Consider the following 57,671-nt stretch of genomic DNA (forward strand, 5'->3'; position numbering starts at 1 on the left):
TACGGCGGCTTTAGCAGGGTTGGATGCCCCTTTCATAAAACGCATGCGTTCGGAATATTTCCACCGCGTGGACGAAGACCGTTCAATTTGCCGGCCGGTGAATTTGTCCTATGGCATAAAAAGCCGAGGGAAGGCAGATAACCGCCAGGAATACGAAGTGTGGCTGCCGGACGACGATCCTGATCTCGATCCGTTACCGCTGTTGATTGACAAATACGGAGAGGATTTACCGGACGATGTTCGTGCGTTCGTGCATCAGCCCAGTGCGGTGCATGGCTGGATGGGTGTAAAGCGGGCGGCGTTTGAGGCCCTCTATCAGAACCCTGCAGTGATGGGGGATTTGGTGATGTGTGTAGCGTTTTCGGTTGATGCATACAACATAGGCGCCCGGCCGGATTTGTCGTATTCTCCCGAGGTGGAAAGTTCCATAGCTGTGAGTAATGCCGAGCTGGAATGGGAGGTTATGGGCTTCTATGCTCCCAAAGGCGCGCATCCGGACCATGATTTTACCTGGAACGCCATTAATCACACACTGGCTGCTGTGGGGGCCCCCATTAGCGATGTTTACGCCAGCGTGATCATTCCCATTGCGGAAAGCAAAACCGAACGTATTTTGAGTACCATCCGCAATCAGGGCATTACCACAGAGCATATTGCCTACCTGAATCTGCAGCCATGGGAGTTTTTGCAGACCACCAGTGAACACCGCGTAAAATCCCACGACCCGTCCCGGACGGTTAATCTGCTCGGCAGGTTAAACCGGCTGTTTTATCAGCCGGAGCGTAAACTGCCGTCCATTCAGTATATCCACGACCTTATCTCCCAGGATGCGTATTGAATAAACCTGCTGACGTTTAACGCAACCGTGTTGCGCTGAACGTCAGTTACAGCATCACGCTGAGGCAGGCAGCGAGCACAAACGCTATGCAGCCAAGCAGGGTCTCCATCACTGTCCAGGTTTGCAGCGTGGTCTTTTCGTCCATGTCGAGCAGCCGGGATACCAGCCAGAAGCCGGAATCGTTGAAGTGAGAAAGCACGGTTGCGCCGCCGGCTATGGCGATAACAATAAAGCAGATATCCAAAGATGACAGCCCGGTAGCGGCATCTACTATAGGCGCAATCAGCGCGGCCGTTGTTGTGAGCGCAACGGTGGCTGACCCTTGGGCGACCCGAAGGCAGGCGGCAATCACAAAAGCGGCCAGAATGGCAGGCATACCGGTATCGTTCAGAGCACCCGCTAAAGCGTCACCAATCCCGCCGGCCCGCAATACCCCGCCAAACATCCCGCCGGCTCCGGTGACCAGCACCACCACGCAGATGGGGGCCAGAGATTCGCTGCACAGTTTGTTGAGCTGCCTTTGCCCAAAGCGTCGGCCAAACAGCAGCAGACACAGCAACAACGTGATCAGTAAGGCTACGGGGGTTTTACCAACTAACCGCAGAGCGTCAACCCAAAAGGCCGGTTGTATTGCACCTGCGACGAGCAGTGTCGAGAGTCCGGTATCCAGGAAAATCAGCAGCACTGGCGTAAGCAGTATTGCCAATACCAGGCTGAAGGCCGGCGGTTGTGCATCTGTTACAGGCAGTTCGCCGGGGTCAGAAAACAGGCGGGAAATGGGAAGGTAAAAGCGTTTTCCGGCGTACAGGCCATAGCAATAAGCCCCCAGATACCAGGTTGGAATGGCAATGCAGATTCCACACACCAACAGAAGGCCAAGGTCGGCACCCAGCAATTCCCCTGCGGCCACTGGCCCCGGATGAGGGGGAACCAGAGCATGCATTACGGCAAAGGCTCCCGCTGCGGGAAGAGCGTAGGTAAGTGAGGAGCCGCCAACCCGGCTGGCCACAGACATCAGAATGGGCATCATAACCATCAGGCCTGCGTCAAAGAAAATTGGAAAACCAAACAACAGTGAGGCAATGCCCAGAGCCAGTGGCGCCCTGTCTTCGCCAAAACGCCGGATGAGTGTTTCGGCCAGCACAGTTGCCCCGCCGCTGACTTGCAGTATTTTTCCAATCATACTGCCAAGCCCAACCAGTAACGCTACCGATGCGAGGGTAGAGCCGAGACCGGACAAGAGGGTAGGCACCAGATTTTCAGCCGGGATACCGCAGGCCAGTGCCGTACCTATGCTGACCAGCAGCAGGGCGATAAACGCGTGTAACTGGCACCGTATAATTAAAAATACCAGCGTGAACAGGGCAACCAGGCCCACCAACAGCAAATAGAATGGGCTGGAGTAAAATACGGCGTCTTGCATTGTCAGGCGAACGTCAGTGTGTTGTTCTACCATTTAATGCAATGAAAACGGATGGGGCAACCGGATGGCCGGAGATAATCTGCATAAACGAATAATCGTAATGGGCGTGAGCGGATCTGGGAAAAGTAAGGTGGCTGAGGAGCTTGCGCGGCAGTTGAACCTGGAGTTTATTGACGGCGATGACCTGCATCCTGAAGCCAACATCAATAAAATGGCCCGTGGTATTCCTTTGAACGATGAAGACCGGGCGCCCTGGCTGGAACGCATTCGCTGTGAGATATCCGGGTTTGGGCACAATGACAAAGGTTGTGTTGTGGTGTGCTCGGCATTAAAAAGGCGTTACCGGGAGCAGCTTCGTACAGGCAACCCGGGCATTGTATTTGTGTATCTGCACGGTGAAAGGGCGGTTATTTTGCAGCGCATGCAAAAACGGCAGGGCCATTTCATGCAGGCGAGTATGCTCGACAGCCAGCTTGCCGTACTGGAAGTGCCAGGCCCAGAGGAGAACGATGTGATTGAAATTGACGTTAGGCCAACACTTGAGGAAGTGGTCAGGCAGGCTCTGGCGGCATTGTCAGCACAGCCGGAGCCTGGAACAGCAAAAGTTATTTCTGGCTGAATTGTTCAAAGGCCAGCATGGCGTCAGCGGCGTACATCAGCGAGGGGCCACCACCCATGTAAATGGCCATGCCAAGGGTTTCTTCCACTTCTTCCTTCGTCGCCCCAAGATCAACCAGTGCCTTGGCATGAAAACCGATGCAGCCGTCGCAGCGGGTGGAAACCCCAATGGCAAGGGCAATCAGTTCCTTGGTCTTTTTATCCAGCACACCATCCTGAGTGGCTGCCTTGGCCATGGCGGAAAAACCCTGCATGGTATCCTGAATGTCACTGCGCAGTGCTTTCAGATTGGTGGAAATTCGCTGGGTAATTTCGGGGTAGGATTTGGACATGACTTGTTTCCTGTATTTATATTAGTTTCGCCTAATATTATTAGGGCAAGCCGGTCAAAATTCAAATCGCAGCGCTACAGTGCTTTTTTGGTTGGCATCACCACGTTGGCGAATATCAGCCCGGCAACCAGCGACATGAAAATCAGAAATACGTCCTGGCCGATGTGATCGGCCTGCACCAAATCCTGCCCTGAGATAAAGGAGTTTAGCCCGATGTAGGTTTTGGACCCGGGTACGAGCACAATCAGACCGTGCATACCAACAATGGTGGATGGCTGGTTGGTCAGCCGGGTAAACGAATTGGCGAACACGCCAAGAGCAAACGCCCCCACAAAGGTACCCAGATTCTGCTGCATGAACTCTGATGCCCATACGGTGGTGCCATAGGCCACAAACGCTGATGCGATGGCCCAGGGAATGTGCTTCAGACGGGTGCGGAATACCGCCACCAAGGCCAGACACAGCAAAAACACCGACAGCCAGGTTGCCCAGTAGGGCAGTGATTCGGCGGGCAGGTACTGGTTCTCTCCAAACAGGCTGAAGCCGGTGGCCACGCCCAGAAAGGCGCCAAAATAGAGTTTGAACAGCTGCATGATGGCATCCATGATGCGGGCAGTGCCTGACACCAGATTGCGTGACGATAACTCAGACAACCCCATGGTAAGAGCAAGCCCGGGTACCAGTATGATTACTGAGGAAAGCACTATCAGGGGAATGTTGATCCCCGGATCAAGATAGCGGCTGATGGCACAGGCCATGATTCCGACCACAAACGAGGTTACGGGTTCGAGCATCAGGTTTACGCGCTTGGAGTGCTGTGCCCATAGGCTCCAGAAATAAGTGATTAACCCAAGCATGCCGGACCAGAAAATTTCAGACCAGCTCGCCCCCATCAGCATTGCAAAAGCTCCGGTTGCAAGGCTAAAAGCACAACCGGTAATGAACTTACCGTAGGGGCTAGGCATTACGTCAATTTCATCCAGTCTTGCATCGGCCTGTTTGAGGGTCAGAGAGCCTGCGAGCAACTGGCTGGCCAGGTCGTCGGTCAGAGAAAGGGCATTCATGTCCAGTTCGCCGGGTTGAAGGCGCGCTACGTGAGTATATTCGTCTTCATGACGGTCACTCCAAATCACTACGGTCAGTGACGTGGGCGTGGACACAAAAGACGCATGAACCCCCAAATAGTGAGCGACTTCGGTGAGAAATGCTTCCAGCCTGAATGCCGGGGTACCGTATTTGTGCAGCATCTTACCCAGCTTCACGATGAATTTACGGATTTGAATGAATTCCTGGGTGTCCACAGGTCGGTTCCAACTGAATTGACGAATATGTCGGGTGGTGAAAAGATGACCGAATTCTAGGGTCTAAACGCGCGTTGCGCAAACCACTTTTTTGTCGGTTTCGCATTAGCAAAAGTAATTTAAAGCGCAGATGGGTTCTGCGCTTTAATGCTTCGGGTTCAGTGGGGCAAAGCTCCAGTTTTTTTGCGGTTAATAAAGTATAAGATGCCAGTAAGTGGCAGCAGAATGAGTGCTAATCCGGCTAAAAGAACCATTACCAGCATTGGGGCACCGCCGATGGCTGCCACGTGCATTGGGTAAATGGTGTGTGAAAGGCGGTTGCCCAGCACAGTGGTGCGTACATCTCTGAGTTCCAGCAATTCGCCATTTTGCGCATCGAAGGCCAGGTAGTTGCGGCCATTGGGATGCCATTCATCAGGGTGCTTCAGGCGCATGCGGGATTTGTCCAGATACACCAGTCGAATGTCTGCTCCGGGCATCAGTTCCTGGGCTCGAGCAAATCGGCTTTGCCAGTCCAGAGCGGGGGCGGGCGTGTTATCTGGCGTTGGCGTAGCGCTGCCGGCAAAAGGCAGCAAGCGGTTTAAAGTCTGATTAACAGGCTTGGCATACATAATGGCGCTGCCTGTGGTTAACGACAGGGTAATGGGCAACCAGATTAGGACTCCGGTACTTCGGTGCAGCTGCCACAGAGTTTGCAGGCCGCGTTTGCTCCACGGGCGGTGCCACCGAACCGCAAGATGACGGCGGCTGATTTGGTGCCGGGGCCACCAGCGTATCAGCCCGGTGACAATCAAAGCCAGGCTGGCCAGACCCAGCAGGCCGAGCAGTTTTTTGCCGGTATCACCAAGCGCCAGATGATGGTGAAGCTCAACCAGCCAGCTAATCAGATCACCATGCGGTTCACGTGTTAAAACCGGGCCGTCGGCGTTGAAGTACCAGTGAGTTTTGTCTGACGTAACCACCTCCAGCCAGGGGCGGTCTGCGGTTGGGAGATAAGCAAAGCCTTCTGATAAAGGGGAGGGGAGTGCATCCAGCAAGCTGGCACTTTGCGGGGGCGTGACTGGCTGCGGCAGTTGTAACTGGGCATACTGCCATTTCAGCAATGGCACTTTAAACAACAGAACTGAGCCGGTTACTGCCATAAGCAGTAACCAGCCCGCCAAAATCAGGCCCAGCCACTTGTGCAGCGCACCGGACCAGTTGCGCAGTTTCATTTACTTACCAGTTGTAAAGCCAGTTAATGTTAACGGTGCGGCCGCGACCGGCAAAGTTGCGATTGTCGCCGCCAACGGTCTGGGCGTAGTAGGTAAAGTAGAACTCATCGAGCAGGTTCTCAATTCCCAGCGAAAAGCTGCCAGCCGATTGAGTGTCCAGATTGATGCTGGTGCTCAGTAAGCCATAGCCGTCAAAGTTGTTGATGGGGTTCTGGTTAGTGTCTACGCGCTCATCAAACAGCTGGCTCCATTGCAGACGGCTGGTGAGCATTGGAGTCCACTGCTGGTCCCAGAACAGGTTCAGCCGACGGGGTGCTATGTTGCGGCCGCCCAGCGACTGATCCACCACACCGTCGTTGTTGCTGTCGTATTCACCATTGGTATCGGCGTAGCTGAAACCTACACTGGCCTGGTGGTTAATTGCATAGGTCGCACTGGCTTCCAGGCCATCAATTTCGGTCTTTTCACGCATGACAGAGTAGATGCCTTCTGCATCGGCCGACAGGCGCGCACCTAAATCCGAGTCGGAACGGAAATAGCTCAGATTCAGATTGAGTGATTTGCCGGCGTATTCTATTCCCACTTCCTGGTTGTCGGCGATGACCGGCTGCAGGTCGAGGAAACTGCTGACACTCAGTCCGGGCTGGTTGATACCGCGTAACACCCGCCCTACATCCGGCATACTGAATCCTTCAGAATAGCTGGCAAATACCCGCCACTGATCATTGATGGCGTAGACCGCCCCCAGGTTGGGTAACAGATCGTTGAAAGAAGGCTCGCCGCCAGCCACAAAAGTGCTGTCGTAGGCAGCCAGGGTGACAAAATCATCCACCTTGAGTTTGCCGTACTCATAGCGCACGCCTGCGCTGAGGGTCAGGCCCTGGTGCTGGTATCGTGCCTGGGCATAGGGGGCCCAGTTGACAAACTCGGTGTCCGGTACCCATTTGCGGCCAGTTTGTGCCAGCTCCTGAAAGGTGGTGTCATTGAGGAAATCCACCCCGGCGCTAACGTCTATCGGGCTGCTGGCTACATTGCGCCAGTTCAGGGTAAGGCGCGACCCGTACTTACGCGAATCGTTACGGGACTGGTCGAAGATATTGTCGCCAAATGCCGGGTCCTGGAAGGTGGCGTAACGGCCACCGCCATACAGCGCGGAAAAGTCCTGCAGAAACAGCTGCCAGGTCAGGATGGCGCCGATAATATCATCGTTTTGATAGGTCAGGCTGCTGGTGGTTACTTCGTTTTCCGGCGCTTCACCTTCGAGACCGCCTTTTACTGAAACTGCCGGAATGCCTTCTGCCCGGTCGCCATCAACGGAACCAAAATCGCCGTGCCCGGCCATATTGAAATGGTTGATCATCAGTTCGACGGACTGTGTGTTGTTGAACTGGTAGCCAAGTTTGCCGAACAGGTCATAACTGGTTGAGTCCATGGTGTCACCCTGTACGCCGTCCACCCCAATCAAATCGCCGTTACCGTCAACGTACACGCCAGTGTCCCTGGCCTGGGCTCCCAGCACCAGACGCCATTTGTCCTGGCTGTGGGTTAGCAGGTAGCCGGTTTGATAGGACATGCCGTCAGAGCTGTTGCTGGTGGGGGCCATCACACCAGCGGTAACCTGCTGGGAAGTGCCCTGCTCAGCAGACTTGGTTACGATATTGATGATACCACCACTGGCACCCATGCCCTGGATGGCGCTGGCGCCGTGGATAACCTCGACTCGCTCAATCATGAAAGGGTCAATGGTATAAGCTGCGCGGGAACCGTTGCGCAGAGGGTTTGACTGGGGAACGCCGTCTATCAGGTACAGAGGCTCCCGTCCTCGCAGGGTTTCACCCGCGCTGGTGAGTTTTTGCCGAGAGGGTGAGAATGCCGGGATCATGTTACCCAGTATATCCGACAGTGACTGACTGACGTTCAGTTGCTGGCGAATGTCATCGCCGCTGATAACCGTAATGGTCGATGGAATGGCGCTTTGCGCAATCGGCGCGCGCGTTGCAGTAATTTCAATAACCTCAATGGCTTGTTGAGCGTATGCCGGTGCAGTGAGTGTGGCGGCAATCAGAGCAGTGCGAGTTGAATTCAGCATGACTTTCCAAGTTCTTGTTTGAATATGCAAATGATAATGATTATCAATTGCGCATTCAAGTGGAAAATTGTTCTTTTGATTGTGCCTAATTTGAAAAGGCGTACAGATGAATGCTCTATACTGAAGTTTCTTAAGGTTGTGACTCGCCAAATTTAAGGAATGAATATGCGCAGTGCCGTGCTTGCTCAAGTGCAGGATCAGCTCAACAACAGTGAGATCACCCCGACCCAGTGGGTCGTTTTTCTGATTGCATTTCTGCTCAATGTACTGGACGGTTTTGATGTGGTTGCCATGTCTGTGGCTCTGCCATCTCTTACGGCAGAGTGGCAGATTTCCCCTACCCAGAAAGGCTACATTCTGAGTGCGGCACTGGTTGGTATGACGTTAGGTGCCATGCTGCTGGCACCACTGGCAGACGCCTATGGGCGCCGCAGGCTGATATTGTTTGCCACTGTAAATACCGCATTGTCTTTGTTGCTCACTGGCCTGATCCCGGAATCTGTAACTTTGCTTATTGTGGTGCGATTTTTATCCGGGATAGGTATCGGTGTGATTTTTGCGAACACGGCAGCGATCGGCAGCGAGTTTGCGCCCCAGCGGCTGCGCAGTGCGGCGGTTACTTTCATTATCATGGGTTACCCTTTCGGTGCCATGCTGGCGGGCCCGCTGGCGAATGCGATTATTCCCGTCCAGGGTTGGCAGATGCTGTTTATCTATGGCGGCCTCGTTACGATGCTGATGGCTGTATTTATTTACTGGGGTTTGCCTGAGTCGGTCGAATATCTGGCTTCAAGCCGTCTTAATGAACAAAAGCGTCTGTTACTTATAAACCGGGTTCTTCAGCGAATGCGGTGCGCACCATTGCATTCGCTGCCTCCCGCTGAGATTGGCGAATCCAAAGCGGGGCATGTGCGGAATCTGTTTGAGCAGGGCTTAACCGCAACTACACTGCGTATCTGGGCAATCTACTTTATGGGTTTTTTGTCGGTTTATTTTCTGCTTTCCTGGATCCCCACTCTGTTCGTAAATAGCGGTTTTTCCCGCAGAGAAGGCATTGAGGCCCTGACCATGCACAACCTGGGCGCGGTTGCAGGAATTCTGGTGATTGGCCTGCTCAGTACCAAAATGGCACTGGTACGCCCTGTGTGTGGGTATTTTGCCGGAGCGGCCATGCTGATGGGCTTGTTGTATCTGCAGCAGCCCCGTGATTTGTATCTGCTCAACGGGATGATCTTTGGAGTCGGTTTTTTGCTGCAGGGTGCCTTTGCAGCCATGTATGCGGTGGCAGCCCGTGCCTATCCGGCTGGAGTGCGGGCGACAGGGCTTGGCTGGGGTGCGGGACTTGGCCGGACAGGCGCAATTCTTTCACCGGTTGTGGCGGGCTATCTGGTCAATACTCAATGGACCATGTATCAACTGTTCCTGCTATTTGCCGTACCTTTGTTACTGGCGGGGCTGCTGGTTCTCAAGGTGCGCCCCTTTGACACATAGCAAGGGGCGCACTTTCGTAGCGTTCAGATTTATCCTGCTGGTTTACAGTTAATACGATGTCGCTACCTCAGGAATACTGCTCGCATCAAAGCGCTACCAGGCAATCATTCAGGTTGTCACCAGTGATTTCTGAAAGGCGTCGAAGCTGTTGAATTACAGACTCGCGAAATGCGCCATTCTCGCTCAATTCAGCAAAAACCTGCTCCAAATCAAGGATGCGGTTGGCCAGCTCTTCTGTCTCGCCCTGATGCTTTACGGCCAATCCGGTCAGTGTTTCAGACATGGGGTCGGTGAGTGTTGCTCCCTGCTTAATCTGCCGGGCGATAAACAGGATCCAGGCAGCAATGGGTACACACAGCTTCTGAATGCTTCTCCCTGCTGTAAGGTTGTCGCGAATGGTGTTGAGAATGCGTACGGGCAGTTTTTGCGAGCCGTCCCAAGCAATTTGTGCCAGCAGGTGCCTTATGTGTGGGTTGTGGTAACGCTGGATAATGGCTTGAGCATACGCGTCCAGATCAATCTGGCCCACAGCCTGGATGGACGGCAGAATTTCTTCTTTGAGCAGCGAACTAATGAAGCCTTCGATGGCAGGCTGGCTAATGGCACTGTAAACGGTGTCCAGCCCTGCAAGGCTTCCCACGTAAGCGAGGGTGGAATGAGTGCCATTCAGAATGCGCAGTTTGGCTTTTTCAAACAGGCTGACGTCACTGGTAAAGGTGACGCCCACTTTGTCCCACGCTGGCCGCGGGCCGCTGAATTTATCTTCGATGACCCATTGGGCAAAGGCTTCCCGTTGAATTGGCCATGCATCGCTGAGGCCTGTCTGAGCTTCGGCCAGTTGCAGCAAGGCTTCGTCGCTTGCCGGAGTGATGCTGTCAACCATGGTGTTGGGAAAGCAGATGTTCTGCCCAATCCACTCAGCCAGGCTCGCATTGGAACAGGCGACAAAGCTGATTACCGCGTCACGCAGTTTGCTGCCATTGTCCGAAAGGTTATCGCAGCTGATGATGGTGATAGGTGGTAAACCGCTCTGTTGCCGCAGTCTCAGTGCTTCGGCCAGCAAACCAATGGCGGAGACCGGAATGCTTGGGTTCTTGAGGTCGGCAACGATATCTGGGTTGGAAAAATCCAGTGTGCCATTGCTGTTCAGGCAATAGCCTTTTTCTGTAATGGTCAGCGAAACGATAAAGGTCTCTGGACTGCACAGGCAAGCCATCACTTCTTCACGGTCCTCATCCAGCACCAGCACGTCATCTATCGCGCCTACGATCCGGGTGTAGGGCTCCTCATCCAGAATCACTAGAGAATACAGGTTGTCCTGCGAAGCCAGTTTTTCCTTCAATGAACGGCTGCGCATGGATACCGCTTTAATACGCCAGTTGCCACCATAAGCCATTGCAAGCTCTGTATACACCGCCTGGTGACCACGGTGAAACGCTCCCGGCCCAATGTGCACAATGCCACAGCCGGTGGTTGCGAGGTTGTAGGGCGGTAGCTTTACCGCTTTATTCACCTGGGCTAACGAATTCAGGTTTAATTTCGTCATACAGAATTACCCCAGCTTGTAGGCTTGCTTGGCCAGTTTGTAGGTGAGCTGAACGGCCAGCTCGGCAGCTTCCTGTTCACTGAGGCGGTGTTCCACCACCAGTTGGGCCAGAAAGCGGCAATCAATGCGGCGGGCGACGTCGTGGCGGGCGGGTATCGACAAAAACGCACGGGTATCATCGTTAAACCCTACCGTATTGTAGAAACCGGCGGTTTCGGTTACCTGGTGACGAAACCTGAGCATCCCTTCCGGGCTGTCGTGGAACCACCATGCCGGGCCGAGTTTCAGGCTCGGGTAATGGCCCGCCAGAGGCGCCAGTTCCCGGGCATAAACGGTTTCGTCCAAGGTGAACAGTATTATGCTGAGGCCGGGCTCGTTCCCGTATTTGTTGAGCAATGGCCTGAGCCCGTTGACGTAATCGGTCTGCATAGGGATGTCATGCCCTTTATCGCGGCCAAACTGGGCAAACAGGGGCTGGTTGTGATTGCGAAATGACCCTGGATGGATCTGCATCACCATGCCGTCTTCCACGCTCATGCCGGCAAGTTCGGTGAGCATCTGGGCACGAAACAATTCCTGTTCTTCGGCACCGGACTCGCCGCTGATGACCCTGGCATAAAGCGCCTCGCACTGGCTTGCAGAGAGGTCGGCGGTAGCGGCGGTCGGGTGGCCATGATCCGTGGCGGTAGCACCGTGCTGGCGAAACACTTCACGGCGCTTTCTGAGGGCATTCAGGTAGCCTTGCCAGGTTTGGGTGTCTTCGCCGGTCAGTTCGCCAAGTGCTGCGATGTTGGCAACGAAATCTTCTCGTGAGGCATCAACCACATCGTCGGGGCGGAATGTGGTTATTACCCGCTTATCCCACCCTGTGCCCTTGAGGGTGCCGTGATGGGTCAGCGGGTCCAGCGCACCTTCAGTGGTGGCAATAACCTCGATATTAAAGCGATCCATCAGTGCGCGGGGTTTGAACCCGGGTTTTGCCAGTTCGGCGGTTATGTGATCGTAATAAGCCATGGCATTGCCAGAGCAGAGCATGTCTGTAAGCCCGAAAACCTGTTTGAATACCGTATCGAGCCACAACCTCGAAGGGGTTGCGGCAAACAGGTAGTAGTGATCGGCGAACAGCTGCCAGATTTTTTTCGGGTCGCGCTCGGTGTTTCCGCCGTCCCAGCGCGGAATGCCGAGGCTTTCCAGTGCTATACCCTGGCTGTAGAGCATGCGAAACACGTAATGGTCGGGGGTAATGAGCAGTTCGGTAGCGTTGCCAAAATTGTTGTCATAGGCAAACCAGCGGGGGTCTGTATGGCCGTGGGGGCTTATTATCGGCAGGTTGCATACCGACTGATACAGTGCCCTGGCGATAGCCCGGGTTTTTTCCTCAACCGGAAACAGACGGTCATCATGAAGTAATATTGGGTGCATAGTACTCTCTGGCTTTGCGAAGGATCTGCGCTTTCAGTGCGACTAAAGTTAACCCTATTTTTACATCATTGCCACCGGTGGCACAAGTCGGGGGATCGTAAATATTTTTGACTCCACTGGCTTTATTTCGCTGTTTTGCGGGTGGATTCTCGGATGATCAACTGCGATCTTACCTGGTAACTGTCGGTTTCCACATCTGCGGAATTTTCAATTTTGCGAATAATTTTTTGCGCTGCAAGCGATGCCATAGCTGCGACCGGTCGCCTGACTGTGGTCAGTGAGGGAATCATCCTCGATGCCAGCAAGTTGTCATCGAAGCCCGCGACCGACAACTCATCAGGTACGGCAATGCCCATTTCGTGTGCGACCCGCAATACACCGGCCGCCATTTCATCATTGTTGGCGAAAATCATTCGTGGGCGGGGTGTCATCTGTAACAGACTTCGGGCACCTTCAACCCCACTTTTATACGTATTATTGCCTTCAAAAATGTGGCTTTGAGGTACTTCTCCTCCCAGCGCAGCCAACGTTTCGGTCAGTCCCTCCAGGCGCTCTGCCGACGAGTGGTAGTGCATTGGGCCGGTGATGACGGCGATACTGGTGTGCCCCTGCGAGACCAGATAGCGCGCAAGTTCACTGACTGCTGCGCGATCATCCGACACCACAATGTTGGTGTGATCATCCAGGTCCAAAGAGGCCAGGCGCACATAGTGTATCTTTCGCTGTCGAAGCACGGCGGCCAGCGCAACGGATTCTGACAACGGAGGAAGAATAATCACGCCATCGATGTTGGAGCGCTGGACAAAAGAAACGCATTTTTCTGCGTGGTCGGCTGCGCCTGAGTCACACGGATGCACCACCAGTTCGTAACCGCTGCGGGCACAGACATCGAGTGCGCCACGTTGGATCTGGTCGATGAACAGGGCATCTGAATTGTCGTAAATCAAACCCAGCAGGTAGGAACGGCTGGCAGCCAGCCCTCTGGCTTGTTTGTCCGGTGAAAAACCCAGCTCATCAATGACCCTTTGAATGTTCCGGCGAGTGGATTCGCCCACATTGCTGGCGCCATTAATGACCCGCGACACCGTGCGCTTGGATACACCGGCAAGACGGGCTACATCGTTGATGGTAGGGCGTTTTTCCATGACCAGCTCATTGAATTGGGGAAAACCATTTTAAAGGTGCCAACGTAAAAGTACACGATTTGAATGCATTAGCCAGCCTGAGTAACGAAATCTCTGCGACTGCCAGGGAAAACCGCTTTCGATAGCTGGTGGTAAGCGCTGAATTTTGGTAGCCTGAATGGAAATGATTGCTATTTCATTTTCGAGGGTGGCGTATAACGCCGGTGAGTTATGGAAAGTACGGTATAAACTCGCCCTTCGTCGTTTAATCAACGTTGAGAAAATACAATGACTTTGTGGGAATTGTCGAGCAAACAACAGGCCAGGGTTACCTCTATTCACCAGAACCTGTGTGACAATGTCATGTTGCGCCTGTCTGAAATGGGCATTGACGTCGGCAGTGCCATTCAGTGCGTCCGAAAGGGGCCGTTGGGCGGTCCGATTGTCATGCAGTTGGGTGGTTCTGTATTTGCTATCGAGCAGGACCTGGCATCCAAGATCCAGATCGAAGTTCAGCCCTGAGCCCGCAGTAGTTCCAATTCCAGAAGGTAAGTATTCCGCATGCAGCGCATTTTAATGGTGGGTAAACCCAATTCGGGTAAAAGTTTGTTGTTCAACCAGCTCACCGGATTACGGCAGAAAGTGGCGAATTACCCCGGCGTAACCGTTGAGGTGAAACGGGGCCGGTGTGAAGAGTTTGAGGTAGTTGATTTACCCGGAACCTATTCATTGAGTGGGCTGACCCGTGATGAAGAGATCGCGGTGGCTGAAATCAAGCGGGCGGTAGAAAGTGAGGATACCGCGCTGGTTTTGTGTCTGCTGGATGCAACCCGCCTTGAGCGTAGCCTGGTAGTGGGATTGCAGGTACAGAAGTTGGCCCGCGAACACAATAAATCTGTGCTGTTTGCCCTTAATTTTATTGATGAAGTCCGGCGCTTTGGTGAAGACATCGATACCTGGGCGCTGAGTGAAGAACTGGGTAGCCCGGTGGTGGCGCTGTCTGCCCGTACCCTCGACGGCTTGCACGAATTCAAACAGACCATGCTGGAAATGGCCAGGGCACCGCAGCTGCACCGGGTCTCCCACAGCGACTCCAGCGCAGAATCCACGGTCAGGCGCAGCCGCGAACTGGCCTCGAAATTTGGCATTCAACTGGACGTGGTGCTGAAAAACCAGAACAGCGTAGACCGCTTCCTCCTCAACAGCTGGTCGGGAAGCCTGGTATTTCTGGCGGTGATGTTTGTGTTGTTTCAGAGTATTTTTACTCTAGCAGCGCCACTGATGGATGGTGTCGAAGCCTTGATAGGTGACACGGCTGTGGGCTTTGCCGCGCTTTTGCCAGAAGGTGTTGTGGCAGATTTCTTCAATGACGCCATATTCGGCGGTGTGGGTTCATTTCTGGTTTTTGTGCCGCAGATTATGGTGCTGACGCTGATAATCGGGCTGCTTGAAGACAGTGGATACCTTGCCCGGGCTGCGCTGATGTGCCACCGGCCCCTGAGCTTTGTAGGGTTATCCGGGCGAAGTTTTATTCCCTATCTGTCTGGCCATGCGTGTGCGATCCCGGCCATCATGGCTGCGAGAACCATAGAGTCTCCCCACAAGCGCTTGATTACCATGATGACGATTCCGTTAATGTCATGTTCTGCACGACTGCCGGTATATGCCTTGCTGATAGCCGTTCTGGTGCCGGCCAATGCCACATTTCTGGGAATGTTTAACCTTCAGGGGGCGGCATTTTTTGGCCTGTATCTGTTTGGTATCGTCATGGCGCTCATTGTTAGCCAGGTTTTGAACCGTTTACTGCCCAGAGATCTGGAACAGTCGGACATGCCGTTTATTCTTGAGTTGCCCACCTATCGCATGCCTCACTGGAAGCCTCTGATGCACAGGGTTGCCAACAGTGGCTGGATGTTCATCAAGCGGGCAGCTCCCATTATCTTTGTGGTTTCGGTTGGTATTTGGGTGCTGGGCTATTTTCCACTCAACTCAAGCCTGGAAAACTCCTGGCTGGGTGCAGTAGGCCATTATATTGAACCTGTTTTCGCTCCGCTGGGCCTCGACTGGCGATACGGTGTGGCCATTCTGATGTCGTTTCTGGCCAGGGAAGTGTTTGTCGGCGCTCTGGGTACACTGTTCGGTATGGACGACGCCGAGGACAACGTTGCCGGTCTGGCTGAAAAAGTGCAGGCAGATGGTCTCACCCTGGGTGCTGGTCTCGGACTGGTATTGTTTTACGTTGTGGCACTGCAATGTGTGGCAACGGTCGCCATGATTCGCGGTGAAACCGGCAGCAGCAAGTTGGCCTGGGGATTGTACGTGGCTTACGGCGTGATGGCTTACGCCATTGCGGTTCTTGTGAACGTACTGATTTAATCGAACCGGGCCTGCAAGCAGGCCCACAGAGTGTTGATAAAGTCTGGCTATTCACATTAAACACTCTGCAGACTGGAGACAAACGTAGCGAGCGAAGAAAGTGCAAGGAAAAAGTCGCCGAAAAACCGCAGTTTACAAATGGTAAATGAGGATTTTGAGAAGACTTTTGACGCCGTAATTTCAAGCGCAGTAGTTTGTCATCAGTCTGCGGGCCTGCAAGCAGGCCCAACTCCTGTTAGCGACTCTGGGCCAGTTCGATGCCCTGCTTGTACAGCGAAAGCGCCTGTACGGAGTCGTGTTGGCTTTCCCTCAAGTGTGAAAGCGCCATTAAATCTTCACTGTTTTCTGACAGCCTTACTGCACGCATCAGGGCTTTTTCCGCCAGTGCGGTGTCGCCTGAGTGAAGGGCTACATGGCCGAGGGTTGAAAACAGCTCTGCGTTTTGGTCGTCCTGCTTTATCCATTTTTCCAGCTGCCGGATAGTGGGAGACGGGTCACGCAACCTTAATGCCTTAAACAGCGGGAAAAGCAGTGGTTCAGGGCCTTTTTTCTGCCATTCGAGCAGGCAGTCCTGGGCATCATTGTGCATGCCCTGTTCGAGTAACTGCGTTACGTATGCAGCCTGATAGGCCGGATCATGGCGCATTTTACGCGGTAGGTCTTGCCAGTATTGCTTAAGGCCGTTAGCGCCCTCTTTACTGGCTATTTCAGCAAATTTCCCTTCGGCAACCTGTCTGGCCCATTTGACATAATCGTCCTTGAGCGGCTTTTTCCACTCGTGCAAGCGTTCGTGCAGCTGTTGCCACTGCCCGGCTGCTGCCAGAGATTCTGCCTTCAGACGTACCACCTGGGGGTGCGTTTGCTGAGAATCACCCAGCCCGTTAAGCAGGCCAAGCGCGTTTTCGGGTTGCCCGGCGTCCAGTTCCATGCGCGCCAGTGACAGGGTCGCAGCAACCTTCGAGTTTGAATACTCGGCGGCCTGCTGTAACAAATAGCGTACCCGCTCGGGTTTGCGCTGGATGCGCGCAACCTGTGCGGCGGCAAGGTAGTTGATGCCGTCAAAATCGCCGTCGGTGGTAGCCATCAGAGCATTGCGTGCATCCTCCAACTGGCCTTCTGCCAGCGCCTGCAGGCCACGGTAAAAGGCGCGCTGGCGCTTTCGTTCACTGCGGCTGCCAAACCATTGGTGGGAGCCACGGAATAAGCCAAAAAAGCGTCTCAGCAGGCGGCGAATGACCCACCATGCTATGGCAGCAACGAACACAGTAATGGCAAGGCTGACAACGCTCATTTCAATAACCAGGTTGCCCATGGAGATCAATACGTAGCCTTTGTCGCCAATCAGTTGGGGGGCAATCAACATGGCCAGCAATACCGCAGCGAGCACCAGCAGGGCAATGATAAGCCGCTTCATAACGACAATGCCCCCTCACCATAGGCCTGCTTTACCCGGGCATCGACCAGATCCTGCAAAGGTTTCTGGGCCGCGAGTTCTGTCGGTAACGACTCGCTGATATCGGTAGTGAGCAAATTTTGCAGGCTGCTGACGAACCCGCTGACTTGACTGTTCTGCAGGTCATACTGTTCAATCACAATCTTCATTGCGCTTTGCAATGACTGCTCATACAGTGCGGCTTGGGCGCCGATAGCAGCGGACTGGGCCTGCATCAGGTTGAGTTTGAGCTGTTCCTGCAGCAGGAATTCCTGGCGTGCATCCAAAACGGGTTCAATGGGCGTATCAACCCGCCTTACACTGATAAAATCCTCGACTAAAGAATCCCATACACTGAGCAGGTTTTGCTGCCAGTCACTGACAGAATCCGAAACCTCGCTGGTTGCCTGCGAGCCGGTATCGACCTGATGTTCGTAAGCCGCCACAGGCAGGTTTTCTACCTGTGAAATCATGCCGGAAAGGGCCAGGGCGACAGAGGTACGGGAAACCGGATTGATCTGGCTGATTGTCTGGATGTCCTGGGCTATCAGTGCGCGTATGGGCAGCACCGAGGGGTCGTCGAGTTCCTTAAGGCGCTGGTCGGCATTTTGCAGCAGCATGCGAGCGGTGCGCAGGTCTTTTTCCAGCCATACCTTGCGACCCGCCATACGAACCAGATAATCGGCTTCCGCCAGCAGCCAGTCGGACGGGCGGTGGCCGTCGAGATTATTGATCTGGCCCAAGGCCAGTTCGGTCTGGCGGCGCAGCGATTCAGTGGTCGCCATGAGTTCATTTACTGCTTGCCCTAACTCAGCTTTACTGCTTTCCAGGCTGGCGAGTTGTTGTTGCAGACGGCGGTTTTCCTCATCCAGTGCTGCCATTCGCAACTGTTGGTTTTGTTGCGTTTCGAGCAGTGCCTGGTTGTTGTCCTGCTTGTGGGTGTAGTACCAGTAGCCTGCTGCTCCGAGCGCCAGTGTCAGCAGGAGGGTAAGCAATAACACCGCCCACAGGCCAAATGTCTGTGGTGACGGGCTTTGCTCTACAGGCTCAGAAATTGGTGTGTCTGGCGAGGTTGGCTCGGTGCCCTGTGCCGGTACAGGGGCTTCATTGTCGGTGGCCTTGTTGTCGTTATCGACCATGCATTACTCCCAATTCTCCTTAACCCAGTGTATCAGTGCAGTGTCGCTGGCGCCTTGGCATACCCCGACCCGCGCCACCCCGTTTGCTTTTACAGTATCAGCCACCCGATTGCTGACCGCCAACCAGGGAATATTGAGCAACGGAGCAGCAGGATAACTATCAAACATTGATTGGGCCATTTCTGCACTCGTGGTAATAATGCCTTTTACATCAGGCCATTGCCAATCATTTGTGGTAACAGGAGAGGGTAACATTTTGCGAAAATACACCGGCATTTCGACAACGGTGTTACCGCCTGCCCGAAGTGAGTCCGCAATCAACGTTCGCCCCTCTCGCCCCTTAATGATAACCAGTGTCTGGCCTTTTGCCTGTTTAAGTTGCGCTGTTTCAAGCACGCCTTCGGAATCCTGGCTGGCAGGAACAGTAACCATATGGCCTGCCGTTCTCAGTAAAGCGGCGGTACTGGAACCCACGGCGATGAGAGTAGGTGAGGTTTCAACCCTAAGTGAGAGAGTAAGAAGTGCCTCGGCGGCGAAGGTGCTGGTAACAATCAGCGTATCGACGTTGCTGGCAGCCAGAGTTTGCCGTAACTGCTCAATCACTTCTGAATCAAAGCGGATGTCCAGAGGGGCAACACCCGTCACGGCCAGCCCGGCGGCACGAAAGGCCGCTGTACTGGTTTGCAGTTTGGGAGCCGGGCGGGTGAGCAGATACATGGCTTAGTTGTGCAGTGCGGCGAGAATACTGCCAGCTCCCTGGGCAAGCAGGCTCTCTGCCACAGATACGCCAACCTGTTCAGCGTCGGCAACAGCGCCACTGGCTTTGGCAAACAGCAGTTCAGAACCGTCGGTCTGGCCTACCATGCCGGTGAGTGTCAGCGTATTGCCTTCAAGGGTTGCAAAGCTGCCGATTGGCACCTGGCATCCCCCTTCCAGACGTGCATTCATGGCTCTCTCAGCCGTGACCCGCCAGCCGGTTTCAGGGTGGTGCAGGGCGCTGAGCAGTTCAATCAGCTGTGTATCGTCATTTCGGCATTCAATCCCCACTGCACCCTGACCAACCGCAGGTAACGAGATGTTGGCAGGCAATTGCTGACGGATCCGGTCCTGCATGCCCAGACGAATCAAACCCGCTGATGCGAGAATGATGGCGTCGTACTCGCCGTTGTCGAGTTTCGCCAGCCGGGTGTTGACGTTACCGCGCAAATCCCTGATTTGCAGATCCGGGCGATATTTGCGCAACTGACACTGGCGACGCAGGCTGGATGTACCCACCACGGCACCCTGTGGTAAAGCGTCGAGCTGGTCGAACTGGTTGGAAACGAACGCATCAAAAGGGTTTTCCCGTTCGCATATGGCGTGCAGGCCAAATTCCTGCGGGAAGGTTACTGGCACGTCTTTCATGGAATGCACCGCAATGTCAGCACGCCCTTCCAGCATGGCAATTTCCAGTTCTTTGATGAACAGCCCTTTGCCGCCAATTTTGGCCAGTGGTGTATCGAGAATTTTGTCGCCCTGGGTGCTCATAGGCACCAGTTCAACCGAAAGCTGTGGATGGTGGGCGAGTAACTGGTCGCGAACGTATTCGGCTTGCCATAGTGCGAGTGCACTTTTGCGGGTGGCAATTCGAATGGTTCGGTGGCCGCAAAGGGAATCCTGAGGTTGGGTCATAACTTACCTGACAGTAATGCAATTCGGAAATAAAAACGTATTTTAGCGCTATTCGTGGTGATAGCTCCAGTGCCGGCCTTTGCCGGCACCGTTTAGGCCAGCACGGTTTGCAAAAACGCGCTGATGTCTCTGAGTTCCTGCAGGCAAACATTGTGCTGCATGTGGTAGGTACGCCACTCGGCGTTAAATCCGTTATCGGCGAAGATTTTGTAGGCCGCCTGGCCGAGGAATACCGGAACCACCTCGTCCTGCTCACCGTGGGCCATGAGTATGGGGGTGGACTTGTTGGTTGCGATGGCTTCTTCGCTGAGTTTGTCTGGTTCGCTGAGGTAGGTCGATAATGCCATAACCCCGGCGAGTTTCCTGTCCAGTCGCGCTGCCAGGTGCAGCGCAATCACTCCGCCCTGGGAGAATCCCGCCAGTACAATGCGCTCGCTGCTTATCCCTTTCGCTATCTGGGCGTCGATAAGGCGTTCGACCTGGGCGGCGGACTGGCGCACGCCTTCGGCATCCGCGCGGCTGTTGAAGTCCAGTGATTTGATGTCGTACCAGGCCCGCATGCGCATCCCGCCGTTGATGGTGACCGGCCGTTCCGGCGCATGGGGAAAAACAAAATGCACATTCATGCTTTGTGGGAGTTTAAGTTCCGGTACAATGGGAGCAAAACCGTGGCCGGAGTCACCCAGGCCGTGCATCCAGATTACGCAGGCGTCTGCTTCGCCAGCGGGTGAGACTTCGACAAAAGGCAATAAAGATTCAGCCATGCAATGAGCTTTCCTTTGAGTTTTCTGTTTGGTGGACCCGGGCGACCGCTGCTGAACGGGGGAAGCCGGTTACCGAAACCCAATCTAACTGGCCGGTTGACGACGAATTACAGGCTTCCCTGTACCCTGGTGAGTGCATACTATGCTACCATTGCCGTCTGAAATGACCACCACCTGAACGATAACAACAACCTATCTTATGGCTTCACTACTTGGCAACCTGTTTATTCTTGCTGCTCCCTCCGGAGCAGGTAAATCCAGCCTGATAAAAGCGTTACTGGAAAAGCATCCTCAGCCTGAGCGTTTCCCAATGCAGGTTTCGGTGTCTCATACCACACGGGCCCCCAGGCCGGGGGAAACAGACGGCGTTCACTATCATTTTGTCAGCCATGAAACCTTTGAAGCGTTGATCGAACAAGGGGTGTTTTTTGAATACGCCGAAGTGTTTGGCAATTATTACGGCACTTCAAGGGTGACCATCGAGCAAACCCTGCACAAAGGAATTGACGTATTTCTGGATATTGACTGGCAGGGCGCCCGCCAGGTTAAGGCGCTGATGCCGGATACCTGTACGGTATTTATTCTGCCCCCATCGCTGGAAGTGTTGCAGCAAAGGTTGACCGGCCGGGGCCAGGACAGCGATGAGGTGATTGCCGGGCGTATGCGTGAGGCGGTGTCGGAAATGTCTCATTATGACGAGTTTGACTATGTGATCATCAATGATGATTTCACCGATGCACTGGCGGAACTGGAATCCATTGTGATGGCCCAGCGCCTGCGGTTGAACAAACAGCAGTTGCGCCATGCTGCCCTGGTTCAGGGGTTGCTGGGCAACAATGAACGCTGAACGCCCCGGATTTGCTAGAAAAATACACAAATTACTAGGACACAAATGGCTTGTGCTATATACTACGCGGCCGTTTTTGTATAAATACCCATGGGTTTGAAAGCCGCTGGCTTGCCCGGCCCGGTGAATCGGGCATACTATTGTGGGTAACTGTCGCTCATTTTCACTTCGGAGAATTACATGGCTCGCGTAACTGTAGAAGACGCCGTTGATAAAATTGGAAACCGTTTTGACCTGGTTCTGGTTGCTGCACGTCGTGCTCGTCAAATTGCTACTGAAGGCAAAGAGCCAATGGTGGATGTTGCAAACGACAAACCCACTGTTACCGCTTTGCGTGAAATCGAAGAAGGCCTGGTGGATGCCAGCACTCTGGAGCGGGATGAAATCCGCGAACAGGAAAAGCAGGAGCGCGTTGAATTCGCATCTGTGGCGAATATTCTGTCAGAACAGTAAACCACGCTGCTTGTAAAAAAGTATAAACAAACGCCAGTGAGCACTTTTGTCGCCACTGGCGTTTTTGCATTGGCAACGAAACTGTTTCTTCGTATTCTGTCTGTTCTTTTTTAATTAGTGGATCCCAGCTGTCGCCGTGTATCTGTTTGAAGGTCTGAAACAAAAAATTTCTGAATACTTGCCACCAGACCGTGTGCAACTGGTTCAGGACGCTTTCGTTCTGGCCCATGAAGCTCACGATGGTCAGATGCGCTCAAGCGGTGACCCTTATATCACCCACCCTGTTGCTGTGGCAGGGATTCTGGCTGATATGCATCTGGATCATGAAACCCTGATGGCCGCCCTGCTGCATGATGTTATCGAAGACACTCATTACAGTAAGGACGATTTGGCCGATGCCTTCGGCGATACGGTAGCCGAACTGGTGGAAGGGGTCAGTAAGCTCGACAAAATTGCGTTCAGCACCAAACAGGAAGCGCAGGCGGAAAATTTTCGCAAAATGATGATGGCCATGGTGCAGGACATCCGTGTGATCCTCATCAAGCTGGCCGATCGAACTCACAATATGCGTACTCTCGGGGCTCTGAGGCCGGACAAACGCCGCCGTATTGCACTTGAAACCCTCGAAATTTACGCTCCCATTGCCCATCGTCTGGGTATTCACGACATCAAGAACGAACTCGAAGATCTGGGCTTTCTCGCCATGTACCCTATGCGGCACCGGGCGCTGAGAACCGCCGTTAAACAGGCGCGGGGTAACCGTAGGGAAATTATTGACAACATTCGTGAAGAACTGTCCACCCGCCTTGATGAATATAAGATTTCTGCCCGGGTCGTGGGGCGCGAGAAGCATCTGTATTCCATTTACCGCAAAATGAAAAACAAGGAACTGATGTTCAATGAGGTAATGGATATCTACGCTTTCCGTATTGTGGTGGACTCGCTCGACAACTGCTACCGCTCGCTCGGTGCCATGCACAGTCTGTATAAGCCCATCGAAACCCGTTTCAAGGATTACATCGCCATTCCACGCACCAACGGCTATCAGTCGCTGCACACGTCGTTGATTGGCCCGCACGGTATACCGGTGGAAGTGCAAATTCGTACTGAGGCGATGGATCACATGGCAGATAAAGGGGTGGCAGCGCACTGGCTTTACAAGGAACCGGGCGACAGTGATACCACCGCTCAGTTGAGAGCCAGAAAATGGATGCAGTCGCTGCTGGAATTGCAGCAAAGCGCCAGTTCGTCTTTCGAATTTATTGAGTCAGTGAAAACCGACCTGTTCCCGGAGGAGATTTACGTCTTTACCCCGGACGGGCGAATCATAGAATTGCCAATGGGCGCCACTCCAGTGGACTTTGCCTATGCAGTGCATTCCGATGTAGGTAATACCTGCGTTGGAGTCAGGGTTGAGCGCCGAAACTACAGCCTCAGCAAACCGCTGGAAAATGGCCAGACGGTGGAAATAATCACCTCGCCCAAGGCTAAGCCGAATGCCAACTGGCTGAATTTTGTGGTCAGTGCCCGGGCCCGTACTCGCATTCGCCAGTATCTGCGTCGCCAGCACTCTGAAGAAGCGGTGAATATGGGTAACCGGTTGTTACGCCATGCGCTGGGCAGCGTAAAACTGGATGACATTCCCCAGCACGATATTGATCGGGTTGTACTGGAAACCAAGCACAATAACTTTGACGAGTTACTGGTGGATATTGGCCTGGGCAACGAGTTGAGTGCGATTGTAGCCCGTCGTCTGCTGGGTGAGTCCGAAGACCTGCCGGACAAAAAGGGAACCGTTGCCATACGTGGTACTGAAGGCCTGTTGGTGCATTATGCGCGTTGCTGTCACCCTATCCCAGATGATGAAATAGTGGCGGTACTCAGCCCCGGCCGGGGGATGGCCATTCATCAGACCGGTTGCAAGAACATTCGCCGTTTGTCCCGTGAAGAGCCTCAGCGGGTACTGCCAATGAACTGGGAACACGAAGCGCAGGGCGATTTTAAGGCCTCTTTGCGCATTGAGTTGTTTAATCATCAGGGCACGCTGGCCACACTGACAAATATGATTTCCGGTTGCGATTCCAACATTGTGGGTCTGCAAACCGAAGAGAAAGAGAGTAATATCTATTTTATCGATATTGAACTGACCACCCACAATCGTGTGCATCTGGCCCGCATCATGCGAAAAATCAGAAGCATGCCACAAGTACAAAAAGTATCGCGGCACAGTCAGTCCAAACATTAAAATCAACAACAGGATACATTATGTCCAAAGCCATTATTCAAACGGATCGTGCGCCACAGGCGATTGGAACTTACAGCCAGGCAGTAAAAGCCGGAACTACCGTGTATTTGTCCGGGCAAATCCCGTTGGTTCCAGAAACCATGGAGATGGTTTCCGAAAATTTTGCCGAGCAGGCTACCCAGGTGTTTGAAAACATTAAGGCCGTTTGTGAAGCGGCTGGTGGAACCACCAACGATATGGTGAAGGTGAATATATTCCTGCTCGACCTTGCTCACTTCGCCACGGTTAACGAAATTATGAGCAAGTATTTCAACAAGCCTTATCCTGCCCGCGCTGCCATCGGTGTTAAAGAGTTACCGAAGGGTGCACAAATCGAAATCGACGGGATCATGGAACTGCCGGAGTAAAATCATGTCGCCAGAACGTTATCAGCGCATCAGGGATGTGCTGGCCAAACGGCAGACGGATCTGACGGTATGTTTGGAAAATGTGCACAAACCCCACAATGTGTCTGCGGTGGTGCGAACGTGCGACGCTATTGGCGTTCACCGGGTGCATACCGTGTGGGAGCAGCAATACAAGCTACGCGGTGGCACTGCGATGGGCAGTCAGCAATGGGTTCGGGTCAACAACCATGAATCTATTGGGGACGCAGTCAGCCACCTCAAGCGCCAGAATATGCAGGTGCTGGTTACGCATCTGTCTGACAGGGCTGTGGATTTTCGTGAAGTGGATTACACCAGGCCTACCGCCATCCTGTTCGGGCAGGAAAAGTACGGTGCCACCGATGAGGCTATTGCATTGGCGGATCAGGACATTGTGATCCCTATGGTAGGTATGGTGCAGTCGCTGAACGTGTCTGTAGCGGCAGCGCTCGTATTGTATGAAGCCCAGCGCCAGCGCGAAGAAGCGGGCATGTATAACAGGCAGCATTTACCTGAAAAGGAATGCCAGCGCATTTTGTTTGAAGGGGGCTACCCAAGATTACAAAAAATGTGCAAGCAGAAAGGCATTCCTTACCCACCCATAGATGAGCAAGGCCTGATTGCCGCCGATGAGAGCTGGTGGCAGCAAATGCAGCTTACTCCAAAAGCACTGGCAGCGATTGCCGCTGACGAAGCTTTCCGATAATGGAATGATGTAAGGGGCCGCAACTGCGGCCCTGATTTTTGGTGCTTTTTGACCAGAGCAGTTGGTTCACTGAATGGTAACCACCGAAGTCTGAATTTTGCCCTGCCCCGCATACCCCGGCTGACCGTCGCCGATACTGATTTTCAGTGCGCCGGTATAAGGTTGTTTTTTCCCTTTTTCATCTATGTAAACCAGTTCATTTGCCGGAATGTTAATGCTGACCTCCTGCGACTCGCCGCCATTAAGTGCGCTGCGGGTAAAGCCCTTCAGTTCTGTATTCGGAACCCGAACCGGTGCGTCAGGCATTTGCACATATACTTGAGTGACCTGCTCGCCGGCGATGTCACTGAGATTACTTAGCGTTACGGTTAGTGTCAGATCCTGCCCCCTCTCAAGCGTTGAGGGGGCCTTAAGCGCTTCATAACGGAAATCGCTGTAGCTCAGCCCGTGGCCGAAGGGATATAGCACCTCACCGTCGAAATACTTGTAGGTGCGGTTTTCCATGTTGTAGTCGTCAAACGGGGCGAAGCCCTCCAGATTCCTGTAAAACGTCACCGGCAAACGCCCGGACGGATTGGCTTCTCCCCATAGGATTCTTGCCAGCGCAGTACCCGTAGCCTCACCTGGGTAGAAGGCCTGGACAATCGCGTCTACATTTTCGTTCTCCCAGTTCAGTGCCATGGCACTGCCGCTGAAATTGACCAGCACCATGGGTTTGCCGGTTTTATGCAGTGCCTGAATCAGTTGCTGCTGCACATCGGGTAAATCGATGTCTGCCCTGTCGCCATAATTGAACCCTTCCAGCTTTACCGGCATTTCTTCGCCCTCGATACGCGGTGAAATGCCTGCGGCTACCACAATAACGTCAGCGTATTGGGCGGCCGTCAAGGCTTCTGCAAGCAGGTCGCGGGACTCATTCACCCACTCCAGGGCCCAGAACTGGTCAGTCATTGCCGCCGTGTTTTCCATTAAATCGTTGATAAACAACTGCTGTACACGAATCTCGTATTGCACGCCTGCCTGCAGTGGTACCGCAGCGGTTACCCTTTCACCGTCCAGGTAAAGCTCGCCCTGGGTATTGAAGCGATAACTGCCAGATGTTTTGGGTATCAGCAGGCCAGACCATACAGCCCCAAAATTGCCCAGCACCTCATCGTTTACCGGGGAGCGTTCAAAGTAAAAACTCATGCTGGTTTCGACGCGGGAAGCCGAAGGAGTCTGTGCCCAGTTGGCAGAGCCGCGCAAGTTGGTGAAATCGGAAACTGGCAGGCGCTCAACCGCATAGTAGTCGGCGTTCAGGCCGGGTTGCAGATTTCCGCTGGTGTCTTCATGAAAGAGTACGGACCTGTCCAATACCTGCCAGTGGCCATAAACATCAGCGATGATGGGGCTGCCTGGCGCGTAAGTGACATTGTCGGCACCAACCTGTTTGATGATGCCCTGAAGGGGCGTTACCGGCTGGGTGGGCAGACCGTTGTAATTGCCCAGCAATACATCCTGGTTGGTGGCGTTGGGGCCGATGACCGCAACTTTTACCCCGGTTTTAAGAGGTAAAATGCCGTCGTTTTTCAACAATACTAAGGACTGCTCTGTAGCTGTTTGCGCCAGTTTAAGGTGAGCGTCTGAGCTGACAGAATCCAACGGAATTTTACTGTAGGGAACGCGATCCGGTGCATCAAACAGCCCTAATTTGAATCGGGTCATAAACAGTCGCTCTACCGCTTGATCGATGAGTTCTTCGCTGAGCAGCCCTTTTTGTACTGCCCAAACCAGGTTGGCAAATACACTGCGTCTGCCGGTGCCGCAGTTAAGATCTGTTCCTGCGGTGACCGCCCAGGCTGCGGCAACGGCAGGGGAGCGCACTACGTTATGAGCTTCGGTATCGAAAAAGTCTGCGATGGCACCGCAGTCCGACATCACATGTCCGTCGAACTGATATTCTCCACGCAATATCTCTTTCAGCAACATTTCACTGCCGCAGGCGGGAGAGCCGTTAACGCGGTTGTAGGCGCACATAACGGCTTCAACATCGCCTTCCACAATGGCTTTTTCAAACGCAGGCAAGTAGGTTTCGTAGAGGTCTTTGGGGCTGACCACATAATTGTCAGAATGGCGCGAAATTTCCGGGCCATTGTGCACCGCAAAATGTTTCGCGGTGGCGGCCGATTTTAAATAGTGTTCGTCGTCACCTTGCAGCCCGTGAATAAACTGCACCGCCAGTTCGCCGGTGAGGTAAGGGTCTTCTCCGTAGGTTTCCTGGCCTCGCCCCCAGCGTGGGTCTCGGAAAATATTGATGTTAGGGGACCAGTATGTCAGGCCGGTGTAGCGATAGCGTGCGTCGTGGCTGGCAAAGTAATGGTGTTTGGCGCGGCCCTCATCAGATATGGTGCTGGCCACATCAAACAGCAATTCGCGGTTCCACATGGCCGCCATACCGATGGCCTGCGGGAATACGGTGGCGTGCCCGGCACGGGCAACGCCGTGCAACGCTTCGTTCCAGTAATCGTAGGAAGGAATGCCAAGTCGCTCGATGGCCGGGGCATCGTTGTACATCTGGCCCACTTTTTCATTCAGCGTCATGCGTGAGACCAAATCCCGAACCCGCGTTGGCATATCAAGGTCATTGTTCTGGTATGCAGGAGCTGAATCAGAGCCGGTTTCACCGGAAGGCTGGGAAGTGCTGCAGGCACAAACGGACAGAGCAATAACCAGGCTGATTAACGATTTTTTCATGGGCAACGTTCTGTATATTTTGGTTATATTCAACATACGTGACAGCCCGGCGGACTCAATGAGGTTACTTTAAAACGTAACGATGAAGGTAAAAATTGTGAATCCGAATGTCAGGCTGAGCAGTTTGAAAGAAATCCTACCCTGATTCGGTCTAAGTAACGCAATTCAACAACCGAGAACCACTATGAAAAAAACGTTTATGTCTGTTCTGGTCGCTATGGCCGTGCTTGTATCCTCGCCGCTTGCCCGTGCAGCCACAGATCTGGCTGACAACGCAATGGAAGTAAAGCCGCTGCTGAACGGCATGAGTATCCCGCCGATAACTGTGAAAATGGCTGATGGTACTCCGGTCAGTCTCCAGGCGCTGGTGATGCAAAAGCCAACTATTGTGCTGTTTTACCGGGGTGGCTGGTGCCCCTATTGCTCACGTCAGTTGGCGGGTTTGAAAGATATTGAGGCCGATTTGGTTGAGCTGGGCTATCAGGTACTGGCCATCTCACCGCAATCTGTAGCAATGTTGCAGGAGCAAAAACTGGAGACCGAATTTGCAGTGAACCTGTTGTCGGATGAGAATCTGGACGCCATTGCAGGATTTGGAATTGGTTTTTACCTTGATGAAGACACAGTGGCTAAATATAAAGGCTACGGCATTTCATTGACTCAGGACAGCAATGGGCGAGCGGTGCTTCCGGCACCGGCAATCTTCTTTGTAGACCAGAAAGGAGTAGTGCAGATGAGTTACGTAAATCCGGATTACAAAGTCCGGCCATCTGCGGATCTGGTTTTGGCCGTTGCCAAAGCGTTGCGGGCGGAAAACTAGTCCGGACACATTGTCAGTGTACCTACCCGCCGGCATCGGCCTATAATGACGTTTTTGAGTACAAAGAGGGCGAGATTTGGGGATGCCGTTGGGGAGTCAGACGCTGGCCACCACACCGATTACCGCATTGAAAGGAGTGGGGGCCAAAGTCGCGGAAAAACTCGCTAAAATAGGCCTGTTTACGGTGCAGGATGTATTGTTTCACCTGCCACTACGCTACGAAGATCGTACCCGGATTTACGCTGTGGCGGATTGCCGGCCCTTTTCCCACGTCAGTGTGCAGGGAGAAGTGAAATCCGCCGATATCCAGTATGGCCGAAAGCGCATGCTGGTGGTGAAGCTGTCCGACGGCAGCGGTACCATTACCCTGCGCTTTTTTCATTTTGGCGCCCTGCAGCGCACTTTGCTGAGCCCGGGTAATCAGGTTCGCTGTTTCGGTGAAGTTCGCACCGGTAAATGGGGGCTGGAAATGATGCACCCTGAGTTTTCGCTGGTGGACGATGAATCGGCAATGGTTGAGGAGTCGCTAACGCCTGTTTACCCCACTACGGAGGGCGTTAAGCAACTTACATTGCGCAAGCTGACTGATGAAGCACTGGCCTGCCTCGACAAAGGTGCGCTGAACGATTTGTTGCCCGCCGGGTTGTATCAGCAGCAAATACCTTTGCAACAGGCACTGCATCTGGTTCACCGCCCGCCACCGGATGTTTCCGTATCCCAGCTTGAAGAAGGCCACCACCCGGCGCAGAAACGACTGATACTGGAAGAATTGCTCGCCCATCATCTGAGTGTACTGAAAGTTCGCCAGCAATCCGATGCACAACCGGGTATTGGCCTTCGGCCGGACAACAGACTGATTGACGGCTTATTGTCGTCACTGCCTTTTTCGCCAACCGCAGCCCAGCAGCGGGTTGTTGCTGAAATTCAGGCCGACATGGCGCAGCCGAAGCCAATGATGCGGCTGGTTCAGGGGGACGTTGGTTCCGGCAAAACCCTGGTTGCAGCGCTTGCCGCCTTGTCCGCAATTGGAGCGGGGTATCAGGTTGCCCTGATGGCACCGACCGAATTGCTCGCCGAGCAACATGCCAACAACTTTCGGGGCTGGCTGGAACCGCTCGGCATCGAAGTCGGCTGGCTGGCCGGCAAGCTGAAAGGAAAAGCCCGCGAGGCAGTCCTGGAGCGGCTCGAAAACGGTGATATACAGATGCTGGTTGGAACGCACGCCATTTTTCAGCAGCAGGTGAATTACCATCAATTGGCCTTGGTGATTGTGGATGAACAACATCGCTTTGGCGTCCATCAACGGCTGGCACTGCGAGAAAAAGGTCAGCAACAAGGGCGGTTCCCACACCAGCTGATAATGACGGCAACGCCCATCCCCAGAACGCTTGCCATGACCGCTTACGCAGATTTGGATACTTCGGTTATCGATGAATTACCGCCGGGCCGCACGCCGGTTACCACGGTAGTGTTACCTGATACCCGCAGAGCGGATGTGATCCAAAGAGTGCATGATGCCTGCAGACAACGCGGCCGTCAGGCCTACTGGGTGTGTACGCTTATTGATGAGTCAGAAGTACTGCAGTGCCAGGCGGCAGAAGATGCCGCGATTACGCTGCGTACGGCACTGCCTGATCTAAAAGTGGGCTTGGTGCATGGGCGTTTGAAACCGGCAGAAAAACAAGAGGTTATGGAACAGTTTAAACAGGGTGAACTGGATTTGCTGGTAGCCACTACGGTAATTGAGGTGGGTGTGGATGTGCCAAACGCCAGCATTATGATCATTGAAAACCCGGAACGCCTTGGGCTGGCACAATTACACCAGTTACGGGGCCGGGTTGGCAGGGGGGCAGTAGAAAGCCAGTGCGTACTTATGTATCAAAGCCCACTTTCAAAAACGGCGACCCAGCGGTTGTCGGTATTGCGCGAGTCCAGTGACGGTTTTTATATTGCTCAGCGGGACCTTGAAATTCGCGGCCCGGGTGAACTCATGGGAACCCGTCAAACGGGTATGGCAGAACTGAAAATAGCCGATTTGGTGCGCGACGCACAATTGATCCCGCAGGTGCAGAATATCGCTGCGCGCCTGTGGCAGGAGTATCCGTCACATGCCCAGGCCATCATAAACCGCTGGATTGGTCATAAGGAGCAATACGGCCATGCCTGAGATCACGCAACTTTACCTGGCTACCGATGCGCAGGGTCCGGCTGTGCAGGTTGCCAGTGAGCTGGCAGAAAACTGGGGGTTCACGCTAACAGACCAGACGCCTCAGGGAATGGCTTTAGTGTACGAGGGCGGGCAGTTACAACTGAGGGATTTCGCCGATCCTAAAGTCAGCGGAGTGGCGGTGGATTTTCTGTCCGGGAGTAGCCTGTACCGCAAACAGCACGGAGGGGGGCGGAAGGAACCGATAGCCAAGGCGATCGGGATCAAAGGTGACAGCCTGCCGGTGGTACTCGACGCCACTCCCGGCTTGGGGCGGGATGCATTTGTGCTGGCAAGCCTGGGCTGTAAGGTCATACTGGTCGAACGTTCTAAAGTGGTAGCCGCTCTGCTACAGGACGGCCTGAGTCGTCTTTCCCGGGCTGCACCTGAGCTTGGCGAACTGTTTACACTGATCCATGGAGACAGTTCGGTGGTAATGAACCAATGGCATGGGGCTGAGGTTGATTCAATTTACCTTGACCCTATGTTCCCACACCGCAAAAAATCAGCTCAGGTGAAGAAGGAAATGCGTCTGTTTCAAACCTTGCTTGGGCATGACGAAGATGCAGACGCATTGCTGGAGCCGGCATTGAAACTGGCAAGAAATCGGGTAGTGGTGAAACGTCCAAACAATGCTACAGTATTAGCAGGTCAGTCGCCGACAATGGCGATAACAAGTAAAAAACACAGATTTGACGTGTATTTAGCTAGGAGAACAGCATGTTAAGTATTGGTAGCACTTTGCCTGAAGTCCGATTTGGGCAACTGGTCAACGGTGAAATGACCAACCCGCATACCAATGATTTGTTTGGCGGAAAAAAAGTGGTGGTATTTGCCGTACCGGGTGCTTTTACGCCAACGTGTTCAGAGGCCCATTTACCTGGGTACGTTGCTTTGGCAGACAAAATCAAAGCCAAAGGCGTGGACAGCATCATCTGTTTGTCGGTAAATGACCCCTTCGTGATGGATGCCTGGGGAAAGGCCAGCAACGCCGGGGAAATTCAGATGATTGCTGATGGTAACGGCTTTTTTACCAGCAGAATTGGCATGGATATGAATACCGGTGAATTTGGTGGTGTTCGCTCCGTGCGCTATTCCATGCTGGTGGAAGACGGGGTAGTGACCAAACTGAATGTGGAAGATCCAGGTCGGTTTGAGGTCAGTGATGCCCAAACGATGCTGGACAGCCTTTAATTGCCGGGTTTTTTCGGGCCCAACAATATTGCCTTAAAAAAATAATAGGGCGGATTATGGGATTAGGCTGGTGAATAAATCACCAGTCTCTGCTATACTCCCGTTCTAACCTTATTACCCTAATGAATATGCATTCCGCTGGTCTGGCCCTCAGAAACCTCAGGCCTGAACCGGTAATGCCGTACAGGAAGTACAGGATGGAATAATCTTTTTACCACGGAGGGTAAAAATGGGTGAGCCGTTAAACACTTCTCAAATTTACTTGGTCACCAAGCAAAAGCTCTCCCTGGGGCCAGATGATGCTTCCCAGGCAGCCGTTTTCGCACATCTGCTCAAAACCTGTAACTTTGATTTTAAACGCTTGCAGAGTGCCAGACATTTGCCGCAAACCAGTGGGCAGGACCTGATTTTCTTCGATGCAGAAATGGAAACTCAGGTGTTGAGTGTGTTTTTCCGCTTTCGGGGGCCTGCAAGATGGGTTGTTTTTAATGCTCAACCAGGTTCACTGGACGAATGTGAGGCGATCATTGCCGGGTTGGACGGGGTTTTTTACGCACAAGAAGAGCCTGAATTGGTATTAAAAGGCTTGAAACGCCTGCAAAAAATGGACGTTTGGTTTAGGCGAAAATCCATTAACGCCGCACTAAGGGAGATGCGTCGTCGGGCTCGGCATTCCATCTGGTCGAAAAACAAGGGCAAGCCCGCCCCTGATTCCGCACTGCCGCTCAAACTCACCAAACGTGAGTTGTCTATCATTCAGCTGGTTTCGAAAGGGGCGCAGAATAAAGAGATCGCGGAACAGCTTCACATCAGTGTGAATACGGTGAAAACACATATCTACAGCATTTTTCGCAAAACAGAATCCCGCAATCGCATTGAGTTGTTATCCTGGTGTCAGGACTACATCAATGAATTTATATGAAGTAGGTGGATGACGTTATCCTGAGCACGATTTCATCTGGCAACATCAGATAATAGTTAGCATTTCTCCACACGCCGCGCCTTGAGATTACACCACACCTTGAGAAAGTGAACCGCCAGCAGGTACCTCAGCTACTGGCGATTAAACTGCCCGGAAGAGCTTTACAGCTGAAGCTGAAATTTCTCTTCCAAAAAGAAGAAAAAGCCAACTATGGCCTGACGAGAGGGGAAATGTGCAGTACCTTCAACAACGCAGGTGGCCGGGCAGGCGTCCCAGCTGATACCATTGATGTCTTCGACTCTGGCACCTACAAACTATAGGTGCGGCGCACGGGATTCTCCATCGTCACTAATTGGTATTTTTCGCGGAATTATAAAGCTCCAAAGTTGTGGCTTAACAATAAAGTTGTAATTTCATCACCCGTGTTGGACAGTTTTTTCAAACTGTGCCAAACCTTTAGAGCAATTGTCCTTTCATGAATATGCCCGGACGGAGTATCCGGGCAGATAGTACGGACCAAATGGATCTTTGGTTAAGAGCACCTCAGGGATTGAGGATACGGCTTGTTAACAAGCTAAATCTGTCTTCTACCCTCCTGAATTTACCTCATCCTGCTAAGAGACAGTGATGGGTGTACCTTTGTCTTGATACCAGTCATCCCCCGGTCTCGATGGGGTCTGTTGCCCGGATTTTGAACATTGCTGTAAATGCCGGTGCTAGATAATGCAGTGCGATATCACTAACAAACAACAGGCTATATGGACGAACAGCCTGATAATCGTGCCCCGGAGATCAGGGGCTTTATTAAATCCAAACTACGGACCACCCAAATGAAATTCAGATATTCCTTACTTTCCATGGCCCTGCTTCCGCTAGCCGGCGGAGCAAATGCTGTGACAAGCCCGGATTACATTCCGGATACGGTATTGGTGGTATACAACGAGGGGGTCAGCCAGCTTGACAGGCAGGCAGTCAGGCAGCAGGTGAACGCGAGCATTGCTGACAACGACGGCAACGAAAAAGACGATCGTTACCAGCGGCTTATGGATGGCAGAATCGCACGTTTTAAACTGGACTCGATGACCGTCGATGAAGCGATAAAAAAATTGCAGGCCAATCCGGCAGTAAAACACGTGGAACCCGATTACATTGTATCAGCCGATTACATTCCCAACGACCCAAGCTTTGGTGAATTGTGGGGCTTGCACAATACCGGCCAGTCGGGAGGTACGCCCGATGCTGACATAGACGCAGTGGAAGCCTGGGACCAAAGCACCGGATCACGGGATGTTGTGGTTGCGGTTATCGACACCGGTATCGATTACAATCATTCCGACCTGACCAATAACATGTGGCGAAACCCCGGCGAAATACCGGGTAACGGTGTTGATGATGACGGAAACGGGTATATCGATGACATTTATGGGATTGATACGGTTAATTTTGATAGCGACCCGTTCGATGATCACAGTCATGGTACCCATGTAGCTGGAACCATCGGCGCGCAGGGAGATAACAGTGCTGGGGTGGTTGGTGTAAACCACCGGGTATCCATGCTGGCATGTAAGTTTCTGGGGGCTGACGGGTATGGCTCCACCTCCGGTGCCATTGAATGCGTTGACTATATGGTGGCTTTGAAGCAGGCAGGCGTGAACCTGAAAGCCCTGAACAACAGCTGGGGTGGAGGCGGATACAGCGCGGCTCTGGAAATGGCCATTGAGGCTGCCGCCGATGAAGACATTCTGTTTGTTGCTGCAGCGGGAAACAGTGGCAGTAACAATGACTCGTTTCCCCATTATCCATCCAGCTATGAAACTGCCAATGTTCTTGCGGTGGCCAGTATCAACAGAAATGACGGAGATTCCGGCTATTCCTACGGTCCTACCAGCGTTGATATGGGGGCACCCGGCTCGGTGATTCTGTCCACAGTGCCAGGCAACAACTACGCATATTACTCCGGAACCTCCATGGCAACTCCCCACGTAACCGGGGCCGCGGCGCTAGTGTGGTCCGTAAATATGGATTTAACTGCGCTGGAAGTAAAAGAAATTCTGATGGACAGCGGAGACCCAAATACCTTCCTTGCTTCCCGCACTGTGTCTGGTAAACGTCTGAACGTTAACAACGCCCTGAATGAGGCCGACCCGACGCCAGGCTTCCGGCTGGGGCAGCTGACTTTCCCGGAACCGATTTCGGTTGGCAATACCATGGTTGTTGAATTTGAGCTATCTGGTATTGCGGGCTGGGAAGGCTGGACCCGGCTTGGCCTGGACAGCCCGATACCGGAGGCATACCTGAGCCGGCGTGGGGTTGGGGTAGGGCAGCGCTTTACATTGAATATTCCCACCACGGAAGACACTCCCTGGGGGCCTTACACGTTCGGAATATTGGCAGTTAACGGTGACTTGCGGCATGAAATTATGGTTAATGTGGAATTTCTGCCAGCCGGCCTGATGCGTTATTCGTACGAAAACGATGACGACATTGATATTCCTGAATACATACCGGAAGGCATTTTCTCTACCATTCATGTGCCTGATGCCGGAACCGTATTTGATACAGAAGTGTACGTGGATATTCAGCATACCTGGATTGGCGATCTGATCGTGACGCTAACTTCACCATCCGGCACTGAGTACATCATGCATAACCGGGAAGGAGGCTCTGACGATGACATAATGCGCTCTTACACTACGGATTTGTTCAATGGCGAACAAATACAGGGTGACTGGGTATTGTCAGTGTCTGATCATGCTTACCTGGATTATGGAATGTTGCGTTACTGGTCGCTGGATATTGACGTACTGCCAGACGATATGGAAAACGCGCCTCCTGAAGCCAGCTTCCGTTATTCCACCCGTGATACAGGTGCCAGATTTGTGGATACCAGTACCGACCCTGATGACGACATTGTAAGCTGGTTGTGGGATTTTGGCGACGGCACTACCAGTACCAACCCTGTTGTAATCCATCGATATGCTTCTTCAGGCCTGTACGATGTAACATTGCAGGTGACCGATTCCGCCGGTAATACCGACTCCCATACTTCGAGTGTGCAAATAGGTGATGTAACGGTTATCGATGCCAGAATTGTGCGCTATAACCTCTCAGCCCGTGGCGTTCTCAGGGTAGAGCTGGCCTGGTCCGGCAGCGATGCCAGTACAATCTACATAAACCGCAACGGTGAGCGGGTTGCGACCATCGGCAACTACGGTCTTTACCGGGAAGCGTTACAAAATGTGCGCCGTGGCAGCAGACAGGTGTACCAGGTTTGCGACAGCAACGGAGCCTGTTCCGAAGAATTGGTAATAAACCTGTAACCAATATGGCCTGCCATCAGGGAACACCTGCGGCAGGCCATGTTTTCCACTTGTGGCTTTTGCATTCACTCGAGATAAGGCAAAGGTCAATACATCACTCCCTTTAGACAGATTTTCTGAACGGTTCTGATACAGACAAGGATATTGATATGCCAGATCCAGCGATAACTGCCGCGTTAATTACTTCAGCATCTAGTGTTGCCACTACCGCAATAAGCCAATCCCTCAAATCACCGAGTTCTGGCGAGATGGCGGGCTCTATTGAAAACGAATCATTTTCTGAATGGGTATTGTGGTACACCTACATGGACACCGGTACGCCCAACCCAGGGATGTCTGAATCTACTCTGGACGCGCTTCCAACGCCGCAGGCGGAATACGAAGCTTGGAAGTTGTCTGGTGACGTACCCAAGGATGTGCCTGCATCCGATTTGCTGCCGAATGTGGATGATTTGAGTGACGCAGTATCGCTTCTGTTAACCCGTTGGATAGACCAGGTTAAAATTTCGGGAACACGATGGGATACATTTTTGTTAACTGATAATCCAGAATACGTTGCCGTATACCATGATGCCCATAAAAAATATGCGATTGCCATTGTAGTTGATAATCCTGAAGTTGGGCCCAAATGGTGTGGTGCTATCGTGCATACCTATGGTTGGATGAAAGGATCTAAGAGAGATGAACTCGCACAGCATTGTATAAAGCATCACAAAAATTTGGGGCATACGGTATATTTGACGGAGGGGGAATTCTGCAACAGCTTGTTATGGCCCCTTTCAATGCAAAGTTGTTTGTGGGAGAACCTCGTCTTTTAAAATCAAAAGTAATTAATACCCTGCTCTGCCACTATGCAAGGTTTAAAGCGTAGTCCCCTGAGCCTTAACCCCGTATAATCCGCTATCGATTAAGTCAGGGGAAAGTGCGTGATCCAACGTGATGTGATTATTATTGGTGCCGGTGCGGCGGGCTTATTCTGTGCTGCCGAGGCTGGCAAGCGAGGGCGCTCGGTAGAAGTACTGGATCACGCCAAAAAAGTTGGCCGTAAAATTCTGATGTCCGGGGGCGGGCGCTGCAATTTCACCAATATGTATGCCGCACCGGAAAACTTCCTCTCCAACAACCCTCATTTTTGTAAATCGGCATTGAGCCGCTATACCCAATGGGATTTCATATCACTGGTGGCGGAATACGGAATCGCCTACCACGAAAAAACACTGGGCCAGTTGTTTTGCGACAATTCGGCAGCAGATATCGTTGATATGCTGCTTGCCGAATGCACGAAATACTCCGCCACCATTACCACCCAGTGTGAAATTTTTCAGGTTGAAAAATCGACGCAAGGCTATCTGCTCAGCACATCGAAAGGGGAATATCAGTGCCAGTCGCTGGTGGTTGCGACAGGCGGGCTGAGTTTACCCAAGCTCGGTGCAACGCCCTTTGGTTACAAACTGGCTGAGCAATTCGGCCTCAAGGTGCTGCCAACCCGAGCCGGGTTGGTACCATTTACCCTGCATGATGAGGACAAGCAAGCCCTGGCTGATTTAAGCGGGATTGCTGTGGATGTCAGCGCAGGTTGCCAAAATACCCATTTCAGGGAAGCGATGCTGTTTACGCACCGGGGGCTGAGCGGCCCGGCGATTTTGCAGATTTCCTCTTACTGGCAGCCAGGCGAAGAGGTAGAAATCGATCTCCAACCGGCTTTTTCAATAGGCGATAACCTGCTGCAGGCAAAAAAAGAGAATCCGGATTCTCATATTTCCACCTGCCTTGCAAAGCACTATCCCAAACGCTTGGTGCAGGTATTCATGGAGCGTAATCAATGGCCAAATGTTCCGGTTAAGCAGTTGAATGAAAAACAGATATCTGAAATAGATCAACACTTTTCTGGCTGGACAATCAAACCAAATGGCACAGAAGGCTACCGAACAGCCGAAGTGACCCTGGGGGGAGTCGACACCAATGAGCTATCGTCAAAAACCATGATGGCCAAAAATGTAGAAGGCTTATTCTTTATTGGTGAAGTGGTGGATGTGACAGGCTGGTTGGGCGGCTACAATTTTCAGTGGGCATGGAGCAGTGCCTGGGCAGCAGCCCAAGCAGTTTGATTGTTTTTTCGATGGAAAATGAAGACAGCTTTAGTTAAATAGATGCCTATAAACACTAATGGTAGCCTAAATCTGCCCGATATCGGCGATATAAGATCAGGCATCCTGAGGCTTGATCGCAAAATTCAGACAGATAAAACAGCCTGCTGACTCGGGAACCAATTGCCGTCTCTGCAAATATCTGGCGTTACCTGATCTTCCCCGCTCTTTTCACCGCCAGCAAAATAATATGAGATAAAACCCGTATTCCTCTCACTACGTAATCAAGCTGCTTTTATCTTCATACTGCTTTTACTTTCTCTACTACTTTTACCCTCATTATGGACCGTGACCATGAAAGCCTATTCTGCTGCTTTTCGTATCTTCTTCATTTTCTTACTGAGTCTTTGCCTGGTTGCCTGCGATCACGATGATAAGGAGCCAGAGAACTCCCCCCCGCTGGCCAGCGCCGGGAATGATTTCAGCGTCGACGAGCAAACCCTCGTGACGCTCACTGGTCAGGGAACTGACGAAGATGGTTCGGTTACAACCTACATGTGGCAGCAGGTTAGTGGTGATGCAGTTACCCTTTCGTCAACAGACACCGCAGTCACGGAATTTATCGCCCCTGAGGTCGATTCCGATGCGGAATTATCATTTGAACTGACGGTGGAGGATGATGAGGGAGCGAGTCACTCGGACATCGTGGTCATAACAGTGAATAACGTGAATAGGCCGCCACTCGCCGATGCGGGTAGCGATTCAGAAGTTGTCAGCGGGCAACAAGTACAACTGGACGGCAGTGGAAGTCTAGACGATGACGGCACAATCAGCTCTTATGCATGGAGCCAGACAAGTGGCGAGACTGTAATGTTAACCGATGCAAATTCGCATACCGCTGTTTTTACTGCGCCTGAAGTCACCGCGCAAACGGAATTCATGTTTTCGCTGACAATTACTGACAACGATGGAGATACCAGTACGGATTCTACTCTGGTTACCGTGGTGCCCGCCAACCAGGCTCCGGTTGCCAGTGCCGGTGAGGATATTACGGTGGATACAGGTACAACGGTTACTCTTGATGGTAATGCAAGCAGCGATAGCGACGGTGATGCGCTTTTTTACCTCTGGACCCTTGCTGCACCCGAGGGCAGCTCTGCCTCGCTGAATGATGCCACTAGTGCCCAACCGGAATTTGTCGCTGATATTGCCGGCGACTACCTTGTGTCTTTGGTGGTTAATGATGGTGTGACTGATAGCAGTGCAGATTCGCTAACCGTTACTGCCACCGATGCTGAGGAGCAGATGACCACAACCAGAATTAACGGTGTGATTTATGGTTTTGACCTTAACGGTGAACTGCAGTCTTTGTCTCCGGAAAATGTCAGTATCACTCTAAATTTGGTTGACGCAAATGGTGAAGTCATTGCATCTGCTGCAGGTTTGGCAGCCGAAAACCCGGATGCGGGGGAAGAACTGCGGTTCTCCAACCAAATCGAAGGCGCTGATGCCGCCAGGGTAACCATTCACGTTGAGCATGCCGGGTATACCACAGTATCGCGCAGCGTTGCGCCGGGGCCGCTTGTGAACATTGAGGCTAAACTGCAGCAAATTGCGCAGCAGGAGGTTCTGGAGACTACGGAACAGTCGGTTTCCGGCCGCACTGTAACAGGGTTTAATTTATCGTTTGAAGAAGACAACAACGGAAGCACAGAAACCACTATGCGCATTTCAGTGCCGTCTTCGTTGTTACCCCCTGGCACTGCCTCATTGAATATGGCGGTGGAAACGTACGACCCTAACGATCCGGAGCAGGCGGAGTTTTTTCCGGGTGAGTACGAGGATTCCAGCGGACAGTCACTTGTTTCGGTGGCCTTCAATTTCGCCGAAATTACCACTCAGGACAATCTTCCCATTTCAGATGCCATAGCCCGGCTGCAACCGCTCTATGCTACCCCACTAATTGCGAACGCCGATAGCGCTGGAGACGAAGCAGAACCGGTAGTCATTAATCGGACCATTCCGTCTTCAAGCTGCTCCATTCTGGAGACCATGGGCGACAGCGACCCGGATACCGATGGCTTTCAGATTCCGGTGTACACCTATAATCCCAATACCGGAGTTTGGGACCTTCTTGGTCAGGGCACATTATACGACAGTGCAGGTAATGCGGTGGCGGATAACCTTGGTGAGTTTGGTTGTGGCGAGAACCTGTACATTCTGGAAATTCTGGTATCCAACGAAATTTTCCTGAGCAAATGGTGGAACTTGGATTACCCATTAGTGTTTTCCGAGCCCCGGGAGTACTGTGCCATAGTGGAAGTCAGCAATGAGGAAGGCCAGCAAGTAAGCGGTGTGTTGGGTTACGTGACAAATGCTGATGGCAGCGTGAACTTCAGCCGCAACTATCTTTTGACCGATGGCGACGGGCGAAGTGAGGTTTGTGTTACACAGTCAGATGCCGGTGAGGAGATTAATGCGAAGGTGGTATTTTACAATATGACGGATTTCGGCGTAATCCAGTACTCAATTACTTTGTATCGTGAAGGCAGCGGCGAAGTCCAGGTTGTTGTACTGAATCGCCCGCAGTTGTGCTTTGTCGACGGCAAAACCGTCTTCAGTGACGATCGGGCCGCAGGCCGCCAACTGATGTATGCATACACAGTCGGCTATCTTGGCATAAACAATTACAATTTTGCGGTTTCTGATGAGTCGGGTAATTACAGCCTTTCATTACAATGTGGAATTGAATACTACCTGTTCAACTACACCGGTTATTTGTTAGCGGTGTACAACGGCAGTGGTGTAGACCTGGACGATTTTTTCAAAGAGCTGGCCATTGATGGCGGAGTAGATCCGGATGAAGTCAGTGATGACGGAGATGTGGTCGTGATGCAGGATTTTTCTCAGAGCTACCAGCCTCCAATCGCCCAGATTTTTGGTGTTTCATCGCTGGATCAAATATCGGGTGTCGTCTACGGATTCGTCGATGCGTTTCCTATGGAACTCAAGATCACAGTGCGAAATGAGGATAGGACGACCGTATACGACACCCTCACCCAGGTTGTAGCGTTAAGCGACGACGAGGAGGAGGAAGTGTGGTTCCTGGGTGGAAGTTCTTTAAGTATTCCTTATGAATTCCCGGATACCAACGAGGCAATTTTTGCTGATCTGGTAATAGTAGATGCTTATGGCAATACCTGGACATTGCGGTCTGTTCGGTTCTATTAGCAGCACTGCACCAAGCCCTTCCCGCAGGCGGAAGGGCTTCATCAAAAAGCGTCTGAAATGGATGACAACACAGCTGTTCATCAAACCAACATCCGCTCCACTGTTGCCCTTATACTGGCTTTTAAATACTTCCTTGTGTTACTCATCAGTTTCATAATACTCTCTATGAGTATTGCCGTGCAGGTAGTGACTTTTCTTGGTTTGTTTCGGGCAGGCCGGGAAATGTGGAACTGATCCCCTCCCTTTATTAAAAATCAGTTTCATTTGGTTCACATCAGCCGGCTGACGATGCGGGAAAGTTAATTGCTGGTATCGGCTTGCTGATTCAGAGTTCTTTGTCCGGGCATCCGTCATTCAATGACAATCATCAGGCTATGTATTGTCACCACCACCTATCCAACATTGCAGGTTCATAATATGCCGTACTTTACGCAGTGCATACGTGTAAATTCCCTAACGCTGAAAAGAGTGTCTTCAGTCGCTCTGATATCTACCGTTTTGGCCGTTGCTTCGGCCTGTTCTTCATCAGACATCAGTTCGATGGAACAGGCGTTTTTTGACAAAAGAGCAGCATTAATCGAAAGGTACTCGAGCCAGGACAACACGTTTGCGGCGTTGCAAGCCCAGGTGGACCCGAATGAACCCGACAGCGCTGAATACTGGCGCTGGCGTATAGACCAGTACCTGTACGGCCAATATCCTGAATTTCAGCCGGTTTATGATAGCTACACTCAGGGCAAATCCTTTCATCAGATTTACCAGTTGCCAGCGGAGAATCTGGGCCCGAAAACGCCTGCGCCTTCGAGTGTTCCGGAACTGCCCGCAGGCCACTTCAGCGATAATTTGCAGGGCAACCCGCATACCGGATGGCACGACCTGGTGAAGGACAAAGTTTACATTACCTACCAGGGGCATTTAACTGACCCTTATATTGCCAGTTATGATCTTAAGACCCACGAATGGGAAGGGCCCTACAAGGCGGCAGACAGTACCCTTTCAAAGGGCGACAGAAAAATTGACAGCCACGGCCGACCGATTATCGAACAGGACGGTAAAGGCCACTTCCACATTGTGTATGGTGGCCACGGCGGAGAACGGGAAGACGGTTTGAATCCGTTGTCATTCGACACGCCTCACGCTGGTGGCAGGATGTTGCATGTGATGTCAGAAAAGCCGAATGACATTAGTAGCTTTGTTCAGGTAAATGATATTACCCCGTTTGCGTCGTACACCAGCAGCCATAAAATGGCCAATGGCGATATTTATCTGTTCACCCGCGCGGGTACGCACAAGTCGCCTTGGGTGTATTACAAAATGAAGAATGGAGAGCAGCGATTTGAGCCGCCAGTCCTCATTACTTGGCCCACGCCGCAGCGTGATAATCCGATTAATGTGGATACCTTCTACATCAACCCCATGAAAATTTCTGATACTGAAATTGCCATTAGCTACCTGTGGCATGAGTGTAATTTCAATGAGGACCACAATAAGGAAACTTATGGTCGCATCAATGCCTATTACATGAAGCTGGATACCACTGACGATACATTCTACAACGCCCGTCAGGAAAAGCTTTCTCTGCCCATTACGCTTGCAGCGGCAAATGAAAAGACCCTGGCTTTCGACTCGACACAACGAGAGGAAACGCCATTTACCACCGAACCACTCATTCTTCAAAACCTGCAACCTGCCGTAGCCTACCAGGCCAGAAGTAAAAACCTCAGAGAGTGGCGTATGACAGTTTGGGAAAACGGTCAGTGGGAACACAGTCAGCCATTACCGGGCACGCGCAACAGAACCCTTACCGATGTGGCGAATCACAATATTGATAACATCATTAGCCTGCAGGTGCTGGGCGTTGGGGAGCTCGAGAATCAAGCTGTGGTGGTGTACAAGAACGGGCGGGGAGAAACCGTGTTTGCAACTGCGGTAAGAGATAACCCAGGCGTCCAGAACTGGCAGGTTGAAGAGGAATACCTGGTTTTGGCCAAATCCTCCATGGAGATGGAAGCGGTTAAAGATGCGGAAGGAAATTCGGTGGCAGTTATTCTGAATGTCAGGAAAGGTACTGCACAGCGACTGTATTTGTGGCAGGACGGAGTATTTCGGGCCAAGCTATAATAAACAGAGGGCCAATGCAGGCCCTCAGTTTTGTGACTGTCTAAGCGCTTGGATTAAAAGCGGTAGCCGAATCCCAGGCTGACAACCGGATATATGTTGAGGTCAGACAGGTCTTCCTGCAGTGTTGCCACTTCCTGATCGATGTTGGCTTGCAGTTCCAATGCTTCCGGTGAGTTACCGCCCACGTCAATGGTATAGGAAGGGTTGCTGGCAAGTGCGGCAGTACCGGATGCATCCAGCGAAATCACCGGTGAACCGGAGAAGAGAACGCCTGCTTCAAATGCGAACATCCAGTTTCCGCCGGGCGAGTTGCCCCAGCCAAAGCCAAGGTAGCCAGCCGTGCCGCTACCCATCTCTATGAGCGCATCCAACCGGAGCGGATCTGAGCTGCTGCCCACATACTCTTCATCACCAATTTCCAGAATGTCACCACCGTAGCTGGCTGCCGCGCCACTGATTTGGTTGCCGTTTGAGTAGACTCCGCCGGAAAAGCGGAAAGTACCGGCAAATGGGCGCCAGTCAATCAGTAAGCCGTAGGAGGAGAGGTCAAGCTCGCCAGTATAATCCACGCCGTCTTCTTCAAATTCATCGGCGTAGTTGTACCCATTGGCCTGCAGACGCGCATTGAAATAGTCATTGAAGCTGTAGTCAAGTTCAATACCGGCGCCCAGGGTACCGCCTTTTAGCCCAATGCCAAAGCGGCTGTCATCCACTACATCAGCCGCAGCCAAAGTCGGGAACGTCAAGCCTATGAGTATGCCGGTGGACACCAAAGAGTTACGGATTGCAGTTCGCATAATAATAATCCCTTTTTCAAATAGTTATTTTTCCATCCGCGATGGATTGCTGTGTTTTTTATTGCTTTTTGGCGATTATATGCACAAAGCGAAAAAGTTCCGTGTCATCATGGTATGTATTTTTATACATTGTTATCGGCGCGGTGGTGTGGCAGAAATGAACGCCCCTTAACGGCACGATTCCGAATCAGGTCTATACTTCAAAAACCCTTTGATAGTTCAACGGTAAAAGGACCTACGATGAGACCTCTTAATTCGCATGGAGCGGCCGGGTTGCTGCTGGCTTTCGGGCTTGCCATCGCTTTTCCCCAGTATGTAATGGCTCAGGCAGGGCAATCTCAGATCACAGCCGGAGATACGGTTGAAATTGACTACTACAACGACAAGGGGCTTGCGGGTCACCAGCAAGTTACCTGGATGCGCAGTAACCAGGTAAGCTCCTCCTTCAAACTGGCGTGGAACAATCGCCGATGGGAACTGGAAGAACAATACACGCTGGATAAAAACGGGTATCCGGTAAAAATTCAAATCTCGGGAACGGCACCGTTCGGCGACAGCATAGAAGAGCAGTTTGAATGGAACGACGGCAATGCCAGTTGGCAAAGCCGGGCTCAGGACGATCAGATCCGTTTACCACAGAATCAGTTTTACGTGCCGGTAGACACGTTTGTCATGACGGTACTCATTAACGCCTTACTTCAGGACTCTGACGGCACCATTGATACCCTTCCATCCGGTTCGGTTCACCTGGAAAAACTGCATACCACTTCAGTAAACCACAAGGGTACAACGGCCAGTGTCAGCCTCTATGCGTTAACCGGGCTGGATTTGACCCCCACGTTTATCTGGCTGGATGGCAAGAACCACTTTTTCGCCTGGAACATTTCAGGCTGGATGAAAGGGATCCGGTCGGGCTGGGGGCTGGAAACCTTTGAGCAACTTGACAACATCACACAGAAAGCAGAGCTGGAATATTACCAAAGCCTGTCAGCACGGCTGACCAATACCCTGAATCAACCTTTAGTCCTGGCCCACGCCCGGGTTCTCGATGTGGAGAACCGGCGTGTTCTGGATGATCATGATGTTCTGGTTGAGGATGGAAAGATTGTACAAATCGGGCAGGGGATTCAGGTTGGGGAAGGTGCCCAGGTTATTGACGTAAAAGGCAAAACTCTGATTCCAGGGCTGTGGGACATGCATGCCCATCTTTCAAAGGATCAGGGTTTCAGCTACCTTGCCGCAGGCGTAACGAGTGTGCGTGACATTGGCAACAGCCCCGACAACATGGCGCAAATCGAAACTCTGTTTGGCCATCAGATCCTTGGCCCCAGAATTTATAAAGCCGGATTCATTGACAAGCAGAGTGATTATTCAGCGGGTACGGGGATTACTGTCGAAACGCTTGATGAAGCCAAAGAGGCGGTGGACTGGTATGCGGACAATGGTTATCTGCAGATTAAAACCTACAGCTCCATGGACCCGGCCTGGATGAAGGAACTCGCCGGGCATGTGCATGCGCGGGGGCTACGCCTAAGTGGCCATATACCGGCATTTATGACAGCGGATCAGGCGGTTGACGCCGGGTTTGATGAAATACAGCACATCAATATGCTGTTTCTGAATTTTTTGGCCGATGACAAGGTGGATACACGAAAGCGTTTGCGTTTTAGCCTGATTGGTGACCGTGCCCATGAGCTTGACCTGCAATCACCGTCGGTGCAGGCATTTGTCGAAAAACTTGCCCAAAATGGCATCGAGGTAGATTTAACCGTGTCCACCTTCCGAACTTTATTGCTGACCCGCAATAAAGCCATAGATCCGGAATACGCAGACATTGCCGATCATCTTCCAGCCAATCTGGTTCGGCAGTTTATGAAGGCAACCATGAATGTGGAAGATGATGCCATGGACAGCAACTATCGCCAGTCTGCCGAGGCACTAATGGCAATGACAAAACTGCTGTTTGACAAGGGAGTGCCAATATTGCCGGGAACCGATTACTTCAGCGGGTTTACTCTGATTCGGGAACTGGAGCTGTACGCCATGGCCGGTATTCCACCAATGGAGGTATTGCGAATTGGAACATTGAATTCCGCCAGTGTGGTGGGGGCTGCACAATCAAGTGGTTCGATTGCCGAAGGCAAGGTGGCGGATCTTGTGTTGATTGACGGTAACCCGCTGGAAAATATGGCGGACCTGCGTAAGGCCACGTTGGTAATACAGGGCGATAAATTGTATTACCCGAGCCAGCTGCATCAGAGCATAGGGGTTAAGCCGTTTGTGGACTGAGTGAAAATTCGTTATTGAGTGGGAACCGGGCTGTGATGGCTGCCTAGCAGGTTTTTAAAAAAGAAATTCATCAGTTCGGCGGCGTCGTCTTTTAGCCGGACCTGTTTGGGAAATTCCAGGTACTCCAGCACAATACCCCGAAGGTAGCAGCTCACCGCCATGGTCAGGATCCTTGGGTTTGAATCAGCGGGTAATCGCCCCTGGGCAATGGCTTTATCAAAGTAGCGCGAGAATGCCTGGAGTTTCTGCATTTTATTCTCCAGGTACTGGGCTTTACTGGCTTCCAGTTCGCCGGAGTAATCGCATTTGAGCAAAAAGAGGATCAGGGCTTTCTTTTTCTGTGGGTCCTGATCCAGCTCGATAAGTAAATTGGTACACAGTTCCTGCAGTTGGGCGACAGGATCAGGGTGTTCAACCTCAAGGCCTTCCAAGATCCGCTGAATAAAGGGAGTATGGAGCCGTTCATGCAAAGCATCGAAAATCTCGATTTTGTTTTTGAAGTGCCAGTAAACAGCTCCCCGGGTGACGTTTGCGGCCTGGGCAATCTGTTCCAGCGATGCCTTGGCAACCCCTTTCTCGGAAAAGATATCTACAGCAGCATCGAGAATATCCTGTTTGGTTTTTTCGGCGTCTTCTTTGGTTCTGCGCATGGTGAACCCCGGGGTGAATTGACAACATACATACAAGAATGTATTTTTAATTTAGTCACTCCGCATAATATTGTCCAGCATTAAGTATCGTTTTTGGGAATCAAATCAGATTATGAAACGCGCACCTCTTTTCAGCATTGCCGGTCTGGCATTGCTGCTGACCATTGGCTGTTCCGAGCCTGCAGCAACCGGCGAATCACAACAGGCTGCCGCCCGGCCACCTACCGCTGTGTCGGTAACAACTCTGTCGCTTAAGCCGGTTGTATTTAAAACCTCCCTGCCCGGGCGAGTATCGGCGTTTCAGCAGTCCCAGGTGCGTCCGCAGGTCGATGGTGTGATCACGCAGCGTTTATTCGAGGAAGGGGCACAGGTTAAACAGGGCCAGCAGCTCTACCAGATAGACGACGTAAGATACAAAGCCCGGTTAAACAGCGCCAGGGCAGATTTGAACAGTGCTGAAGCCAATTTTAAAACCACTCAGGCCAAAGAAGCCCGCTACCGGGATTTGATGAAGCGCAGCGCGGTCAGTGAGCAGGAATACGATGATGCGGTTGCCCAGCTGTCGCAGGCCAAGGCAGCCATCAGTGTGGCGCAGGCGGCCATTGAGGTAGCGCAGGTTAACCTGGATTACACTAAGGTTTATGCCCCTATCAGCGGCCAGATAAGCCGATCTTACGTTACGGTTGGCGCGCTGGTTACGGCCAATCAGGCGCAGGAACTGGCTACCATTACCCAGCTGGACCCGGTTTACGTCGATATGCAGATTTCCGGAAAGTACATTCTGGATATCCGTAAAGCCATGCGCAATCAGCCCACATTACCGGTCGAGCTGACACTCGACGAAGCCGGCGATGAAAGGTATGAACAGACAGGAGAGCTGAAGTTTTCGGAAGTTACCGTTGATGAAACCACCGGAGCGGTGACTTTAAGAGCGTTGTTGCCGAACCCGGATGGTTTGCTGATGCCGGGCATGTTCGTGAAAGCTCATGTAATTACAGAAACCCAGCAGGCATTGTTGGTACCCCAGCGGGCAACCATGCGCCAGCCCGACGGGTCTTTAATGGTGTATGTGGTAAACGACAAGGATCAGGTTGAACCCAGAGTGCTCACAGCATCCCGCAGTTATCAGGATCAGTACATTGTCACCAGCGGAGTTGCCAGCGGTGAACGTGTGATTGTTGTGGGCTATCAGAAGGTCAGGCCGGGTGCCACCGTGAGTCCGGAACCCTGGCAGGACAACAGCATAGCCACACGCGGTTAACCCCAGAGCATTTTCAGGAACAACAGATCATGGCGCGTTTTTTTATTGATAGACCCGTGTTTGCCTGGGTACTGGCGATCATCACCATGATGGCGGGTTTACTCGCTATTCGTTCATTGCCGATTGAGCAGTACCCCAAGGTTGCTCCTCCATCGGTAACCATCTCTGCAGCCTACCCCGGTGCGTCAGCGCAAAGTGTCGAGAATTCAGTCACCCAGGTGGTAGAGCAAAGTTTGTCCGGTATCGACAATCTGCGTTATTTCTCGGCCAACAGTGCCAATGGTTCGATGTCGATTACCCTGACGTTTGAGCCCGGCACAGACCCTGATATTGCCCAGGTTCAAACTCAGAACAAGGTTCAGTCAGTGCTTTCGCTGTTGCCCTCCCAAGTTCAGCAGCAGGGTGTAACGGTAACCAAATCGAACGATTCGTTTGCGCTGGTAGTAGGTTTTTATTCGGAAAACGACGACACCACCCAGTACGACCTCAGTGATTTGCTGGTATCCACCTATCGCGACCCGATTTCACGTGTTAATGGTGTGGGCAATGTGCGGGTGTTTGGTGCCCAGCGCTCCATGCGTATCTGGCTCGACCCGGACAAACTGTATAGCTACAGCCTGACCCCGGTAGACGTGCAAAGTGCGGTGCAGGTGCAAAATACCGATGTGTCGGCTGGTCAGCTCGGTGGCCTGCCAGCGGTTGAAGGGCAGCAAATCAATGCCACCATTCAGGCCCAGTCGCTGCTGCACACGGTAGAAGATTTTGAAAACATTGTGCTCAAGGTGAATACCGACGGTTCCCAGGTCAGGGTCAAAGACGTAGCCCGGGTTGAACTGGGGGCAGAATCCTACAATGTTATCGTGCGCTACAAGCGCCGCCCGGCCTCTGGGATGGCTGTGAGTCTGGCGGCCGGTGCCAATGCACTGGACACCATAGAACGAATCAAACAGCGGGTTGACGAGCTAAAATCCAATTTGCCGGAAGGGGTTCAGGTGGTGTACCCGCTGGACTCTTCACCGTTTATCGAGCTGTCGATAAAGTCGGTGGTTCAAACCCTGATAGAAGCGGTCATCCTGGTGTTTCTGGTTATGCTGCTGTTTTTGCAGAACTGGCGTGCCACCCTGATTCCGACCATTGCGGTGCCCGTGGTGCTGTTGGGTACCTTTGCGGTGCTTTACGCCTTTGGTTTTACCATTAACGTACTGACCATGTTTGCTATGGTGCTGGCAATTGGTTTGTTGGTGGACGACGCCATTGTTGTGGTGGAGAACGTTGAACGCATCATGGAAGAAGAGGGGCTGTCGCCCAAAGAAGCCACCAAGAAGTCGATGCAGCAAATCACAGGGGCCCTTGTGGGCATTGCTGCCGTGCTGTCGACGGTGTTTATTCCGATGGCGTTTTTCAGCGGTTCGGCCGGTTCCATTTATCGCCAGTTTTCCATCACCATCGTTTCGGCGATGGGATTTTCGGTACTGGTGGCCATTGTGTTGTCACCTTCACTTTGCGCCACATTATTGAAAAAGCACGATCCGGAGCATGACAAGAATCGGGGCTTTTTTGGCTGGTTTAATCGCCTGTTCAACAAAGGCCGTGACGGTTACGAGAAAACTGCAACTCACATGGCACACAGGTTTAAGCGCTATCTGGTGGTGTACGGTCTGCTCGTGGGCGGGCTGGCGCTGATCTTTATGCGTTTGCCGGGCGCATTTCTGCCAGACGAAGATCAGGGTCGCATCATGATGCTGGTAAATACTCCTCCGGGGTCAACGGCAGAGCGGACACTGGAGTCACTCAAGCAGACCGAAGCGTTTTTCCTTGATCAGCACGCTGATGTGGTTAAAGACATGTTTACCGTGGTGGGGTTCAGCTTTTCCGGTTCGGCGCAAAATGCCGGCATGGGCTTTGTCCATCTGATTGACTGGGAACACAGGGATGAAAGCAAGAGTGCGTTTTCGCTGGTAGGGCAGGCGTTTGGCGCGTTTTCACAGTTCAAGGACGCCATGGCCTTTCCCATACTGCCGCCGCCAATTATGGAGTTGGGGAATGCCACAGGCTTTAGCTTACAGCTGGTGGACAGAGGCGGCAACGGGCATCAGGCGCTAATGAATGCGCGCAATCAGTTGCTGGGCATGGCATCGCAGAACCCCAAGTTGGCCGGGGTACGCCCGAATGGCCTCAGTGATGTGCCTCAGTTCAATATCAGTATCGACAATGAAAAAGCCTCTGCGCTGGGCGTTTCTTTGCAGGAAATCAACCGCGCATTGCAGATTGCCTGGGGTTCAAGTTATGTAAACGACTTCATCGACCGCGGGCGCATCAAGCGGGTTTACATGCAGGCCGATGCCCCGTACCGCATGGGTCCGGAAGATCTGAACAAATGGTATGTGCGAAATAATCAGGGCAAAATGGTGGCCTTCAGTGCGTTTGCTTCAACCCGCTGGGATTATGGCTCTCCTCGTCTTGAGCGTTTTAATGGTGTTTCTTCGGTCAACATTCAGGGGAGCCCGGCGCCCGGGGTTTCCTCCGGAGACGCCATGCAGGAAATGGAAAAACTGGTTGCTCAACTGCCACCCGGTTTTGATCTGGAATGGGCCGGGCTGTCGTTTGAAGAACGCCAGGCCGGTGATCAGGCACCTATGTTGTATGCGGTGTCGGTGCTGGTAGTGTTTTTGTGTCTGGCTGCGTTATACGAAAGCTGGACGGTACCCTTTGCGGTGATCCTGGTGGTGCCACTGGGTATTCTGGGCTCGGTGCTGGCGGCCTATCTGTTTGGATTGCCGAACGATGTGTACCTGCAGGTGGCGTTTTTAACCACAGTGGGGCTGGCAGCCAAAAACGCCATTCTGATTGTGGAATTTGCCAAAGGGCAAATTGAGCAGGGCATGGGGCTGATGGAAGCCGTCTCTGTAGCCGCAACCCAACGTTTCCGCCCCATTTTGATGACATCTATGGCGTTTGTGCTTGGCGTAACACCTTTGGCGCTGGCCAGTGGTGCCGGAGCGGCCAGCCAAAATGCCATAGGTATCGCCGTAATGGGCGGTATGCTCGCGGCGACCTTCCTGGCCATTTTCTTTGTACCCATGTTTTACGTTACAGTGGAGAAAATGTTCAGGGGCAAAAAAGTACAGTAAGCTACCCGTTTCATAGTATGAAAGGATGTATCTGAGTGGACCAGCAGCGCCTTGCCAACACACTACTGTTTACCGTTACGCTGTTGGCAGCGGTGGGCTGGCTGTTTTCTGTGCATGTTCTGGTGGCGGTTACGCCCATGCTGTTTCTCACCATTCGCTTTGTATCCGCCGCGATTCTGGTCGGTGCAGCCAAACCCGCTGAAGTGCTTCGCCTGCCCTGGCGATGGCGCTGGCGGGCGATGGTCTCCGGTGCCTTGCTGGGGACACAAACCACCGTCTGGGCACTGGCGGTGGTGGAGGCTGAAGGCATAGGCGTAGGCGCATTTCTGATGAGTCTCAGCTTTGTGCTGATTCCGGTAACCGGCCTTGCGTTTGGCTACCGGGCCAAACCCCATACCTGGCTGGCTCTGGCAATTGCCATTCCGGGTCTGGCCTTGCTGGCCATGCGCCACGGTTTTTCCATCAGTGTTCCCGATGCCCTGTTTTTACTTTCAGCGGTAATGTCAGCCTTGTACTTCAATATTAATGGCCGCATTTGCGCTACCATCCCTGCCATCGCGCAGACCAGTTATCAAATGCTTGGCGCCGGGCTGGCATCCGGGGTGGGTTACTTTCTGTTTGAAATGCAACTGCCTCAGTCATTCGGCAGTGTCTGGCACTGGTTAATCATGAGCATTCTTATTGGTACCTGTATGCGCTTTTTCTTTATGCTTAAAGCACAGATGCTGGCGCCGGAAGGGCAGGGGGCGGTGATCATGATTCTGGAGCCCGTGTGGGTAGCAGTACTGGGCATTGTGTTTCTTAACGAAGCGTTCAGTACCGAAGCGATACTGGGCATGGCACTGATTTTCCTTGCACTGCTGGTGAATGCAGTTGGCGCATACCGGGGCCGGCGCGCGGGGAATCAGTCACTGCGGGCTACGACCAATCGCTGATGCTTACTCTCTGTACCTCTGTGACATGGGTATTATACTGACCGCACCATAGCCTTCTGGTTTAGCAAATGGAGTGAGATATGGAGCAGACTCTGCCACCATCACCTGACTGGGCAAAGCTGATTAAATCCGGCTGCCGGGTATTTGTGACCGGGAATGCATCTGTACCCTATGCGCTTGTGCAACACCTGATTGATCACAGTGACGGCTTCAGTGACATTGAAATGGTGCATATGCTTGCACTGGGCGATACCCGCTGGGCGCGTTCTGAATATCGGAACCTGTTCAAGGTTAATACTTTCTTTATTGGCGGAGAAGAAGTTCGCCGCGCGGTAGACGAAGGCCGGGCTGACTATACGCCCTGTTTTCTGTCGGAAATATCCGGCCTCTTCCATGACGGCACTTTGGCGCTGGACGCGGCTCTCGTTAATGTAAGCCCGCCGGATGAATTTGGCTACTGTTCGCTTGGTGCCTCAGTTGATATCACCATGTCGGCATTGCGTCAGGCTGCGGTTGTGGTGGCACAAATCAATCCTCAAGTTCCCCGCACTGCAGGGCATTCCTACATCCATATAAGTGAAATCGATGCCTGCATAGAAGCCAGTGAGCCGTTGATTGCGGTAGAAACTCCACCAATGGACAAACAGGTCGAACGAATTGGCCAGTATGTGGCCATGCTGGTAGAGGACGGCGCCACCCTGCAGTTCGGTATTGGTAAAATTCCCAGTGCCACACTGAAGTATCTGTGCAATCACCGTGACCTTGGGATCCACAGTGAAATGATCACTGACAGTATTATCGAGCTGATAGAAGCCGGTGCCATTTCCAACCGGAAAAAAACCTTTCACCCGGGAAAAATCGTTACCAGTTTCGCCATTGGTTCCCAGCGGTTGTACGAGTTTATTGACCAGAATCCGCACATTGAGTTCTATCCTAGCAGTTACGTGAACAAGCCAAGTAACATTGCCAAAAACGACAATATGATTGCCATCAACAGTGCCCTGGAGGTTGATTTAACCGGCCAGGTAGTGGCGGATTCACTGGGTTACGACTTTTACAGCGGCATTGGCGGGCAGGTGGACTTTGTTTCCGGTGCTTCCATGAGCAAGGGCGGTAAGCCTATCATTGCCATGCTTTCAACCGCCAAAGACGAGAGCGTCTCGCGCATTCGCCCCTGCCTCAGCGAGGGGGCAGGGGTTGTCACTTCCCGTGGAAATGTACACTATGTGGTTACCGAATACGGCATTGCCTCTTTAAAAGGCAAAAGCATTCGCGAGCGGGCGCTGGAACTGATTCGGGTCGCCCATCCTAGGTTTCGCGCTCAATTGCTTGAAGAGGTGCGCAAAAACTACTGGGTGCCCCACTATCAGGAAAAACACCCTACCGATATCCCTGAGCTGGGGGCAATACAGTTAAAGAAACTGGTCATTCAGGATGAAACCTTCTACATGCGTCCGCTCAATCCTGCGGATGAGCGGCGGCTGCAGGAATTTTTCTACTCTCACACCAAGGAAACCCTGCGGCTGCGTTACAACTATGATCCAAAGCAGATGTCACGGGAAAAATCCTGCAATCTGGTCAGTGTGGACCAGTCGTCCGATGCGGCCTTATGCATTGTTCGCCAGGAAGGCTCGCGAATTACCATTCACGCGGTGGGGCGGTTTTATTACTACCCGCAGGGAAACTGCTGTGAAGTGGCGTTTGTGACGCGGGAGACCCAGCAGGGTAAGGGGATGGCCAGCCGTTTACTGACGCAATTGATAGAGATTGCCCGCAAACGAAAAATTGATCGTATGCTGGCTTATGTAAGAGCCGACAACAAGCCAATGACGGCCATTTTTGAGCAGGCCAATTTTAAACGTCTGCATCCGGCAGAGCCCGGAGATGTGGAACTTGAGCTGAAGCTGGAGCCAATGGAATGACACTGTGTATTTTTCGCGGCAGGGATTGTGTGCGTCATGATGTGAGCGGTGAGCACCCGGAAAGCCCGGATCGTCTCTATGCGATTGATGATCAGTTACTGGCATCCGGTCTGGATATGGCCTGTGAACACATTGACGCTCAACCTGCAACTCGGGAAGAGCTTATGCTGGCGCATGATCCTGGCTACATAGACAGTCTCTATCAGCAATCACCCGGAGCCGGAACCCTATGGCTGGATGCAGATACGGGTATGACGCCGGTCAGCCTGAGTGCAGCGCTTTATGCCGCCGGGGCTGGGTTGCAGGCGGTAGACTGGTCTATGGCCGGCACTACCCGCCGGGCTTTTTGTCTGGTGCGCCCGCCAGGGCACCATGCCGAGTCTGCCAAAGCCATGGGCTTTTGCCTGTTCAACAACGTTGCCCTGGCGGCCCGGCATGCACTGGTTAATCACGGTTTGCAGCGGGTGGCGATAGTGGATTTTGATGTGCATCACGGTAATGGCACCGAGCATATTCTGGGTGGGGATGCCAGGGTGTTGATGTGCTCATCGTTTCAGTACCCTCTCTACCCAAATTGCGGCGAGTTGAAGCCAGCGGATAACCTGTTGAGTGTCCCTCTTGCCGCAGGGACAGAAGGGCAGGAATACCGCCGAAAAGTGGCGGGGTGGTTTGACGCCCTGCGAGAGTTCTCTCCTCAATTGATACTGGTATCAGCCGGTTTTGATGGCCATGCCCAGGACCCATTGGCCCAATTGCGACTGCGTGAGGATGACTTTAAATGGCTGGGGTTTGAACTCGGCAGGCTTGCTGATGAATGCTGTGAGGGGCGTGTCGTCAGTATGCTGGAAGGGGGGTATGATCTCAGTGCGCTGGGGCGCAGTGTGGTGGCTTACCTCAAAGGGTTACTGGGGGATGAACAGGAATCGAGCGCTCGGATTTGATTCGATTCGAGTTGACTCAACTGCGGCAAAAGCAGCCATTGGCTTCGCTGTTCACCACTGCACCGTAAAAGTCAGGCTGCCGGGCCAGGCGGGCAATGGTGTCCAGCAGGTTCTTGCCACTGAAACAGCCAAAACCACTTGAATAGGGGCCCACGTAGCGTATTTGTGCATCGCTGCCGAATACAATAAGCGCAGGCACACTGGAAAATAGCTTCTGCAACTGTGGGGATGCCTGCAGATTTAAACGCACAGCTTGATAACCGTTGCTCTGTAGGGTCTGGCTGAGTTCAGCCAGATGGTCGTCAGCCAGCGTACTGCAGTAGCATTGGTCCTGGGTGGTAATGTGTACCAGACTGCCTGGAGCTATCCCCATTACATTGAGCTGTTGAGCCAGACCGGCATCAAAATTGGGGAGGCTGGCAGCCGTGGCAAGTTTGTGCAGCGGATCAAATTCCTGCAACTGATTGAAACTGTAAAACCACAGGCCTGCCAAAATAGAGCCAGCCCAAGCCAGCAACATCAGCCAGCCTGCAGCCGGGTGCTTCATACCACAAAGCGCTGGATAACCGCCTGCATCGAAGCGCACTGGCGGGTCAGGTTGTCCACTTCAACGCTCATGCTTTGGGCGGCAGATGATTCTTGCTCGCTGACTGCGCGCATTTTTGCGGTACTCCGGGCGATGGATGCTGATGCATCCTGCTGCTCTACAGAAGCGGAAGCAACCTGCTGAATGTTGCTCATCGCCTGGCTAATTTGATGCTGGATCTGTTCCATCGCCTGCGATGCGTTGGTTGACGATGCAACAGCATCATCCACCAGTGAAATGCAATTTTGCATCTGGCCGACCGATTCCGATGTACTGGTAACCAGTTGTTCGGTAATCGCGCTGATTTCCCTGGCGCTGTCACGGGAGCGGATAGCCAGTGCTCGCACTTCATCGGCGACCACGGCAAACCCTCTTCCGTGTTCTCCGGCTCTGGCCGATTCGATAGCGGCATTCAGTGCCAGCAGATTGGTTTGCTCTGCCACTGAGGTGATCGAACGCATGGCGTCGGCAATACCACTGCAGCGCTCACTCAACTCGGCGTTGGTTTTGGCAGCGGTGTTGAGAACCTGCTTCAGGGATCCTATGGCCTGGCTTGTTGCAAGAATAGCCTGATTGGAGTTGTGGGTGGTTTCCGTGGCAGTGGAAACGGTCTGGTTGGCTGACTGACATCGTTCTGCTGCCATTTGCATGGATAGTGCAATTTCTTCTGTTGAAGAAGATATGCTGGTAATTTCCTGGTTGGATCTCTGAGATGCATCATTAATATCCTTTGAGACTTGACGCATCATCTGGCTGTTATCCAGCACATCCTGAGTCAGCTGTACTGCCTCATTGACCAGTTGCCGGATTTGCGCAATCAACGCGGATAGCGCCCGGCCCTGAGCGGTTTGGACGGGCAGGCTGACGCTAAGGTCGATGGCATCCGGGCGGGCCAAAATGGTAGAAATGGCATTCTGCATCTCGGCAGCGCCGAGTCCCTCTGATAATGAGCGGCGTGCCATGAAGATGAGTACTATGCCTTCAGCAAGCGCGAAAGCGGCATGCAAAAGCAGAATACGAAATGAAAGATGCGAAGCTTCAAACACATAAATTTCGGCTCCCTGCGATT

Annotated in this window: 44 protein-coding genes (2 of these 44 cut by a window edge); 26 read left to right on the top strand and 18 right to left on the bottom strand. The window is 52.6% G+C overall.

Features of this window, described 5'->3' with window-relative positions:
• Positions 1–838, top strand: partial view of a hypothetical protein gene (locus DXV75_RS09185; RefSeq protein WP_115593327.1) — the 3' portion only. The gene continues 284 nt to the left of window position 1, outside the view; 838 of the gene's 1,122 nt are visible here — the last part of the coding sequence; the start codon falls outside the window, past its left edge; its stop codon occupies positions 836–838.
• A gap of 46 nt (positions 839–884) precedes the next feature.
• Here the strand turns inward: DXV75_RS09185 and DXV75_RS09190 are convergent, their stop codons facing one another.
• Positions 885–2,261 (bottom strand): GntP family permease, encoded by a 1,377-nt coding sequence (locus DXV75_RS09190; RefSeq protein WP_115593119.1) that lies wholly within the window; start codon positions 2,259–2,261, stop codon positions 885–887.
• 100 nt (positions 2,262–2,361) lie between these two features.
• On the opposite strand from DXV75_RS09190, the gene DXV75_RS09195 reads away from it, so the two are divergent.
• Positions 2,362–2,880, top strand: a complete 519-nt coding sequence (locus DXV75_RS09195; RefSeq protein ID WP_281268913.1) for a gluconokinase — start codon at positions 2,362–2,364, stop codon at positions 2,878–2,880.
• Here the strand turns inward: DXV75_RS09195 and DXV75_RS09200 are convergent.
• From DXV75_RS09200 to DXV75_RS09215, 4 genes are all read right to left on the bottom strand, one after another.
• Positions 2,867–3,211: a carboxymuconolactone decarboxylase family protein gene (locus DXV75_RS09200; protein WP_115593121.1), complete on the bottom strand. Its 345-nt coding sequence runs from the start codon at positions 3,209–3,211 to the stop codon at positions 2,867–2,869. The two genes, DXV75_RS09195 and DXV75_RS09200, sit on opposite strands and share 14 nt — an antisense overlap.
• A gap of 74 nt (positions 3,212–3,285) precedes the next feature.
• Positions 3,286–4,512: a threonine/serine exporter family protein gene (locus DXV75_RS09205; protein ID WP_115593122.1), complete on the bottom strand. Its 1,227-nt coding sequence runs from the start codon at positions 4,510–4,512 to the stop codon at positions 3,286–3,288.
• A 158-nt stretch (positions 4,513–4,670) separates the two neighbouring features.
• The gene (locus DXV75_RS09210; RefSeq protein ID WP_115593123.1) at positions 4,671–5,726 is read right to left on the bottom strand and encodes a PepSY-associated TM helix domain-containing protein; all 1,056 of its coding nucleotides are present in this window, start codon (positions 5,724–5,726) and stop codon (positions 4,671–4,673) included.
• A 4-nt stretch (positions 5,727–5,730) separates the two neighbouring features.
• Positions 5,731–7,815, bottom strand: a complete 2,085-nt coding sequence (locus tag DXV75_RS09215) for a TonB-dependent receptor (RefSeq protein ID WP_115593124.1) — start codon at positions 7,813–7,815, stop codon at positions 5,731–5,733.
• A 165-nt stretch (positions 7,816–7,980) separates the two neighbouring features.
• Between DXV75_RS09215 and DXV75_RS09220 the strand changes: the two genes are divergently transcribed.
• On the top strand, positions 7,981–9,306 hold the full coding sequence (locus DXV75_RS09220; protein ID WP_181898394.1) for an MFS transporter: 1,326 nt from the start codon (positions 7,981–7,983) through the stop codon (positions 9,304–9,306).
• Positions 9,307–9,391: 85 nt separating this feature from the next.
• Here DXV75_RS09220 and DXV75_RS09225 read toward each other — a convergent pair whose 3' ends face one another.
• The 3 genes from DXV75_RS09225 to DXV75_RS09235 all read right to left on the bottom strand — a co-directional run bounded on the left by DXV75_RS09225 (position 9,392) and on the right by DXV75_RS09235 (position 13,419).
• Positions 9,392–10,852, bottom strand: coding sequence for a mannitol dehydrogenase family protein (locus DXV75_RS09225; RefSeq protein WP_115593126.1), 1,461 nt, complete (start codon positions 10,850–10,852; stop codon positions 9,392–9,394).
• A 6-nt stretch (positions 10,853–10,858) separates the two neighbouring features.
• Positions 10,859–12,274 carry a glucuronate isomerase gene (gene uxaC, locus DXV75_RS09230; RefSeq protein WP_115593127.1) on the bottom strand — a complete coding sequence of 472 codons (1,416 nt, stop codon included), beginning with the start codon at positions 12,272–12,274 and terminating at the stop codon, positions 10,859–10,861.
• Positions 12,275–12,396: 122 nt separating this feature from the next.
• Complete coding sequence (locus DXV75_RS09235; RefSeq protein ID WP_115593128.1) at positions 12,397–13,419, bottom strand: LacI family DNA-binding transcriptional regulator; 1,023 nt, start codon at positions 13,417–13,419, stop codon at positions 12,397–12,399.
• Between the two features lie 267 nt (positions 13,420–13,686).
• On the opposite strand from DXV75_RS09235, the gene DXV75_RS09240 reads away from it, so the two are divergent.
• Positions 13,687–13,920, top strand: a complete 234-nt coding sequence (locus DXV75_RS09240; protein ID WP_115593129.1) for a FeoA family protein — start codon at positions 13,687–13,689, stop codon at positions 13,918–13,920.
• A gap of 39 nt (positions 13,921–13,959) precedes the next feature.
• Entirely contained in the window at positions 13,960–15,774 is a 1,815-nt protein-coding gene (feoB, locus tag DXV75_RS09245) for a ferrous iron transporter B (protein ID WP_115593130.1), read from the top strand.
• A gap of 235 nt (positions 15,775–16,009) precedes the next feature.
• Here the strand turns inward: feoB and DXV75_RS09250 are convergent, their stop codons facing one another.
• From DXV75_RS09250 to DXV75_RS09270, 5 genes are all read right to left on the bottom strand, one after another.
• Entirely contained in the window at positions 16,010–17,188 is a 1,179-nt protein-coding gene (locus tag DXV75_RS09250) for a heme biosynthesis HemY N-terminal domain-containing protein (RefSeq protein ID WP_115593131.1), read from the bottom strand.
• Positions 17,185–18,345, bottom strand: coding sequence for a uroporphyrinogen-III C-methyltransferase (locus DXV75_RS09255; RefSeq protein ID WP_115593132.1), 1,161 nt, complete (start codon positions 18,343–18,345; stop codon positions 17,185–17,187). The genes DXV75_RS09250 and DXV75_RS09255 overlap by 4 nt, the downstream gene beginning before the upstream one ends.
• Before the next feature lie 3 nt (positions 18,346–18,348).
• Positions 18,349–19,062, bottom strand: a complete 714-nt coding sequence (locus DXV75_RS09260; RefSeq protein ID WP_115593133.1) for a uroporphyrinogen-III synthase — start codon at positions 19,060–19,062, stop codon at positions 18,349–18,351.
• Positions 19,063–19,065: 3 nt separating this feature from the next.
• Positions 19,066–20,016, bottom strand: coding sequence for a hydroxymethylbilane synthase (hemC, locus tag DXV75_RS09265; RefSeq protein WP_115593134.1), 951 nt, complete (start codon positions 20,014–20,016; stop codon positions 19,066–19,068).
• 92 nt (positions 20,017–20,108) lie between these two features.
• On the bottom strand, positions 20,109–20,780 hold the full coding sequence (locus DXV75_RS09270) for an alpha/beta fold hydrolase (protein ID WP_115593135.1): 672 nt from the start codon (positions 20,778–20,780) through the stop codon (positions 20,109–20,111).
• 199 nt (positions 20,781–20,979) lie between these two features.
• Here DXV75_RS09270 and gmk point away from each other — a divergent pair, with 199 nt between their 5' ends.
• The 5 genes from gmk (at position 20,980) to trmH (ending at position 25,456) form a co-directional block, all read left to right on the top strand.
• The gene (gmk, locus tag DXV75_RS09275) at positions 20,980–21,627 is read left to right on the top strand and encodes a guanylate kinase (protein WP_115593136.1); all 648 of its coding nucleotides are present in this window, start codon (positions 20,980–20,982) and stop codon (positions 21,625–21,627) included.
• Between the two features lie 180 nt (positions 21,628–21,807).
• Positions 21,808–22,080 carry a DNA-directed RNA polymerase subunit omega gene (gene rpoZ, locus DXV75_RS09280; RefSeq protein ID WP_115593137.1) on the top strand — a complete coding sequence of 91 codons (273 nt, stop codon included), beginning with the start codon at positions 21,808–21,810 and terminating at the stop codon, positions 22,078–22,080.
• Between the two features lie 136 nt (positions 22,081–22,216).
• Positions 22,217–24,325 (top strand): bifunctional GTP diphosphokinase/guanosine-3',5'-bis pyrophosphate 3'-pyrophosphohydrolase, encoded by a 2,109-nt coding sequence (gene spoT, locus DXV75_RS09285; RefSeq protein WP_115593138.1) that lies wholly within the window; start codon positions 22,217–22,219, stop codon positions 24,323–24,325.
• 20 nt (positions 24,326–24,345) lie between these two features.
• The gene (locus tag DXV75_RS09290) at positions 24,346–24,732 is read left to right on the top strand and encodes a RidA family protein (RefSeq protein ID WP_115593139.1); all 387 of its coding nucleotides are present in this window, start codon (positions 24,346–24,348) and stop codon (positions 24,730–24,732) included.
• Between the two features lie 4 nt (positions 24,733–24,736).
• Complete coding sequence (gene trmH, locus DXV75_RS09295; protein ID WP_115593140.1) at positions 24,737–25,456, top strand: tRNA (guanosine(18)-2'-O)-methyltransferase TrmH; 720 nt, start codon at positions 24,737–24,739, stop codon at positions 25,454–25,456.
• Positions 25,457–25,522: 66 nt separating this feature from the next.
• Here the strand turns inward: trmH and DXV75_RS09300 are convergent, their stop codons facing one another.
• Positions 25,523–28,189, bottom strand: a complete 2,667-nt coding sequence (locus DXV75_RS09300) for a glycoside hydrolase family 3 C-terminal domain-containing protein (RefSeq protein WP_115593328.1) — start codon at positions 28,187–28,189, stop codon at positions 25,523–25,525.
• Positions 28,190–28,373: 184 nt separating this feature from the next.
• On the opposite strand from DXV75_RS09300, the gene DXV75_RS09305 reads away from it, so the two are divergent.
• The 10 genes from DXV75_RS09305 (at position 28,374) to DXV75_RS09355 (ending at position 44,090) form a co-directional block, all read left to right on the top strand.
• On the top strand, positions 28,374–29,009 hold the full coding sequence (locus DXV75_RS09305; RefSeq protein WP_425451694.1) for a peroxiredoxin-like family protein: 636 nt from the start codon (positions 28,374–28,376) through the stop codon (positions 29,007–29,009).
• 82 nt (positions 29,010–29,091) lie between these two features.
• On the top strand, positions 29,092–31,176 hold the full coding sequence (gene recG / locus DXV75_RS09310; protein ID WP_115593141.1) for an ATP-dependent DNA helicase RecG: 2,085 nt from the start codon (positions 29,092–29,094) through the stop codon (positions 31,174–31,176).
• A complete protein-coding gene (locus DXV75_RS17170; protein ID WP_220272519.1) occupies positions 31,169–31,942 on the top strand; it encodes a class I SAM-dependent methyltransferase in 774 nt (257 codons plus the stop codon). The genes recG and DXV75_RS17170 overlap by 8 nt, the downstream gene beginning before the upstream one ends.
• The gene (locus tag DXV75_RS09320) at positions 31,936–32,409 is read left to right on the top strand and encodes a peroxiredoxin (protein WP_115593143.1); all 474 of its coding nucleotides are present in this window, start codon (positions 31,936–31,938) and stop codon (positions 32,407–32,409) included. The genes DXV75_RS17170 and DXV75_RS09320 overlap by 7 nt, the downstream gene beginning before the upstream one ends.
• Before the next feature lie 229 nt (positions 32,410–32,638).
• A complete protein-coding gene (locus DXV75_RS09325) occupies positions 32,639–33,331 on the top strand; it encodes a helix-turn-helix transcriptional regulator (RefSeq protein WP_115593144.1) in 693 nt (230 codons plus the stop codon).
• An 830-nt stretch (positions 33,332–34,161) separates the two neighbouring features.
• Positions 34,162–36,651, top strand: a complete 2,490-nt coding sequence (locus tag DXV75_RS09335; protein WP_115593330.1) for a S8 family serine peptidase — start codon at positions 34,162–34,164, stop codon at positions 36,649–36,651.
• A gap of 149 nt (positions 36,652–36,800) precedes the next feature.
• Positions 36,801–37,469, top strand: a complete 669-nt coding sequence (locus DXV75_RS09340) for a hypothetical protein (RefSeq protein ID WP_115593146.1) — start codon at positions 36,801–36,803, stop codon at positions 37,467–37,469.
• Positions 37,470–37,577: 108 nt separating this feature from the next.
• The gene (locus DXV75_RS09345) at positions 37,578–38,759 is read left to right on the top strand and encodes a BaiN/RdsA family NAD(P)/FAD-dependent oxidoreductase (RefSeq protein WP_115593147.1); all 1,182 of its coding nucleotides are present in this window, start codon (positions 37,578–37,580) and stop codon (positions 38,757–38,759) included.
• A gap of 333 nt (positions 38,760–39,092) precedes the next feature.
• Positions 39,093–41,969 (top strand): PKD domain-containing protein, encoded by a 2,877-nt coding sequence (locus tag DXV75_RS09350; RefSeq protein ID WP_115593148.1) that lies wholly within the window; start codon positions 39,093–39,095, stop codon positions 41,967–41,969.
• Positions 41,970–42,437: 468 nt separating this feature from the next.
• On the top strand, positions 42,438–44,090 hold the full coding sequence (locus DXV75_RS09355) for a BNR-4 repeat-containing protein (RefSeq protein WP_245953164.1): 1,653 nt from the start codon (positions 42,438–42,440) through the stop codon (positions 44,088–44,090).
• Between the two features lie 53 nt (positions 44,091–44,143).
• Here DXV75_RS09355 and DXV75_RS09360 read toward each other — a convergent pair whose 3' ends face one another.
• Positions 44,144–44,887 (bottom strand): hypothetical protein, encoded by a 744-nt coding sequence (locus DXV75_RS09360; RefSeq protein ID WP_115593150.1) that lies wholly within the window; start codon positions 44,885–44,887, stop codon positions 44,144–44,146.
• A 240-nt stretch (positions 44,888–45,127) separates the two neighbouring features.
• Here DXV75_RS09360 and DXV75_RS09365 point away from each other — a divergent pair, with 240 nt between their 5' ends.
• Positions 45,128–47,176, top strand: coding sequence for an amidohydrolase family protein (locus DXV75_RS09365; RefSeq protein ID WP_181898395.1), 2,049 nt, complete (start codon positions 45,128–45,130; stop codon positions 47,174–47,176).
• Between the two features lie 11 nt (positions 47,177–47,187).
• On the opposite strand, the gene DXV75_RS09370 is transcribed toward DXV75_RS09365, so the two are convergent.
• Positions 47,188–47,826: a TetR family transcriptional regulator gene (locus tag DXV75_RS09370; RefSeq protein WP_115593152.1), complete on the bottom strand. Its 639-nt coding sequence runs from the start codon at positions 47,824–47,826 to the stop codon at positions 47,188–47,190.
• A 112-nt stretch (positions 47,827–47,938) separates the two neighbouring features.
• On the opposite strand from DXV75_RS09370, the gene DXV75_RS09375 reads away from it, so the two are divergent.
• From DXV75_RS09375 to DXV75_RS09395, 5 genes are all read left to right on the top strand, one after another.
• The gene (locus DXV75_RS09375) at positions 47,939–49,087 is read left to right on the top strand and encodes an efflux RND transporter periplasmic adaptor subunit (protein ID WP_115593153.1); all 1,149 of its coding nucleotides are present in this window, start codon (positions 47,939–47,941) and stop codon (positions 49,085–49,087) included.
• A gap of 29 nt (positions 49,088–49,116) precedes the next feature.
• Entirely contained in the window at positions 49,117–52,218 is a 3,102-nt protein-coding gene (locus DXV75_RS09380) for an efflux RND transporter permease subunit (RefSeq protein WP_115593154.1), read from the top strand.
• Between the two features lie 35 nt (positions 52,219–52,253).
• Entirely contained in the window at positions 52,254–53,153 is a 900-nt protein-coding gene (locus DXV75_RS09385) for a DMT family transporter (RefSeq protein WP_115593155.1), read from the top strand.
• 80 nt (positions 53,154–53,233) lie between these two features.
• Positions 53,234–55,075 (top strand): bifunctional acetyl-CoA hydrolase/transferase family protein/GNAT family N-acetyltransferase, encoded by a 1,842-nt coding sequence (locus DXV75_RS09390; protein WP_115593156.1) that lies wholly within the window; start codon positions 53,234–53,236, stop codon positions 55,073–55,075.
• Positions 55,072–56,016 carry a histone deacetylase family protein gene (locus tag DXV75_RS09395; protein WP_115593157.1) on the top strand — a complete coding sequence of 315 codons (945 nt, stop codon included), beginning with the start codon at positions 55,072–55,074 and terminating at the stop codon, positions 56,014–56,016. The genes DXV75_RS09390 and DXV75_RS09395 overlap by 4 nt, the downstream gene beginning before the upstream one ends.
• 16 nt (positions 56,017–56,032) lie before the next feature.
• Here the strand turns inward: DXV75_RS09395 and DXV75_RS09400 are convergent, their stop codons facing one another.
• Positions 56,033–56,563 carry a DUF6436 domain-containing protein gene (locus tag DXV75_RS09400; protein ID WP_115593158.1) on the bottom strand — a complete coding sequence of 177 codons (531 nt, stop codon included), beginning with the start codon at positions 56,561–56,563 and terminating at the stop codon, positions 56,033–56,035.
• On the bottom strand, positions 56,560–57,671 hold the 3' portion of the coding sequence (locus DXV75_RS09405; protein WP_245953165.1) for a methyl-accepting chemotaxis protein. 367 nt of this gene lie beyond the right edge of the window; 1,112 of the gene's 1,479 nt are visible here — the last part of the coding sequence; its start codon lies off the right edge, out of view — the gene reads right to left on this strand; its stop codon occupies positions 56,560–56,562. The genes DXV75_RS09400 and DXV75_RS09405 overlap by 4 nt, the downstream gene beginning before the upstream one ends.

The sequence above is a fragment of the Alteromonas aestuariivivens genome (assembly GCF_003367475.1).
Classification (GTDB): Bacteria; Pseudomonadota; Gammaproteobacteria; order Enterobacterales; family Alteromonadaceae; genus Alteromonas; species Alteromonas aestuariivivens.

Excerpts from the sequence above, each read along its gene's own strand:
- DXV75_RS09190 (WP_115593119.1), bottom strand. The coding sequence starts at position 2,261 with ATGCAAGACGCCGTATTTTACTCCAGCCCATTCTATTTGCTGTTGGTG.
- DXV75_RS09195 (WP_281268913.1), top strand. The coding sequence starts at position 2,362 with ATGGGCGTGAGCGGATCTGGGAAAAGTAAGGTGGCTGAGGAGCTTGCG.
- DXV75_RS09200 (WP_115593121.1), bottom strand. The coding sequence starts at position 3,211 with ATGTCCAAATCCTACCCCGAAATTACCCAGCGAATTTCCACCAATCTG.
- DXV75_RS09210 (WP_115593123.1), bottom strand. The coding sequence starts at position 5,726 with ATGAAACTGCGCAACTGGTCCGGTGCGCTGCACAAGTGGCTGGGCCTG.
- DXV75_RS09215 (WP_115593124.1), bottom strand. The coding sequence starts at position 7,815 with ATGCTGAATTCAACTCGCACTGCTCTGATTGCCGCCACACTCACTGCA.
- DXV75_RS09220 (WP_181898394.1), top strand. The coding sequence starts at position 7,981 with ATGCGCAGTGCCGTGCTTGCTCAAGTGCAGGATCAGCTCAACAACAGT.
- DXV75_RS09225 (WP_115593126.1), bottom strand. The coding sequence starts at position 10,852 with ATGACGAAATTAAACCTGAATTCGTTAGCCCAGGTGAATAAAGCGGTA.
- uxaC (WP_115593127.1), bottom strand. The coding sequence starts at position 12,274 with ATGCACCCAATATTACTTCATGATGACCGTCTGTTTCCGGTTGAGGAA.
- DXV75_RS09235 (WP_115593128.1), bottom strand. The coding sequence starts at position 13,419 with ATGGAAAAACGCCCTACCATCAACGATGTAGCCCGTCTTGCCGGTGTA.
- DXV75_RS09240 (WP_115593129.1), top strand. The coding sequence starts at position 13,687 with ATGACTTTGTGGGAATTGTCGAGCAAACAACAGGCCAGGGTTACCTCT.
- feoB (WP_115593130.1), top strand. The coding sequence starts at position 13,960 with ATGCAGCGCATTTTAATGGTGGGTAAACCCAATTCGGGTAAAAGTTTG.
- DXV75_RS09250 (WP_115593131.1), bottom strand. The coding sequence starts at position 17,188 with ATGAAGCGGCTTATCATTGCCCTGCTGGTGCTCGCTGCGGTATTGCTG.
- DXV75_RS09255 (WP_115593132.1), bottom strand. The coding sequence starts at position 18,345 with ATGGTCGATAACGACAACAAGGCCACCGACAATGAAGCCCCTGTACCG.
- DXV75_RS09260 (WP_115593133.1), bottom strand. The coding sequence starts at position 19,062 with ATGTATCTGCTCACCCGCCCGGCTCCCAAACTGCAAACCAGTACAGCG.
- hemC (WP_115593134.1), bottom strand. The coding sequence starts at position 20,016 with ATGACCCAACCTCAGGATTCCCTTTGCGGCCACCGAACCATTCGAATT.
- DXV75_RS09270 (WP_115593135.1), bottom strand. The coding sequence starts at position 20,780 with ATGGCTGAATCTTTATTGCCTTTTGTCGAAGTCTCACCCGCTGGCGAA.
- gmk (WP_115593136.1), top strand. The coding sequence starts at position 20,980 with ATGGCTTCACTACTTGGCAACCTGTTTATTCTTGCTGCTCCCTCCGGA.
- rpoZ (WP_115593137.1), top strand. The coding sequence starts at position 21,808 with ATGGCTCGCGTAACTGTAGAAGACGCCGTTGATAAAATTGGAAACCGT.
- DXV75_RS09290 (WP_115593139.1), top strand. The coding sequence starts at position 24,346 with ATGTCCAAAGCCATTATTCAAACGGATCGTGCGCCACAGGCGATTGGA.
- trmH (WP_115593140.1), top strand. The coding sequence starts at position 24,737 with ATGTCGCCAGAACGTTATCAGCGCATCAGGGATGTGCTGGCCAAACGG.
- DXV75_RS09300 (WP_115593328.1), bottom strand. The coding sequence starts at position 28,189 with ATGAAAAAATCGTTAATCAGCCTGGTTATTGCTCTGTCCGTTTGTGCC.
- DXV75_RS09305 (WP_425451694.1), top strand. The coding sequence starts at position 28,374 with ATGAAAAAAACGTTTATGTCTGTTCTGGTCGCTATGGCCGTGCTTGTA.
- recG (WP_115593141.1), top strand. The coding sequence starts at position 29,092 with ATGCCGTTGGGGAGTCAGACGCTGGCCACCACACCGATTACCGCATTG.
- DXV75_RS17170 (WP_220272519.1), top strand. The coding sequence starts at position 31,169 with ATGCCTGAGATCACGCAACTTTACCTGGCTACCGATGCGCAGGGTCCG.
- DXV75_RS09320 (WP_115593143.1), top strand. The coding sequence starts at position 31,936 with ATGTTAAGTATTGGTAGCACTTTGCCTGAAGTCCGATTTGGGCAACTG.
- DXV75_RS09325 (WP_115593144.1), top strand. The coding sequence starts at position 32,639 with ATGGGTGAGCCGTTAAACACTTCTCAAATTTACTTGGTCACCAAGCAA.
- DXV75_RS09335 (WP_115593330.1), top strand. The coding sequence starts at position 34,162 with ATGAAATTCAGATATTCCTTACTTTCCATGGCCCTGCTTCCGCTAGCC.
- DXV75_RS09340 (WP_115593146.1), top strand. The coding sequence starts at position 36,801 with ATGCCAGATCCAGCGATAACTGCCGCGTTAATTACTTCAGCATCTAGT.
- DXV75_RS09350 (WP_115593148.1), top strand. The coding sequence starts at position 39,093 with ATGAAAGCCTATTCTGCTGCTTTTCGTATCTTCTTCATTTTCTTACTG.
- DXV75_RS09360 (WP_115593150.1), bottom strand. The coding sequence starts at position 44,887 with ATGCGAACTGCAATCCGTAACTCTTTGGTGTCCACCGGCATACTCATA.
- DXV75_RS09365 (WP_181898395.1), top strand. The coding sequence starts at position 45,128 with ATGAGACCTCTTAATTCGCATGGAGCGGCCGGGTTGCTGCTGGCTTTC.
- DXV75_RS09370 (WP_115593152.1), bottom strand. The coding sequence starts at position 47,826 with ATGCGCAGAACCAAAGAAGACGCCGAAAAAACCAAACAGGATATTCTC.
- DXV75_RS09375 (WP_115593153.1), top strand. The coding sequence starts at position 47,939 with ATGAAACGCGCACCTCTTTTCAGCATTGCCGGTCTGGCATTGCTGCTG.
- DXV75_RS09380 (WP_115593154.1), top strand. The coding sequence starts at position 49,117 with ATGGCGCGTTTTTTTATTGATAGACCCGTGTTTGCCTGGGTACTGGCG.
- DXV75_RS09390 (WP_115593156.1), top strand. The coding sequence starts at position 53,234 with ATGGAGCAGACTCTGCCACCATCACCTGACTGGGCAAAGCTGATTAAA.
- DXV75_RS09395 (WP_115593157.1), top strand. The coding sequence starts at position 55,072 with ATGACACTGTGTATTTTTCGCGGCAGGGATTGTGTGCGTCATGATGTG.
- DXV75_RS09400 (WP_115593158.1), bottom strand. The coding sequence starts at position 56,563 with ATGAAGCACCCGGCTGCAGGCTGGCTGATGTTGCTGGCTTGGGCTGGC.